The sequence below is a fragment of the Microbacterium lacus genome (assembly GCF_039531105.1).
GTDB classification, from domain to species: Bacteria; Actinomycetota; Actinomycetes; order Actinomycetales; family Microbacteriaceae; genus Microbacterium; species Microbacterium lacus.
The window spans coordinates 1-57671 of record NZ_BAAAPK010000003.1 but is presented as its reverse complement, the minus strand read 5'-3'; the positions used below and the strand labels follow the sequence as shown (position 1 = coordinate 57671).

The 57671-nt window shown below is 69.3% G+C and carries 48 protein-coding genes, 2 tRNA genes and 1 pseudogene (1 of these 51 running past the window's edge); 16 read left to right on the top strand and 35 right to left on the bottom strand.

All coding sequences use genetic code 11. The features are described from left to right. From ABD197_RS16520 to ABD197_RS16505, 4 genes are all read right to left on the bottom strand, one after another. Positions 1-742: the start of a dipeptide/oligopeptide/nickel ABC transporter permease/ATP-binding protein gene (locus tag ABD197_RS16520; RefSeq protein ID WP_344056079.1), read on the bottom strand. It extends 1112 nt beyond the left edge of the window; the window shows 742 of its 1854 coding nt (coding positions 1-742); its start codon is at positions 740-742; its stop codon lies off the left edge, out of view. After that, a complete protein-coding gene (locus tag ABD197_RS16515) occupies positions 739-1680 on the bottom strand; it encodes an ABC transporter permease (RefSeq protein WP_344056078.1) in 942 nt (313 codons plus the stop codon). Before ABD197_RS16515 ends, ABD197_RS16520 begins: the two co-directional genes overlap by 4 nt. 61 nt (positions 1681-1741) lie before the next feature. After that, entirely contained in the window at positions 1742-3256 is a 1515-nt protein-coding gene (locus ABD197_RS16510) for an ABC transporter substrate-binding protein (RefSeq protein ID WP_344056077.1), read from the bottom strand. Between the two features lie 348 nt (positions 3257-3604). Beyond that, a complete protein-coding gene (locus ABD197_RS16505) occupies positions 3605-4858 on the bottom strand; it encodes an ROK family transcriptional regulator (RefSeq protein WP_344056076.1) in 1254 nt (417 codons plus the stop codon). A gap of 560 nt (positions 4859-5418) precedes the next feature. Between ABD197_RS16505 and ABD197_RS16500 the strand changes: the two genes are divergently transcribed. After that, the gene (locus ABD197_RS16500; RefSeq protein WP_344056075.1) at positions 5419-5877 is read left to right on the top strand and encodes an aminotransferase class III-fold pyridoxal phosphate-dependent enzyme; all 459 of its coding nucleotides are present in this window, start codon (positions 5419-5421) and stop codon (positions 5875-5877) included. A 345-nt stretch (positions 5878-6222) separates the two neighbouring features. On the opposite strand, the gene ABD197_RS16495 is transcribed toward ABD197_RS16500, so the two are convergent. Continuing rightward, positions 6223-6311: transfer RNA gene (locus ABD197_RS16495), tRNA-Ser, on the bottom strand. A 114-nt stretch (positions 6312-6425) separates the two neighbouring features. Here ABD197_RS16495 and ABD197_RS16490 point away from each other — a divergent pair. Further along, positions 6426-7649, top strand: a complete 1224-nt coding sequence (locus tag ABD197_RS16490) for a M23 family metallopeptidase (protein ID WP_344056074.1) — start codon at positions 6426-6428, stop codon at positions 7647-7649. Between the two features lie 9 nt (positions 7650-7658). Here the strand turns inward: ABD197_RS16490 and ABD197_RS16485 are convergent, their stop codons facing one another. The 5 genes from ABD197_RS16485 to serS all read right to left on the bottom strand — a co-directional run bounded on the left by ABD197_RS16485 (position 7659) and on the right by serS (position 12562). Continuing rightward, positions 7659-8933: an LCP family protein gene (locus ABD197_RS16485; RefSeq protein ID WP_344056073.1), complete on the bottom strand. Its 1275-nt coding sequence runs from the start codon at positions 8931-8933 to the stop codon at positions 7659-7661. A 3-nt stretch (positions 8934-8936) separates the two neighbouring features. Beyond that, on the bottom strand, positions 8937-10199 hold the full coding sequence (locus ABD197_RS16480) for an LCP family protein (protein ID WP_344056072.1): 1263 nt from the start codon (positions 10197-10199) through the stop codon (positions 8937-8939). A 58-nt stretch (positions 10200-10257) separates the two neighbouring features. After that, a tRNA-Ser gene (locus tag ABD197_RS16475) sits at positions 10258-10342 on the bottom strand. 133 nt (positions 10343-10475) lie between these two features. Further along, complete coding sequence (locus ABD197_RS16470; RefSeq protein WP_344056071.1) at positions 10476-11285, bottom strand: HAD family hydrolase; 810 nt, start codon at positions 11283-11285, stop codon at positions 10476-10478. Next, positions 11282-12562 carry a serine--tRNA ligase gene (gene serS, locus ABD197_RS16465; RefSeq protein WP_344056070.1) on the bottom strand — a complete coding sequence of 427 codons (1281 nt, stop codon included), beginning with the start codon at positions 12560-12562 and terminating at the stop codon, positions 11282-11284. The genes ABD197_RS16470 and serS overlap by 4 nt, the downstream gene beginning before the upstream one ends. 96 nt (positions 12563-12658) lie before the next feature. Here serS and ABD197_RS16460 point away from each other — a divergent pair, with 96 nt between their 5' ends. Further along, positions 12659-13651 carry a diacylglycerol/lipid kinase family protein gene (locus ABD197_RS16460; protein WP_344056069.1) on the top strand — a complete coding sequence of 331 codons (993 nt, stop codon included), beginning with the start codon at positions 12659-12661 and terminating at the stop codon, positions 13649-13651. Between the two features lie 6 nt (positions 13652-13657). Here ABD197_RS16460 and ABD197_RS16455 read toward each other — a convergent pair whose 3' ends face one another. Continuing rightward, on the bottom strand, positions 13658-14908 hold the full coding sequence (locus ABD197_RS16455) for a serine hydrolase domain-containing protein (RefSeq protein WP_344056068.1): 1251 nt from the start codon (positions 14906-14908) through the stop codon (positions 13658-13660). Between the two features lie 109 nt (positions 14909-15017). Here ABD197_RS16455 and ABD197_RS16450 point away from each other — a divergent pair, with 109 nt between their 5' ends. Together ABD197_RS16450 and ABD197_RS16445 are read left to right on the top strand one after the other, a co-directional pair. Beyond that, positions 15018-16397: a cryptochrome/photolyase family protein gene (locus ABD197_RS16450; protein ID WP_344056067.1), complete on the top strand. Its 1380-nt coding sequence runs from the start codon at positions 15018-15020 to the stop codon at positions 16395-16397. 179 nt (positions 16398-16576) lie between these two features. Further along, positions 16577-17629 (top strand): LLM class flavin-dependent oxidoreductase, encoded by a 1053-nt coding sequence (locus tag ABD197_RS16445; protein WP_344056066.1) that lies wholly within the window; start codon positions 16577-16579, stop codon positions 17627-17629. A 17-nt stretch (positions 17630-17646) separates the two neighbouring features. Here the strand turns inward: ABD197_RS16445 and ABD197_RS16440 are convergent, their stop codons facing one another. The 3 genes from ABD197_RS16440 to ABD197_RS16430 form a co-directional block, all read right to left on the bottom strand. Beyond that, positions 17647-18096 (bottom strand): TIGR03618 family F420-dependent PPOX class oxidoreductase, encoded by a 450-nt coding sequence (locus tag ABD197_RS16440; protein ID WP_344056065.1) that lies wholly within the window; start codon positions 18094-18096, stop codon positions 17647-17649. Between the two features lie 2 nt (positions 18097-18098). Next, on the bottom strand, positions 18099-19058 hold the full coding sequence (gene pheA / locus ABD197_RS16435) for a prephenate dehydratase (protein WP_344056064.1): 960 nt from the start codon (positions 19056-19058) through the stop codon (positions 18099-18101). A 98-nt stretch (positions 19059-19156) separates the two neighbouring features. Then, positions 19157-20128: an EamA family transporter gene (locus tag ABD197_RS16430; RefSeq protein WP_344056063.1), complete on the bottom strand. Its 972-nt coding sequence runs from the start codon at positions 20126-20128 to the stop codon at positions 19157-19159. Positions 20129-20200: 72 nt separating this feature from the next. Here ABD197_RS16430 and ABD197_RS16425 point away from each other — a divergent pair, with 72 nt between their 5' ends. Together ABD197_RS16425 and pgm are read left to right on the top strand one after the other, a co-directional pair. Further along, positions 20201-21109 carry a LysR family transcriptional regulator gene (locus tag ABD197_RS16425; RefSeq protein WP_344056062.1) on the top strand — a complete coding sequence of 303 codons (909 nt, stop codon included), beginning with the start codon at positions 20201-20203 and terminating at the stop codon, positions 21107-21109. A gap of 48 nt (positions 21110-21157) precedes the next feature. Further along, a complete protein-coding gene (gene pgm, locus ABD197_RS16420) occupies positions 21158-22801 on the top strand; it encodes a phosphoglucomutase (alpha-D-glucose-1,6-bisphosphate-dependent) (protein ID WP_344056061.1) in 1644 nt (547 codons plus the stop codon). Positions 22802-22811: 10 nt separating this feature from the next. Here the strand turns inward: pgm and ABD197_RS16415 are convergent, their stop codons facing one another. From ABD197_RS16415 to ABD197_RS16370, 10 genes are all read right to left on the bottom strand, one after another. Further along, complete coding sequence (locus tag ABD197_RS16415; RefSeq protein WP_344056060.1) at positions 22812-23816, bottom strand: LacI family DNA-binding transcriptional regulator; 1005 nt, start codon at positions 23814-23816, stop codon at positions 22812-22814. A gap of 16 nt (positions 23817-23832) precedes the next feature. Then, complete coding sequence (locus ABD197_RS16410; protein ID WP_344056059.1) at positions 23833-25221, bottom strand: glycoside hydrolase family 5 protein; 1389 nt, start codon at positions 25219-25221, stop codon at positions 23833-23835. A gap of 8 nt (positions 25222-25229) precedes the next feature. Continuing rightward, positions 25230-26741, bottom strand: coding sequence for an arabinosylfuranosidase ArfA (arfA, locus tag ABD197_RS16405; RefSeq protein ID WP_344056058.1), 1512 nt, complete (start codon positions 26739-26741; stop codon positions 25230-25232). 45 nt (positions 26742-26786) lie between these two features. Further along, positions 26787-27713, bottom strand: a complete 927-nt coding sequence (locus ABD197_RS16400; RefSeq protein ID WP_344056057.1) for a carbohydrate ABC transporter permease — start codon at positions 27711-27713, stop codon at positions 26787-26789. Next, positions 27710-28639 carry a carbohydrate ABC transporter permease gene (locus ABD197_RS16395; RefSeq protein ID WP_344056055.1) on the bottom strand — a complete coding sequence of 310 codons (930 nt, stop codon included), beginning with the start codon at positions 28637-28639 and terminating at the stop codon, positions 27710-27712. The genes ABD197_RS16400 and ABD197_RS16395 overlap by 4 nt, the downstream gene beginning before the upstream one ends. 71 nt (positions 28640-28710) lie before the next feature. Beyond that, a complete protein-coding gene (locus tag ABD197_RS16390) occupies positions 28711-30081 on the bottom strand; it encodes an ABC transporter substrate-binding protein (RefSeq protein ID WP_344056054.1) in 1371 nt (456 codons plus the stop codon). A gap of 266 nt (positions 30082-30347) precedes the next feature. Continuing rightward, positions 30348-31301, bottom strand: coding sequence for a 3-hydroxyacyl-CoA dehydrogenase family protein (locus ABD197_RS16385; protein ID WP_344056053.1), 954 nt, complete (start codon positions 31299-31301; stop codon positions 30348-30350). Then, positions 31301-31762 (bottom strand): ribose-5-phosphate isomerase, encoded by a 462-nt coding sequence (locus ABD197_RS16380; RefSeq protein WP_344056052.1) that lies wholly within the window; start codon positions 31760-31762, stop codon positions 31301-31303. The genes ABD197_RS16385 and ABD197_RS16380 overlap by 1 nt, the downstream gene beginning before the upstream one ends. A 1-nt stretch (position 31763) precedes the next feature. Beyond that, positions 31764-33548 carry a dihydroxyacetone kinase family protein gene (locus ABD197_RS16375; RefSeq protein ID WP_344056051.1) on the bottom strand — a complete coding sequence of 595 codons (1785 nt, stop codon included), beginning with the start codon at positions 33546-33548 and terminating at the stop codon, positions 31764-31766. Beyond that, entirely contained in the window at positions 33545-34537 is a 993-nt protein-coding gene (locus ABD197_RS16370) for a sugar phosphate isomerase/epimerase family protein (protein WP_344056050.1), read from the bottom strand. Before ABD197_RS16370 ends, ABD197_RS16375 begins: the two co-directional genes overlap by 4 nt. Positions 34538-34752: 215 nt before the next feature. On the opposite strand from ABD197_RS16370, the gene ABD197_RS16365 reads away from it, so the two are divergent. After that, positions 34753-35838, top strand: coding sequence for a LacI family DNA-binding transcriptional regulator (locus tag ABD197_RS16365; protein WP_344056049.1), 1086 nt, complete (start codon positions 34753-34755; stop codon positions 35836-35838). Between the two features lie 59 nt (positions 35839-35897). Here ABD197_RS16365 and ABD197_RS16360 read toward each other — a convergent pair whose 3' ends face one another. From ABD197_RS16360 to ABD197_RS16350, 3 genes are all read right to left on the bottom strand, one after another. After that, entirely contained in the window at positions 35898-38126 is a 2229-nt protein-coding gene (locus tag ABD197_RS16360; RefSeq protein ID WP_344056048.1) for an alpha/beta hydrolase-fold protein, read from the bottom strand. Positions 38127-38394: 268 nt separating this feature from the next. Further along, positions 38395-39516, bottom strand: coding sequence for a glycerate kinase (locus tag ABD197_RS16355; protein ID WP_344056047.1), 1122 nt, complete (start codon positions 39514-39516; stop codon positions 38395-38397). Then, positions 39513-40481 carry a LacI family DNA-binding transcriptional regulator gene (locus tag ABD197_RS16350; protein ID WP_344056091.1) on the bottom strand — a complete coding sequence of 323 codons (969 nt, stop codon included), beginning with the start codon at positions 40479-40481 and terminating at the stop codon, positions 39513-39515. Before ABD197_RS16350 ends, ABD197_RS16355 begins: the two co-directional genes overlap by 4 nt. A gap of 105 nt (positions 40482-40586) precedes the next feature. Here ABD197_RS16350 and galT point away from each other — a divergent pair, with 105 nt between their 5' ends. From galT to ABD197_RS16335, 3 genes are all read left to right on the top strand, one after another. Continuing rightward, positions 40587-41756 carry a galactose-1-phosphate uridylyltransferase gene (galT, locus tag ABD197_RS16345; protein WP_344056046.1) on the top strand — a complete coding sequence of 390 codons (1170 nt, stop codon included), beginning with the start codon at positions 40587-40589 and terminating at the stop codon, positions 41754-41756. Then, positions 41753-42934 (top strand): galactokinase, encoded by a 1182-nt coding sequence (galK, locus tag ABD197_RS16340; RefSeq protein WP_344056045.1) that lies wholly within the window; start codon positions 41753-41755, stop codon positions 42932-42934. The genes galT and galK overlap by 4 nt, the downstream gene beginning before the upstream one ends. A gap of 121 nt (positions 42935-43055) precedes the next feature. After that, positions 43056-43892: an alpha/beta fold hydrolase gene (locus ABD197_RS16335; RefSeq protein WP_344056044.1), complete on the top strand. Its 837-nt coding sequence runs from the start codon at positions 43056-43058 to the stop codon at positions 43890-43892. A 106-nt stretch (positions 43893-43998) separates the two neighbouring features. Here the strand turns inward: ABD197_RS16335 and ABD197_RS16330 are convergent, their stop codons facing one another. After that, positions 43999-44841 (bottom strand): TspO/MBR family protein, encoded by an 843-nt coding sequence (locus tag ABD197_RS16330; RefSeq protein ID WP_344056043.1) that lies wholly within the window; start codon positions 44839-44841, stop codon positions 43999-44001. Positions 44842-44929: 88 nt separating this feature from the next. Here ABD197_RS16330 and ABD197_RS16325 point away from each other — a divergent pair, with 88 nt between their 5' ends. Together ABD197_RS16325 and ABD197_RS16320 are read left to right on the top strand one after the other, a co-directional pair. Next, complete coding sequence (locus ABD197_RS16325) at positions 44930-45277, top strand: DUF2834 domain-containing protein (protein ID WP_344056042.1); 348 nt, start codon at positions 44930-44932, stop codon at positions 45275-45277. After that, complete coding sequence (locus ABD197_RS16320; protein ID WP_344056041.1) at positions 45277-46752, top strand: carboxylesterase/lipase family protein; 1476 nt, start codon at positions 45277-45279, stop codon at positions 46750-46752. The genes ABD197_RS16325 and ABD197_RS16320 overlap by 1 nt, the downstream gene beginning before the upstream one ends. 94 nt (positions 46753-46846) lie before the next feature. Here the strand turns inward: ABD197_RS16320 and ABD197_RS16315 are convergent, their stop codons facing one another. The 7 genes from ABD197_RS16315 to ABD197_RS16285 all read right to left on the bottom strand — a co-directional run bounded on the left by ABD197_RS16315 (position 46847) and on the right by ABD197_RS16285 (position 54749). Next, the gene (locus tag ABD197_RS16315; protein ID WP_344056040.1) at positions 46847-47800 is read right to left on the bottom strand and encodes a type IV toxin-antitoxin system AbiEi family antitoxin domain-containing protein; all 954 of its coding nucleotides are present in this window, start codon (positions 47798-47800) and stop codon (positions 46847-46849) included. A 173-nt stretch (positions 47801-47973) separates the two neighbouring features. Then, positions 47974-48960: a TIGR03560 family F420-dependent LLM class oxidoreductase gene (locus tag ABD197_RS16310; protein ID WP_344056039.1), complete on the bottom strand. Its 987-nt coding sequence runs from the start codon at positions 48958-48960 to the stop codon at positions 47974-47976. A gap of 33 nt (positions 48961-48993) precedes the next feature. Next, positions 48994-49869 carry a DNA-methyltransferase gene (locus ABD197_RS16305; RefSeq protein WP_344056038.1) on the bottom strand — a complete coding sequence of 292 codons (876 nt, stop codon included), beginning with the start codon at positions 49867-49869 and terminating at the stop codon, positions 48994-48996. Next, positions 49848-50897, bottom strand: a complete 1050-nt coding sequence (gene lplAB / locus ABD197_RS16300; protein ID WP_344056036.1) for a lipoate-protein ligase LplAB — start codon at positions 50895-50897, stop codon at positions 49848-49850. The genes ABD197_RS16305 and lplAB overlap by 22 nt, the downstream gene beginning before the upstream one ends. A 40-nt stretch (positions 50898-50937) precedes the next feature. After that, positions 50938-52116: an ROK family transcriptional regulator gene (locus ABD197_RS16295; RefSeq protein WP_344056035.1), complete on the bottom strand. Its 1179-nt coding sequence runs from the start codon at positions 52114-52116 to the stop codon at positions 50938-50940. A gap of 108 nt (positions 52117-52224) precedes the next feature. Then, positions 52225-53277 (bottom strand): ABC transporter permease, encoded by a 1053-nt coding sequence (locus ABD197_RS16290; protein ID WP_344056034.1) that lies wholly within the window; start codon positions 53275-53277, stop codon positions 52225-52227. Continuing rightward, complete coding sequence (locus ABD197_RS16285) at positions 53274-54749, bottom strand: sugar ABC transporter ATP-binding protein (RefSeq protein ID WP_344056090.1); 1476 nt, start codon at positions 54747-54749, stop codon at positions 53274-53276. Before ABD197_RS16285 ends, ABD197_RS16290 begins: the two co-directional genes overlap by 4 nt. 294 nt (positions 54750-55043) lie before the next feature. Here ABD197_RS16285 and ABD197_RS16280 point away from each other — a divergent pair, with 294 nt between their 5' ends. The 3 genes and pseudogenes from ABD197_RS16280 to ABD197_RS16270 all read left to right on the top strand — a co-directional run. After that, positions 55044-56096: a substrate-binding domain-containing protein gene (locus tag ABD197_RS16280; RefSeq protein ID WP_344056033.1), complete on the top strand. Its 1053-nt coding sequence runs from the start codon at positions 55044-55046 to the stop codon at positions 56094-56096. 97 nt (positions 56097-56193) lie between these two features. Then, the gene (locus tag ABD197_RS16275; protein ID WP_344056089.1) at positions 56194-57351 is read left to right on the top strand and encodes a Gfo/Idh/MocA family protein; all 1158 of its coding nucleotides are present in this window, start codon (positions 56194-56196) and stop codon (positions 57349-57351) included. 31 nt (positions 57352-57382) lie between these two features. Then, a pseudogene (locus ABD197_RS16270) lies at positions 57383-57671 on the top strand (sugar phosphate isomerase/epimerase); the annotation flags it as partial.

Sequence of the window (57671 nt, the reverse complement as noted above, 5' to 3'; positions counted from 1 at the left end):
AGCTGGCGCGATCAGCCGACCCCAGCCCGAGGAATGCGATTCCCGCTTCGATTCCGATTCCGGCACCGGCCAGGAGGGCGGCGTAGATGATGGTGGGCTTTATGACGACCGGCAGGATGTGGCGGCGCATGATGCGGGTGTCGGTCAGGCCGGAGACCTTCGCCGCGTCCACGTACAGCTCCTCGCGCACGGCCCGGACAGAGCTGCGGATGAGGAGGAACACGGTCGGGGCGATCAGGACACCGAACACCGCCAGCGCGAGGGCCGAGCTGCGCCCGACCCGTGCGAGGACCACCAGGAGCACGACGATCGCAGGTAGCGAGAGAAGGGCGCTGCTCACCCATGTGCTGATCCCGTCGACGGCGCCCTGCCGATATCCGGCGAGCAGGCCGAAGGGCACACCGATCAGCACGCTCACGCCGATCACGATCACGGCGCTCTGGAGACTCGTCTTTGTGCCATAGATGAGATTCGCCAGGACGTCCCGGCCCAGTCCGTCGGTGCCGAGCAGATGCCCGGGAGAAAGCGGCGGTGCCAGCACGTTGGTGAGATCGCTCACCATGGGGTCGTATGGGGTCAGCAGGGGTGCGCAGATCGCGACGATGAGGAGAACGCCGACGAAGACGAGCGAGATGACGGCCGCCGGTTCGCGAAGGAGACGGCGGATGACGCCCGGGCGCCGCTCGTCTTCCTCCGTGAGCTGCATGCCGGTCGCGGCATCGGTGACAAGATCGGCGCTCATGAGACACGTACCTTCGGATTGATCCATCCCTGCGCGATGTCGACGATCAGGTTGACGAGGACGACGAGGACGACGGTCACGGCGACGACACCGAGGACGACCGGGAGGTCACCACGGGATGCTGACGTGTTCGCCTGAGTTCCGATCCCCGGGATGTTGAAGACCCTCTCCACGATCACGGACCCGGAGATGGCGATGATGAAGGTCAGCGAGATCGTGGTCAGCGCGGGCCCCGCGGCATTCCGGAGAGTGTGTCGCAGCAGCACGCTGCGATCGGACAACCCTCGACTGCGGAGCGTCCGGACGTAGTCCTGTCGGAGGACGTCGATCATCGATCCGCGCACTTGCAGGGCGATCGAAGCAATCGAGGCGAGTGCGAGCGCGGTGACCGGAAGAACGATCGATGCTAGCCAATCCGAGGGCGAGGCGGCGAACGAGGTGTAGCCGGTAGCGGGGAACAGACCGAGCTGCACGGCGAAGACGACGGCAAGCACGATCGCGACGAGGAACGCGGGCACGGCCTGGATGACGGTCGAGAAGAACTGGAGACCGCGGTCGACGGCACCCCGGCGGGTGGCGGCGACGACGCCGATGACCGTGCCGATCACCGTCGACACGAGAATGGCGCCGATGACCATGGAGAGCGTGGGCGGGAGCGCGAACCCTAGAAGCTCCGTGACCGGCTGGCTCGAGTACCAGGAGGTGCCGAGGTCGCCCGTGATCGCCGATGTGAGCCAGTTGACGTACTGCACGGCCACCGGAAGGTCGAGGCCCAGCTCCGCGCGCTTGGCTTCGACGAGCTCGGCTGAGGCCGTGGGACCGAGGATCTGGCGTGCGGGATCATTGCCGATCGCGTTCAACAGGAAGAACGTGACGGTCACGATCACGAAGAGCAGGAAGATCCCTCCGCCCACGCGCCGGAGAAGAAAGTAGAACACAGGTACTCCTTGGTGTGGGGAGGGGCCGCCCGAGATCCTCGACCGGCCCCTCCCTTCGACGTCACGACGCCGGGGTGAAGTTCCAGATCGGCGGCCACGTCGAGAACTTCCGCGGCTCGACGTCGATGGCGCTGCTCACCCCGAAGACGCTGTTCGGCTGAACCAGGGTCGCGAACCATGCCTGATCGACGATGTACTCGTTCAACTCGCGGAAGGTCGCGTCGGCCTCCTCGCCCGTCTGCGTCTGCGCCATGTTCACGAGGTCGACGATGTTCTCGTCGGTCGTGTGGAAGGGGTTCCAGAGCGAGTCGGGCAGGAGTGCGAGTTGCGCGAAGTCCCACGGACGGTGGCTGTTCAGGTTGAAGATCGCGGCGGGGTACTTGCCGGATAGGAGATCAGAGATGAACGTCTCCCCGTTCACCGGCTCGTACTGGGGCGTGATTCCGATGGCCGTGAGGGCCTCGGTGACCGCCGCCTGGCGCTTCGGATCGATGGGCCCAAGGTCCGGCATGGGCAGGGTGAACCCGTCCGCGTATCCGGCTTCCGCGAGCAGTGCCTTGGCGGCGTCGACGTCGTGCTCGTACTTCTCGAATGACGGGTCGAAGGCTGCGCTGGACTCGCTGAAGGACTGGGCGGTCGGAGTGCCGACGCCCGCGTAGACCTGCTCGACGATCTGCTCGCGGTCGAAGGCCATGTTGATCGCCTGACGTACCCGGACGTCTGCGAGCGCCGGGACGATCGTGCCGTTGCGATCGAAGAGGAAGACGCCGCTGGCGGTGTAGGCGGGGAAGGACTCCACCTTCAGGCGGTCCGACTCGAGGGTTTCCGCTGCCTGATCGGAGATTCCGGCGAAGTCGATCTGGCCCGAGCGGAGTGCGTTCGTCACGGCGTTTCCGTCGTTGAAGACCGTGATCGTGATCCCGTCGAACGGGAAGTCGTCGGCATTCCAGTAGTCCGGATTCCGCGTGTAGGCGTAGGTCACGCCGGTCTGCGAGGCAGCCGCGTCGAAGACGTACGGTCCGGATCCGACCGGCGTCGTGGCGAGTTCGGGTGTGCCGAGGGCCTCGGGACTCGCGAGCGAACCGGCTGCGCCGCCGAGGTTGGTGAGAAGCGACGGATCCACAGCGGAGAGGGAAATGGTGAGGTGGGTCGGGTCCTCAACTGTCACCGTGTCAATGAATCGCAGCTGACCCGCGGTCTCGCCCGTTCCCGCCTTCGCCGCCTCGAGGTTCGCCTTCACCGCTTCCGCGTCGAGCTTGGCACCGTCGGTGAACGTGACATCGTCGCGGAGGGTCAGACTCAGCTCGGTGCCGGAGTCGTCGTAGCTCCACTCCGTCGCGATGCTCGGCTGCGGCTCACCCTCGCTGTCGTTGCGGAGGATGGTGTCGTAGACGGGCTGGATGAAGGCGGAACCGGGGCCAGCATCGAAGTTCCCCGGCTCGAAAGACGCGATCGGCGAGATCGCTCCGATTCGAAGTTCCTGTGTCTCGCCTGCCGTGTTGGGCGACGCCCCCGAGCACGCCGTCAGCACAAGCGCGCATGCCGCGACGATTGCCGCCGCAAGTTTGTTTCGCATGATTCTCCTCATTGAAAGTGGTACGGCTCTGCGACGGTCAGCTGTGAGTCGGTCGGGAGCGCGGTGCGGAGGCACTCTTGGCCTCAGAGAGGTCCGGTGTCGCCGACTCTCATTGCCACGAACATAATCCGGTAACCGGAAGAAGACAAAGCAATCGTTTCTATATCCGTCATCCATCGCACGGATAGCGCGGGCGGACAGGCGTTATCACCGGCGCCGAAAGTCAGCGGGGCGCTCTTGTTCCTCGAGGCCCACTCGACACGCGGCACGCCTGGCACTGCGTCGCCCTTCCCATGCCTCTACAGCACCGGCGCCTAGGTGGAGCTCGTGCCGTGCCGGCGGTGGGTTTCAGCGAGTGGGCGGGGTGCCGTCCGCGCGCCCGGCTGCGGAGAGAAGCAGTCGGCCGACGTTGGCCTCGTCGAACAGCTCTCCGATTGCCAGCTGCGTGGCTCCGAGCACTCCGCTGACGAGGTCGTCGAGCACCGAGAACTCGATGATGAGATCGGCTGTCGCTGCGGCAGGAAGACGCTCGTGGATGGCGGCGCGGAGAGGCTCGAGCACGTAGTCACGAGCGCGCGCCATACCGCCGCCGACCACCAGCATGTCTGGGGCGAAGAAGCTGACGAGATTCGCGAGAGTGCGCCCGAGCACCCCGGCGGTCCGCTCGAGGAGCTCGCGCGCGGCAACATCGCCCCGCTCGGCCGCGAGCGTGATGTCGTACGGCTCTACCGCGCCGACTCGGGCGAGCGTATCTGCGAGAGCCGGGCTGCGTCCCGTCTGTGCCAGCAGGAGACCGTCCCTCGCGATCGCCCAACGGCTAGCGACCGCATCCAGACACCCCGCCCTGCCGCAGACGCACGAGACCATGCCGACTTCGGGAACCGCGATGTGGCCGACCGATCCTGCGAGTCCATGCGCACCGCGATAGGTTCTGCCCTCCACGATCATCGCCGCGGCCGTGCTCGAGCCCCCACCGAAATACAGCAGGTTCCTCGTACGCGCGGCGCGAGGGTTCGCGACGACCTCCACCAGCGCGAGCAAGTTCGCGCGCCCGTCGACCCAGACGGGAACGGGCCAGCGCCGAGATAGCGCATCGCGCACGGGGTAGCCAGCCCAGCCAGGCAACAGGGGCTCCTCTAGGGGGGCCCCGGCCTCGAAGTCCACCGGCCCGGGGATGCCGACACCCGCGCCGAGCAGATTTCCTGCGGCCGCGTTCTCGGCGACGATTTCGTCGGCGAGAGCGAAGATCCTGGACATGACCTCTTCGGGTCCGCGATGGACATCAATCGGTTCGCGGCGTGTACTGAGCACATTGCCCGCCATGTTGACGGCGCCGACGACCAGTTCCGTCGCCTCGATGTCGACGCCGAGGACGAAGCCGGCATCGGGATTCAGGGAGAGCCGGCGCGGCGCCCGGCCGCCCGTCGAGGGGCCGTGTCCCGCGCTGAGGATCAACCCCGCCTCCTGCAGCTGAGTGACGCGTTCTGCGACCACACTGCGTCCGAGCCCGACCCGCTCGGTCAGCGTCGTCTGCGTGACGCCGTCGTCCCGTCGGATCGCGTCGAGGACGGCCGACAGCCCGGCTTGCCGCTCACCGGCCATTGCACATCCTTCGACTCGAGTTCTCCTCAAGTATGCCGTCCCGTAGGCATTGTTCCGGTCATCGGACGATGGCGTTCGTTGACCCCCAGGGCGGCTCTTCATGACCTCGAGGTGACATCCTCGCCATTGGGCAAGCACGTCACCTTCTCTGCCACGGTGACGGGCGATGGCGCGATCGAGCACGTCGCGTACCTCGACGGTGTCCGGGTCCCTACGACGGAGGTGTATGGTCGAGACCGCGGCGAGGTCGACGTCGACGCCGACATGTACACGCGTCCCCAGATACCCCTCGCGCATCGCGACGATGTCTGGTCGCCCGGTGGCGGCCAGCGCCAGGCCGATCGGGAGGTCGGTGGCCTCAGAGCCGGAACTGACGAAGAAGACCGTGTCGAGCTCGTCGGGGACGGTGTCGCTGAGCCGCTCCGCGTAGTCCGTGATCGCTCTGTAGTGGAACCGCGAGGTGGTGTTCAGACGGCTGGACCTACGCCAGCGACGCCGTCTCGACTTCCGTCGCCGACAACCCGAACGCGTTGTCGACCCGACCCGCGTAGGTCCACATTGTGGCGGCCGCGAACTCGTACCGGGGCGCTTACCGCGGCGCGGAAGCCTCCCGGCATGCACCGGAGGCCGTCGCCGACATCGTCGCCCTGGCCGACGCGGGCGCCCCGGTGGCGGGCTTCATCCGTGAGACGGTCTTCGGCAACACCGGTGGCGTGCTGCTGCCCGACGGCTACCTCGCGCAGGTCTATGAAACCGTCCGCGCACACGGTGGGCTCACGATCGCGGACGAGGTGCAGGTCGGCTACGGCCAGCTGGGCGATTGGTTCTGGGGCTTCCAGCAGCAAGGCGTCATTCCCGACATTGTTGCGGCGGCGAAGTCGATCGGCGCCGGTCAGCCGATCGGCGCCGTGATCACGCGGCGCGACATCGCCGACCGATACCGCACACATGGGCCACTGCCCCCGAAACGGACATTCACGCTCGGCAACCTCGTCGACATGTTCCTCGAGGGCGTGTGAGGCCAGGGTTCTTCCGCAGGTACCGATGACGGTGCCTGCATCACGTTCCCGAGCAGGTTGATGGGATCCTCCGCGTAGTCACTGTTCGCGGGGCGGGCATACCGTGGCATGTGCACCACCTGTGAGGGGCGGCGCACTCCCCCGGAGCCGTTCGCCGCGGAAACACGCGGAACCCATAGCTACCGAGGGGTGCACCACCTCTGGCCAGAACGGTAAGAGTGGTGTTCCAGGTGACCCCCAAGTGACCCCACGGGGACACCCAGGGGTCACTTGAGAGCAGGAATCGACCGCGAAGCAACCCCGCGACCAAAAGCAAAAATCCCTGGCTGACCAAGGATTTTTTCGCGGAGACGGAGGGATTTGAACCCTCGGTCCCCATAAGGGGACTCCACCTTAGCAGGGTGGTGCACTAGGCCGGACTATGCGACGTCTCCAGGCATCCAGCGGCCGAAGCAGCGTGATGCGCCCAGCAAGCATAACCGCTCGGGCGCTGCACTTTCGACCGCCGATGCCGCCCCGATCGTGCGAAACCTCGTGATAATGGCGGAATGCGCCCGACGATGATCGCAGTGTCCGTTCTCGCTCTGTCCGCACTCCTGCTCGCCGGGTGCACCGCCGCGGCGCCCGAGCCATCGGCAGACGCCTCCACCGAGGCCCCCGACACGCAGGTACCCGAAGACGACTTCACCCCCGTCCTCGCGCGCACGCTGAGCACGCCCCGACCGCTTCCCGCGACCGACGGTCTCGTCCACATCGCGTATGAGCTGTTCCTGAGCAATGTGACGACGCAGACGGCCACGATCGAGTCGATTGACGTCATCGACGGCGATGGCCAGTCGCTCCTCCGACTGGACGGTGACGCTGCGGTCCCGTGGATGCGCGTCATGGGTGCGACCGCCCCTGGCCGGGTCATCGGACCGGGGCAGGGCGCGCTGGTCTGGCTCGACGTGACCGTAGACGCCGGTACTGAACTCCCCGAGAGCCTGACGCACGACATCGCCTTCAGCTTCGAGCCGGGAGCGCCGCCGATCATCACGGATCAGATGACCGAGCGTGTCGCGAGCGTCGAGGTCGATCAGGCCGAGCCGGTGGTGATCGGCCCGCCGCTGAAGGGAGCCGGCTGGCTCAACGGCAACAGCTGCTGCGCCGTGACACCCCACCGCGGCGCGGTCAATGCGATCAACGGCGCGTTCCACGCCCCCGAGCGCTACGCGATCGACTACGTCCGCCTCGACGAGAACGGGTCGTTCCTGAGCGGCCCCGTCGACGAGCTCGAGAGCTACCCCTACTTCGGTGCGGACATCATCGCGGTGGGGGACGGCCCGATCGTGTCGATGCGATTCGACCTGCCCGAGCAGACCCCGGGCGCGAACCCGACCGGGCTCACGCTCGATGAATACGGCGGCAACCACATCGTCCAGGACCTCGGTGACGGCGTCTACGCGTTCTACGCCCACCTCCAGCCCGGCAACCCGCTCGCTGTCGAGGTCGGTCAGCAGCTGAAGAAGGGCGAGACGATCGCGCTGCTCGGCAATACCGGCAACACCGATTCACCCCATCTGCACTTCCACCTCATGGACTCGCCCAGCCCGCTCGGCTCGAACGGCATCCCGTTCGTCTACGACTCGTTCGACCTCGAGGGCCAGATCACCGCGCAAGAACTCGATGAGAGGATCGCCGCCGGCGGGCCGTTCACCCTCGATGAGGCGGATGCCGCAGCCGAGAAGGACCTCTATCCCATCTGGCTCACGGTCACCTCGTACCCGGAGTGAACCCGGCCGCTACTGCTCCGCGACGGTGCAGGTGACCTGAGCCGCGGTCGTGCCCGCGATCTCGGACGGCAGCGCCACCCGCGTCTCGGACGGAGCGGCCGAATCCGACGGAGCAGCGGAATCCGAGGGAGCAGGCGACGCCGCAGGATCCGTCACCTCCCCCGTGACCTCGACACCCGACCCCTGGCTCGCCTCGCCGGTGAGCTGGATCGGCTGATTCGCGGCGAGCGCGGCGAACAGCTGATCGGCGACGTCGCGCAGGGGAAGCACGTTGATGTAGTCCGACGTGTACTCGGTCGGGTACTGCACGAACACGATGTCCTCGAACGGCACGTCCTTGGCCGCCATCGCGATCTGCACCATGCGGGTGGGGTTCGCAAGCTCGGAGCTCAGCACGAGCTGGGGCGGGTCGCTGCGGGTGAGCCCGATCGCGGTGGTGGCGAAGGTGAACAGCACGCCGGGGTTGGACAGCACCGCGTCGGACTTCAGCTTGCGCACGAGCGAGGACATGAACTGCTGCTGGTTCGAGATGCGGCCGAGATCGGACCCGTCGCCGATGCCGTGGCGGATCCGGAGGAACTGCAACGCCTCCACTCCCTGGAGGGTGTGGGTGCCGGCCGTGAGCGAGAGCCCGGTGTGCGGGTCGTTGATGTCGCCGCTCACGCACACGTCCACCCCGCCGACCGCGTCGGACATGTCGATGACCCCGGTCCACCGGATCGCGCCGGCGAACTGGATCTGCTCTCCGGTGAGCTCCTCGATCGTCATGACCGTGCAGGTGAGCCCGCCGTACTGGTACGAGGCGTTCAGCGGCTGCGGACTCATCGCCGAGTACGACCCGCCCTGCCCGTCGGGGCACGACGGGATCGGCACGAGCATGTCGCGCGGGAACGAGACGACGGTGACGTGCCGCGGCTCATCGCTGATGTGCACGAGCATCGTGACGTCGTTGCGCTCACCCGGCGCATCGTCGGGGTCGGCGCATCGCGGGAAGAGCGCGACGTCCTGCCCTTCGCACGAGTCGGATCCGACGAGCAGCAGGTTCACCCCGCCCTCGATCTCGCCGATCGACGGCGGGAGCGCCTCTTCACCGCCGATGTCGACCGAGTTCTCCCCGAGCGCGGAGAACGTGTCCCAGACCGCGTACGCCGCGACACCCGCTGCGCTCACGCCGAGCACCGCGACGACGACCCCGAGGATCGACAGCACACGCAGAAGCGGATGCCGCTCCCGCCGCACCGCATGACGCGCCAGCGGCCCCGACTCGGGGTTGTGCTCCGCCACGGATCAGCCCGAGAGGTTCCCCGCCGAGCACGTGTTCTGCGCGGCGCTCTGACCCGGGATGTCGAGTTCGACCGGAGCCTCGGCCGGCGCCTCGGTCGCACCGGGCGTCGCCGCCGGATCGGGGGTCGCGGCATCCGCCGGCGGGTCGGCGGTGATGACGCCGCCGCCGACATTCGGGTCGCTCGTGAGCACGATCGGCTGGTTGGCCGCGAGCGCCGCCCACAGCTGGTCCGCCGCTTCGTAGTCGGGGACGACACGGTTCGAGTCCGCCGGGTCATCCGTCACGGGGTACTGCACGAACACGATCTCGTCGAACGGCACGCTCTTCACGGCGAGCGCGATCTGCACGAGTGTGAGGGGGTTCGTGAGGCTCTTGCTGGGCGTGGTGTTGTCGACCGCGGTGGTGGCGAGCTTCAGCAGCGTCGCCGGGTTCGTGAGCACCTCTTCGCTCACGAGCTTGCGCGCGAGGCGCGACATGTACTGCTGCTGGTTCGAGATGCGGGCGAGGTCCGAGCCGTTCTCCAGCCCGTGACGGGTACGGAGGAACTGCAGTGCCTCGATGCCCTGGACGGTGCGGTTGCCGGCCGGCCAGTCGATCCCCGTATAGAAGTCGCGGATGCCACCGTTGCCGATGCAGACCTCGACACCACCGATCGCGTCGGTGATGTTGATCACGCCGCCGAAGTTGACCTTCGCCGCGAACGGGATGTTCAGGCCGCTGAGCTGCGACACCGTCTTGACGACGCAGTTCAGGCCGCCTTCCTCGAACACCGAGTTGATCTGCTGCTTGCTCGCGCCCCCGGTCTCGGAGCCGTCCTCGGCCGTGCACGAGGGAACCGGCGCCATCAGATCGCGCGGGAACGAGATCACGGTCACCCGGCGCGGTGCGTCGGAGATGTGCACGAGCAGGTTGACGTCGTTCAGCTCGCCCTCGGAATCCGCGCCGGTGCAGCGGTCTCCGAAGTAGGCGGCGAACTCGGGCAGGCACTCGTCGGTGCCGGCGACGAGCAGGTTCACACCACCCTCGATCGCGCCGATGTCCGGCGGTACAGCCTCCTGGCCGTCGAGGTCGACGGAGGCTTCGGTGAAGCTCGTGGTGATGTCGTACGCGGCATAGGCCGCGACCCCTGCGCCCGAGACGAGCCCGACGGCGACGATGATGCCGACGACCTTGAGGAGGAAGGCGAGCGGATGCGGCGACTTCAGCTCACCGTGGCGCGCGATGGTCCGGCGGCCACGCTTGGCGGGCTTGGTCGTCTGACTCACTCGGGTCCTCTCGGGATGCTCTGCGGGTGCGGGGCTCGAGAGCACACCCACGGCTCAGCGGAGGGTGTGGGATTCGAACCCACGGGACATTGCTGCCCACTGGTTTTCAAGACCAGGTCCATCGGCCGCTCGGACAACCCTCCCGACGGATGCCGAAGCACACGCCGAACAGTCGTCGAGTCTAACCGACAGCACTGTTCACCGATTGTTCCAGCAGCGCCTGAGGAGGTCCTGTGCGGCGCGCCCGCGCGGGCTCTCCCGCGCACCGCGCGTGGACTACAGCGCGGTCAGCACCGCGGCCACGCCGCCGTCCTGCACGCTGCCTGTCACTTCGCCCGCGGCATCCCGGACCTCTTGCGGACCCTGCGCCATCGCGACCGCCCGGCCGCCGCCCCGGCGCGCCCACTCGAACATGCCGATGTCGTTGCGTCCGTCGCCCATCACGAGGACCTGCGACCCGTCGATGCCGAGGAGCTCGCGCACCCGCTCGAGCGCGGTGCCCTTGTCAACGCCCTGCGGGGCGATGTCCAGCCACGCGGTCCAGCCGACCGCGTAGGAGACCTCGTTCAGCCCGATGCGTTCGACGAGCTCGACGAAGTCCGCTTCGCTGTCCCCCGGCGAGACCACGACGACGCGGCAGACCGGCATCGCGCTCAGGTCGGCGAACGGCACGCGGGTCGCGTTCGCGAGATTCCAGTCGCCGAGGTGCTCGGTGTACAGGCGATGCCCGTCGGCGAGCTCGACCATGTACTTCGCGTCGGGGAGGTGTGCGCCCAGCAGCGCCAGCACCTCGGCGGGATCGAACGTCTCGATGTGGAAGCGCTCGTACTCGCCGTCGCCGTTCGCACGGAGGGTGACCGCGCCGTTGGAGCACACGACGAACTCGGGGCTGAGTCCGAGGGCGTGCAGGATCTCCTCCGTGCCCTCCCAGCTGCGCCCGGTCGCGAGCATGACCTCGGCACCGGCCTTCTCGGCGGCACGGACGGCGTCCACGACACCGGGGCTCATGGTCTCGTCCTCGAGGATCACCGTGCCGTCGATGTCGAGGACGACCAGGCGCCGCTCGGCCGAGCCGGCTGCCGTCACGCGGTGGGCTCCATGACCTCGAGGCCGCCGAGGTAGGGCCGCAGCACCTCGGGCACGACCACCGAGCCGTCGGCCCGCTGATGCGTCTCCAGGAGCGCGACGATCCAGCGCGTCGTCGCGAGCGTGCCGTTCAGCGTCGCGACGGGCTGGGTCTTGCCCGCGGCGCCGTCCTCGAGTGCCGGACGGTGACGGATGCCGAGCCGGCGCGCCTGGTACGTCGTGCAGTTCGACGTCGAGGTCAGCTCGCGGTACGCACCCTGCGTCGGCACCCATGCCTCGACGTCGTACTTGCGCGCGGCACTCGAACCCAGGTCGCCGGCGGCGACGTCGATCACGCGATAGCTCAGGCCCAGGCTCTGCAGCATCTGCTCCTGCAGCTCGACGAGCCGCAGGTGCTCGGCCTCGGCATCCGCCACCGTCGTGTGGACGAACATCTCGAGCTTGTTGAACTGGTGCACGCGGATGATGCCACGGGTGTCCTTGCCGTAGGAGCCCGCCTCACGGCGGTAGCAGGTCGACCATCCGGCGTACCGCTTCGGACCACTCGACAGGTCGAGGATCTCGTCCATGTGGTAGCCCGCGAGCGGCACTTCGCTCGTGCCGACGAGGTAGAGGTCGTCCTCGTCGAGGTGGTAGATCTCGTCGGCGTGCTCGCCGAGGAAGCCGGTCCCGCGCATGACCTCGGGACGCACGAGCGTCGGCGGGATGAGCGGGACGAACCCCGCCTGGAGCGCGCGGTCGAGGGCGAGCGTCATGAGCGCGAGCTCGAGGCGGGCACCGATGCCCTTGAGGAAGTAGAACCGGCTGCCCGAGACCTTCGTGCCGCGCTCCATGTCGATCGCGTCCAGCAGCTCGCCGAGCTCGAGGTGGTCTCGGGGTTCGAAGTCGAACGTCGGGATCTCACCGTGCGTGCGCAGCGTGACGAAGTTCTCCTCACCCCCGGCCGGCACCCCGTCGATCACGATGTTCTCGATCTTCGCGAGTGCCGCATCCGCCGCCTGCTCGGCCGCGTTGAGGGTCTGCTGGGCGGCCTTGACACCGTCGCTCAGCGCCTTGGCCTCCGCCACGAGCGCCGCCTTCTCCTCCTTCGGCGCCTGCGCGACACGCTTGCCGTGCGCGTTCTGCGCGGCACGCAGCTCCTCGAAGGCGGTGAGCGCGGCCCGGCGGTCGCGATCAGCGGCGAGGGCCGCGTCGACGGATTCGCGCGAGTGGCCTCGAGCCTCCTGTGAGCGCACGACCAGCTCGGGATTCTCGCGGAGAAGCGTCAGATCGATCACCCGGCCAAGTCTATAGAGGGGCATCCGGCGAACGATCGGCGGCTCGGAGCCCTGGGCCCGTCGGGAGCCGCGGCCCTTGCCGACTATCGTGTGAGCATGACCGAGCCCGCCGCCCGCCACGCGGCGCTCGTGTACAACCCCGTGAAGGCCGACGGCAAGGCCCTCCGCGCCACCGTCGCGCGGCTCTCCGCCGCTGCGGGCTGGGGTGCGCCGCTGTTCTTCGAGACCACGATCCAGGATCTCGGCGCCGGAGTCACGCGGCAGGCCCTGGAGGCGGGCGCGGATGCCGTCCTCGTCGCGGGCGGCGACGGTACGGTGCGCGCGGTCGTCGAGGCGATGAGCGAGAGCGGCGTGCCCCTCACGATCGTCCCGAGCGGCACCGGCAACCTCCTCGCCCGCAACCTGCTGCTGCCGCTGACGGATGCCGCCGCCATGGTGCAGGCGACGTTCGACGGCGATCGCATCGGCGTCGACGTGGGGTTCGCGGCGATCCGGCGGCAGGACGGCACGAGCGAGGAGCGGGCGTTCGTCGTCATGGGCGGCATGGGGCTGGACGCCGCGATGATCGCGAACACGAGCGGGGACCTCAAGAAGCGCGTCGGCTGGATCGCGTACGTCGACGGCGCGGCGCGCTCGCTCGCGGGCGCGAAGCCCTTCCGCATCGCCTATCAGGTCGCGGGCAGGCGCCTGCACTCGGCGAAGGTGCAGTCGATCCTGATCGCGAACTGCGGATCGCTTCCGGCCGGCCTGGAACTCATCCCCTCGGCATCCGTGTCGGACGGCGAACTGGACATCGCGATCTTCCAGCCGAAGAACGCACTCGGCTGGATCCTGGTCTGGCGTCGCGTCGCGTGGGACAACAGCGTGCTGCGGCGGTTCCGCGCCGGCCGACAGGTGCTGGCCCTGCGTACGGAGGACAACTCGGTGCTGTACGCGCACGGCACCGGCTTGGACGTCGCGAGCGAGACGCCGCAGCCGGTGCAGCTGGACGGCGATGAGTTCGGCACGGCCGTGCGGCTGCGCGCGCGGGTCGTCCCCGGCGGACTGATCACCGTGGTGCCGAAGGGGCACGACACCTCGCGGCTCTGACCCCGATCAGGTTCCCGGGGTGGCCGCATCCGGTGCGACGACCTCCGCGACCGCGGTGAAGAGCGGATTGGCGATGTTGGCGATCAGCGGCGCACCGCTGACCGGGTCGTACGCCTCGTCCGCGTACGTCGCCGCGATCGCGATCGTGATGTCGTCCGCGGGAAGGTGGGCGGCGACACCGGCGAAGCCGTGATACTGCGGGTTCTGCAGCAGCCAGTCGCCGGACAGCACGATGCCGAACCCGTACGTGTAGAACTCGTTCTGCACGAAACACGTGTTCGGGCACGCCGGCAGCGCCGTCGTCTTTCCGCGCAGCGTCGGTGCGATCATCCGCTCGTACGACTCGTCGCTGATGAGCTCGCCGCGGCCGACGGCCCGGGCGATGGTGGCCATGTCCGTGATGTCGGTGTTCTGCACGAGTCCGGGACCGAGCGACCACGACGGGTTCCAGTACGTGGAGTCCTCGATGAAGAGCCGGTCCGCGGGGATGCCGAGATACTCGCGCCGTTCGCTGTCGAACGCGTGGAGCACCGGCGTCAGGATCTCCGGTGTTCCGGGATCGGCCGTCTCGGTCATCCCCAGCGGGTCCAGGATGCGGTCCTGGATCTCGGTCGCCAGCGGCCGTCCGGTGATCTCCTGCAGCGCGAGTGAGAGCAGCACGTAGTTGGTGTGGGCGTAATCCCAATTGGTGCCCGGTTCGTACAGGAGAGGCTGGTCGGTGCCGTACGTGTAGAGCTCCTGCGGCGTCCACTGGCGGAACGGGTCGCGGGTGAACTCCTCGATGAAGGAGGCGTCCTGCACGTAGTCGGCGTAGCCGGATGTCATCTGGGCGAGCTGCCCGAGGGTGACCTGATCCGCGTGGGGGACGTCGGGCAGCCACTGGTCGATCGTGTCGTCGAGGCTCACGGTGCCGTCGTCGACGAGCTGGAACAGCACGGTCGCCGCCTGAGGGATCGATACGGCGCCGCTGCGGAAGTGCATGTCCGTCGTCGCCGGCACCCCGGGCATCGATTCCCCCCACGCCTGCGTGATGACCACCTGATCGCCGCGAAGGACCCGGACGATCGCGGCGCGGACGTGCGCGTCCGCCATCGTCCGCTCGACGGCGTCTTGGATCGCCGCGACCTCGCCGCCATCGGCGGACACCGCCGGGGTGGCCGCCGTCGGGCTCGCTTCGGGCGCGGGCGCCGTGCACCCGGACATGACGACGGCAAGACACAGCGCCGCTCCCGCGAGAGCTCGCTTCGTCGTGTGCATGAGCGCCCCTGCCCCCGGCCCGATCCCCAGGTGGTCAGCGTATCCCGTGGCCGTGTCAAGCCCGGCGCGAACGGGCCGGGGGGCGCCGTGGCGCGGTTACGATCCGAGGATGACTGCGCCCTCGATCGTCTGGTTCCGCGACGACCTGCGTCTGGCCGACAACCCGGCCCTCCGCGCCGCGATCGATCGGGACGAGCCGATCATCGCGCTGTACGTCTTCGACGAGGAGTCCGACGGCATCCGGCCCCTCGGCGGCGCCGCGAAGTGGTGGCTGCACGGCTCGCTCGCGTCTCTCGGCGAGCGCCTCGCCGAGCGGGGCGGCGCGCTCGTGCTGCGCCGCGGCCCCGCGGGGCGGGTCATCCGCGACGTCGCGAAGGAGTCCGGTGCGGGAGCGGTGTTCTGGAACCGGCGCTACGGCGGCGCCGAGCGGGCGATCGACGCCGACCTGAAGGACGGCCTGCGCGCGGACGGGCTCACGGTGGAATCCTTCGCGGGCTCCCTGCTGTTCGAGCCGTGGACCGTGACCACGGGTGCCGGCACCCCGTACGCCGTGTTCACCCCGTTCTGGCGGGCGTGCCAGGCGATGCCCGCGCCGCGGGCGCCCCTCCCCGAGCCGCGCGAGGTGCCGGCGCCCGGCCGGACACCGAAGAGCGACGACCTCGACGATTGGGAGCTGCTGCCGACGAAGCCCGACTGGGCGGCGGGTCTGCGTGAGACCTGGGAGCCGGGCGAGCCGGCGGCGCGGGCGCGGCTGCGCGATTTCCTCGCCGAGGACCTGGGCTCGTACGACGACTCGCGCGACGAGCCGTCCACCGGCTCGACCTCCCGGCTCTCGCCGCGCCTGCGGTGGGGCGAGATCAGCCCGTACCAGGTGTGGCACGAGACGGCGGAGGCCCGCGGCACCGGGGCGAAGGCCGCGTCCGCGGGGCGGTTCCTCTCCGAGATCGGCTGGCGCGAGTTCGCCGCGCACACGCTGTTCCACTTCCCGGATCTCGCGACGAAGAACCTGCGGTCCGAGTTCGACGCGTTCCCCTGGCCGCGGCTCAAGCCCACGCAGCTCGAAGCCTGGCAGAAGGGGAAGACCGGCATCCCCCTCGTCGACGCCGGAATGCGCGAACTCTGGCACACCGGCATCATGCACAACCGGATCCGGATGGTCACCGCGTCCTTCCTCATCAAGAACCTGCTGATCGACTGGCGGCGGGGCGAGGAGTGGTTCTGGGACACGCTCGTCGACGCCGACGGCGCCTCGAACCCGTTCAACTGGCAGTGGGTCGCGGGCTCGGGCGCCGATGCGGCGCCGTACTTCCGCGTGTTCAACCCCGAGTTGCAGGCCAAGAAGTTCGACCCGCGCGCGCTGTACATCCGGCAGTGGGCGCCGGAGTACTCGAGCGGGGAGGCGACCGAGGACGCGATCGTGGAGCTCGGCGAGACCCGCAAGCGCGCACTCGCCGCCTATGAGGAGATGCGCCGCACCCCGCGGAGCTGAGTCCGGCAGGCGTTGCGCGCGACCGCAGTGAAAGCGCGGGGTGAATCGAGCGGTTCGGGCCCCGATCGTCAGCCGAAGCGCCGATTTCTCCCCGTGCTTTCGCCCACCGCGCCGGACACCTGCCTCGCGCAGGCGGAGCCGCCGGAATAGCCGCCCACGCCGGCCGGTTGTGCCCTGAGATGTCCTCACCCGCGCTTCCCGCTCTGTCCGTCCTCGACCTCGTTCCGGTGCGCACCGCGCAGACCAGTTCGGAGGCGATCGCGTCCTCGCTCGATCTGGTGCAGCGCGCCGATGAGCTCGGCTACCGCCGCTACTGGTTCGCCGAGCACCACAACATGCCGGCCGTGGCCTCGACGACCCCGCCCGTGCTGATCGCGGCGGCAGCCGCTCGCAGCACGCGCATCCGCGTCGGATCCGGCGGGGTGATGCTCCCCAACCACGCACCGCTCGTCGTCGCCGAGCAGTTCGCCGCACTCGAGGCGCTCGCGCCGGGACGCATCGACCTCGGCATCGGCCGGGCGCCGGGCAGCGACCCCGTGATCACGCAGCTCCTGCGCATGGCCGGCACGACCTCGGATGTCGAGCGCTTCCCCGAGCACGTGCGCGACATCCGCGGGCTCCTCTCCGGCGACGGCGCGACCGTGCGCTTCACGAGCGGCGGCACGTACGACGTGCACGCCACCCCCGCGGCGACGACCGTGCCCGAGGTGTGGCTGCTGGGCTCGAGCGATTACTCGGCCCAGCTGGCGGCATCCCTGGGTCTGCCCTACGTCTTCGCCAACCACTTCTCCGGCGAGGGGTTGGAGCGCGCGCTCGATCTGTACCGCACCGGCTACCGGCCGTCCGAGGAGCACCCCGAACCGGCGACGTTCCTCACGATCAACGCGGTCGCCGCGCCCACCGCCGAGGAAGCAGAGGCCCGCGCCCTTCCGCAGCTGCGGATGATGGCGCGCCTGCGCACCGGCAAGCCGCTCACCGCCCTCGAGACCGTCGAGCAGGCCCGTTCCGCCCTCGCGGCCGAGGGCGATGTCCAGGCCGAAGGCATCATGGCCGCCGCCCGTCGGCGATGGCTCGTCGGCAGCGGCGAAGACGTGCGCACCGGGCTCACCGAGTTCGCCACGCGGCACGGGGTCGACGAGGTCATGATCTCGCCCGTCGCGGGAGCGTTCGACGGCGAGCCGATGGATGCCGCGCTCGCCCGCCGGCAGACGCTCGAGCTGCTCGCGGCCTGACGGCCGGCGGCGGCCGGCTACCAGGAGATGAGCTGCCGAGGCGTGATCTCGATCACCACGCTGTAGCGGGCGGCCATCTGCGGGAGCGTGAGATTCAGACCCGCCAGTCCGCCGCGATACTTGCGCGCGTAATCCTCACCCACCGACTCGAGCCACTCGATCGTCGGCTGCGCCGACAGCTCGGCGGTCCCCCGCAGCACGGTCAGCTGCTCGTGATCGTCGCCCGCCTCCAGGTGGAAAGCGACGCGCGGGTCGTGGCGGATGTTGCGCACCTTCGCGGTGGCCGGCTCGCTGAAGATGAGCGCGCGACCGTCGCGCCAGAGGAACCAGATCGGAACAGCGTGCGGATACCCGTCGCGTCCGGTCGTGGCGAGCCACCCGATCTGCTCGGAATCCAGGCGGGTGAGCGCGCGGGCGTGCACCTCATCGGCGGGATCGAAGACGAAGGGAGCGTCGGAGATCGGCATCGTCACACCTCCGGTTCGCCGCTGACCAGGGCCCGCAGCCAGTCCCGCGCCTCGACGAAGACGTCGTCGGAGTAGCGCTCGGGGTAGCGCACGATCGCGCGGTCGGCGCGCGGGTACGAGCCCAGGAAGATCACCTTCGGGCTGAAACGGCGCAGGCCGAGAAGGGCGTCCGCCATGCGCTCGTCCTCGATGTGCCCGTCGGCGTCGATCACGAAGCGGTACCGGCCGAGGGCGTCGCCGATCGGGCGGGAGGCCAGGAGCGAGAGGTTGATGCCGCGCGTGGCGAACTGCTCGAGCATCTCCAGCAGCGCGCCGGGGTGGTCTTCGGGCAGCTCCGCGATCAGCGAGGTCTTATCGGCGCCGGTCGGGGCCGGCGGAGCGGTCGTCCGGGCGACGAGCACGAACCGGGTGACCGCCTCGGGGTTGTCGCCGATCTTCTCGGCGAGCAGCTCGAGTTCGTGGTGCTCGAGGATTCCGGGGGGCGAGATGGCGGCATCCGCATCGCTCGTCCCGTCGAGAAGGCCGACCGCGCTGGCCACATTGCTCGCCGCGGGCAGGTGCGCGTGGGCGGGCAGGTTCTCGGTGAGCCACCGCAGGCATTGCGCGTAGGCGACAGGATGAGCGGCGACGAGGGAGACGTCCTCGAGCTTCGTGCCGGGTCGGGCGACGAGCACGAAGTCGACGGGGACGAGGTATTCGCCGACGATCCGCAGGCCGGGCATCGTCGCGAGGGCGTCCTGGGCGGTCGAGACGCCGCCGTCGATCGAGTTCTCGATCGCGATCATGGCGGCATCCGAACGGCCCTCGACGACGTCGGCGAGCGCTTCCCCGACGTTGCGGACCGGGCGCCACGTGTGTCCGCGCGCCTCCGGAACCTGCGCGAGCGCCGCCTCGGTGAACGTGCCCGCCGGGCCCAGGTAGCTGTAGGTGCGTCGCGGCGGAGTCTCGGGCTCGGTGGTCACGGGTGTCAGCCTATCCACGTACCGAAGTACTGCCGGGCGGGGCGGGTGGGATGAACGCCTCCCGGAATTCCGCGACCCGTGCCGGCGCCGAGTCCCACTCAGCCGTGTTTCGGCACGGTGGATGCCGGCAGACCGGTCCCGGGTCGAGGGCCGGACTCGGCACCCGGGCCCAAATCGGGGCCCGACGGCTGGGCGGCGACGCGCCGGGAGCGGAGACTGGTCACCAGCACCCCGGCGACCAGGAGCAGCCCACCGACGGCCTCGGCGATCGTCGGGATCTGCCTGAGGAGCAGTGCCGCCGAGGCCATGGCGACGACCGGCGCCAGCAGCACCCACGGCACGACCGCCGCCGAGCGGTTGCGGGCGAGCAGTCCGTTGAAGATCGCGTAGCCGATGATCGTGCACAGGACGGCGGTGTACAGCGTCGACAGCACGGGCCGCCAGCCGAAGGCGGCGAGTCCCGTGCCGATCGCCGCGGGACCCTCGATCGCGAACGACAGCGCGAGGGCGGGCACAGGGACGACGAGCGCCGACCACACCGTGAGCGAGAGCGCGCCGAACCGTCCCGAGCCGCGCACGACCCCCGCCCGCCGCGAGATCACATTGCCGATCGCCCACGAGGCGGCGGCGGCGAGGGCGAGCATGACGGCGAGCGCCGGGGCGTTGCCGCCGCGACCCACCGCGACCACCGCGAGCCCGATCACGCCCACGGCGACGCCGACCACCTGCCACACGGTCGGCCGTTCCTTCAGGACGCCGGCCGCGATCACGATCGTGAAGACCGCCTGCGCCTGCAGCAGGAGCGCCGCGAGCCCGGGCTGCAGGCCGAGCGCCATCGATGTGTACAGCAGACCGAATTGCCCGAGACTCATGAAGAGCCCGACCCCGACGATCGTCCGCCACGAGGTCGCCGGCCGCGGCACGAACACGACCGCCGCCGCGACGACGAGGAAGCGGATCGCGACGAAGAGCAGGGGCGGGATGCCGCGCATCCCCCAATCGATCACGACGAAGTTGAAGCCCCACAGGCTCGCGACGCTCGCCGCGAGGATCATGTCGCGTCTGTTCACAGCTCCACTTCACCGCGCGAGACCGTGAAGAACAAGCGATGATATCTCCGCCAGATTCGGTAGCATCGCTTCATGATCGACCTGGACGCCATCATCTCGCTCCGCGCCGTGGCCACGCAGGGCAGCGTCGCGGCCGCCGCGACGGCCCTCGGGTACACCCCGTCCGCGGTGTCGCAGCAGGTAAAGCGCCTCGAGCGCGACACGGGCGTGGCTCTCCTCGAGCGCGTCGGCCGCGGCGTGGTGCTCACCGAGGCCGGCACGCGCCTCGTCGTCGCCTCCACGCCGATCCTCGCCGATGTCGAGCGGCTGCGCGCCGACCTCCAGCTCTCCGCCGCCGAGGGCGGAGTGGTCGGAGAGATCCGGATCGCCGCGTTCTCGACCGTCGTCCGCGGGCTGATCACCCCGGTGCTCGCGGAGCTCGCCGAGCGGCATCCGGATCTGCGACTGCCGCTGCGCGAGAGCGAGCCGTGGGAGACGATCGCGCTCGTCGCCTCCGGTCAGCGCGACCTCGGGATCGTGCACCGCTGGGGCGGCGTCGCGCTCGCGATGCCCGACCATCTCGTCGCCACGCCCCTGTTCACCGATGTCGCCGACATCGTCATGCACCGCGACCACCCGCTCGCCGATCGCGACGTGCTGCATCCGGCCGACCTCGCCGCGGAGCCGTTCGTCGCCACGTTCGAGGCGACGATCTGCCGGCAGTGGCTGCGGCGCCTGTTCGACGGCGTGCCGAACGCGCCGCGCGTGGTGCACGAGTCGATGGAATTCCAGAACCACCTGGAGCTCGCTCGCGCCGGTCTCGCGGTCGCGCTTGTGCCGCGCCTGGGCCGCGGTGACCTCGGGCCCGACCTCGTCGCCGTGCCGACGATCGACCCGGCCTCGACCCGCGACGTGCTGGCCGTGCACCGGCGGACGCAGGCCGACTCCCCCGCCCTTCAAGTGGCACTGGATGCCGTCGTCCACCGAGCCGCGCGTCTGTGAACGACATCCTCGGTCGCGCACCGGTCGTGACCGGGGCAGACTAGGCGCATGACTCGTGCCGGACAGCCCGCAGAAGCCTCGGACCTCATCGACATCGATGAGCTGATCAACGCCTACTACGACCGCAAGCCGGATGCCGGCATCCCCGAGCAGCGGGTGGCGTTCGGTACGAGCGGCCATCGCGGATCGTCGCTGAGCACGAGCTTCAACGAGGACCACATCCTCGCCACCACCCAGGCGATCGTGGACTACCGCACCGCGCAGGGGATCGCCGGCCCGCTGTTCCTCGGCCGTGACACGCACGGCCTGTCGCTGCCGGCCGAGCGCAGCGCGATCGAGGTGCTCGTTGCGAACGGTGTCGACGTCCGCGTCGACACCCGCGATTCCTGGGTGCCGACGCCCGCTCTCAGCCACGCGATCCTCGCGTACAACCGGGGGCGCGCGCTCGATGACCCGGGCCGCTCGGACGGCATCGTGGTGACCCCGAGCCACAACCCGCCGCGCGACGGCGGATTCAAGTACAACCCGCCGAACGGCGGCCCCGCCGACACCGACGCGACCGGCTGGATCGCGAACCGCGCGAACGAGCTCATCGCCGGCGGACTCGCGGGCGTGCGCCGCACCCCGTTCAAGGACATCGACGCCGACGCGCTCGGCGAGTACGACTTCCGCGAGGCGTACGTCCGCGACCTCGAGAACATCATCGACATCGAGGCGATCAAGAAGGCCGGCGTCCGCATCGGCGCGGACCCCCTCGGCGGCGCGTCCGTGGAGTACTGGGCGCTCATCGCCGAGCACTACGGGCTCGACCTCACCGTGGTGAACCCGGACGTCGATCCGACCTGGAAGTTCATGACGCTCGACTGGGACGAGAAGATCCGCATGGATCCCTCCTCGCCGAGCGCGATGGCCTCCCTCGTCGCGAAGCGCCACGACTACGACATCCTTACCGGGAACGACGCGGATGCCGACCGCCACGGCATCGTCACCCCGGACGCCGGGCTGATGAACCCGAACCACTACCTCGCCGTCGCGATCGACTACCTGTATGCGCACCGCCCGGGGTGGCCCGCGGATGCCGCCGTGGGCAAGACCCTGGTGAGCTCGATGATCATCGACCGGGTGGCGGAGTCGCTCGGCCGCACGCTCCTGGAGGTGCCGGTCGGCTTCAAGTGGTTCGTCCCGGGCCTGCTCGACGGCTCGGTCGCGTTCGGTGGCGAGGAGTCCGCCGGCGCGTCCTTCCTCCGGTTCGACGGAACCGTGTGGACGACCGACAAGGACGGCATCCTGCTGTGCCTGCTGGCCGCCGAGATTCTGGCGGTGACGGGCAAGACCCCGTCGCAGCGCTACAGCGAACTCGAGGACACGTTCGGCTCGTCCGCGTACCAGCGGGTCGACGCCCCCGCCTCGCCGGCGCAGAAGGCCGCGCTCGCGAAGCTCGCACCCGAGGCGGTGACCGCGACCGAGCTCGCCGGCGAGCCGATCACCGCGAAGCTCTCGCACGCGCCGGGCAACGGTGCGGCGATCGGGGGCCTCAAGGTCCAGACCGAGCACGCGTGGTTCGCGGCGCGCCCCTCGGGCACGGAGGACGTGTACAAGCTGTACGCCGAGTCGCTTCGCGGCGAGGACCACTTGCGCGAAGTGCAGGAGGAGGCCCGCGCGGTCGTCGCGGAGGCGCTCGGCGGGGCCTGAGCGGGGCTCGTCACCGTCGCGGCGGGGCACTCGAGTCCCGCACCACGAGAGAGGTCGCAAGGTCGATCCGAGCCGCCTCGACCTCGACGCCGGACTTCATCTTCAGGACCAGCCGCGTCGCCTCCTCCGCCATGCGCCGCAATGGCTGATGGACGGTCGTGAGCGCTGGAGTCATCAGCCGGGCGAGGGGGATGTCGTCGTACCCGACCACCGAGAGATCCCCCGGCACGGCGATGCCGGCGCGCGCGGCGACGCGCAGCACACCGAGCGCCTGCAGATCGCTGCCTGCGAAGATCGCGGTCGGGGACTCCTCGAGGGCGAGCAGGTCGGCGGCGTGGCGTTCTCCCCCCGACTCGCGGAAGTCCCCGTATCGTTCCCACTCCGGACGAGCGTCCAGATTCGCCGCCTTCATCGCCGACCGGTAGCCGTCGACCCGCGCCAATGACGACATCATGTCTGCCGGCCCGGTGATGGCGGCGATCGCCCGGTGGCCGAGCTCGATGAGGTGACGCGTGGCGAGCAGCCCACCCTGCCAGTTGGCGGAGCCGACCGCTGCCACGGCGGGCGCGGGGTCGCCGGCAGGGTCGAGGACGACGAAGGGGATGCCGCGAGCGCCGAGCTTGCGCCTTCCCGCCGCCGGGAGCCCCGCGGAAACGAGCACCACACCGGCGGGTCGGCGACGCAGCACGTCCGTCACCCAATCCGCGGCAGGCGCATGACGATCGCCGCTGACGGACAGGGAGACTGTCAGCCCGGATTCCGCGGCGACCTCCCGGACGCCGTCGATCACCTCGAGCGACCAGTTGGGATCGAGCTCGTGCAGCACGACTTCGACGAAATCACTGCGGTCGGAACCCCGCCGGGAGTAGCCCCGCCGCTGAAGGTGAGCCTCCACCCGGGTACGTGTCGCGTCGGCGACATCTCCCCGGCCGTTGAGCACCTTCGAGATCGTGGTTACCGACACCCCGGTCTCCGCCGCGATCGTCGCCAGCGTCACCCGCGTCGACGCAGCCATGCCGTCCCTGGAGCGGTCATCTCTGGAGAGCGCCGACGGATCGACGGAGGATCTGCGCGAGCGGCTCTCTGGCGCGGCAGTTCTCGAACGCGAACGCATCGGCGATGCGCTCCGCGTCCTCGGGTCCGACACCCTCGAACGCGCGGGCATACTCGCCGACCATCGCCTCGGCGAACATGACGTGCCGCACGTGACCGTGGATCCAGCGGGGCGCCCCCCAGGGATAAGGCTGGAAGTCGGGGAACTCCTCGCGGAAGAGTGCCTCGATGGGCTCGAGAAGGTGCCGCACGCCCTCGTCCGTCGCTCCCCATGAGTCCACTCCGAATCGCTTCTTCCTCTCCAGGAACGGCGCGATGCGCGTCATGTACTCCGAGTCGGGGTCCGCCGTGACCACTCCCTGCAGCCCGATGTCCTTGTACGTCCACAGCGCCCAACTCGCGTCGTGCCGCGAGAAGATCGCGAGCTGGTCCTCGAGCAATCGGAGCCGCTGCCCGTCCCGTTCGGGGTCTCCGGTGTAGACCGGGCCGAATTCGCCCACCCAGATCGGGGTCCCCGTTTCACGCATGTACGCGGTGCGGGCCAGGAACGTCTGCTCCACGATGTCGCGGTCGACGTACTGTCCGCGGCTGACGCCGGGGTAGGGGCCACCGTCGACGAACCCTGGCAGGGCGTAGTCGTGAGCCGTGTACACACAGTTGGGGAGCGGGTCGCCGAGCTGGTCGAACTGCGTCGAATAGCGGTTTCCGTCCAGAAACAGGATGTGATCCGGATCGACGGCGCGGATCGCGGCCTCGAGGCGACGATAGAAGGGCCCGATGGTCGAGCCCTCCGCGTCACCCGGTTCGTTGATCGGGTTGTATCCGGCCACCCACGGGTTGCCTCGGTAGTGCGCGGCGATGTGTTCCCAGAGATTGACGACGCGATCCTGGAACTGCCGCTGCGACCAGAAGTGCGCCCACTGCGTCGGGTTATCGCTGTGCCAGTGCTGGTTCTGCGCGCCGGGGACCGCGTGCAGGTCGAGGATCGCGTAGATGCCGTGCCGCGCGCATACGTCCACGACGGCGTCCAGAAGTCGGAAGCCCTCCTCGCGGATCTCGAACGGTGCATCATCGCTCTCGAAGTGGCGGTAGTTGAACGGGATCCGCACGGAGTTCAGGCCGAGGCTCTTCAGGAATGCCGCATCGCGATCGGTGAAGAACACCGCGAGGAACCGGTCGAAGAAGCGTGCGTACCCCTCGTCGCCGAGGACGCCGCGCAGCGCCCGACGCATCTGCGACTCGGTTCCGGCGTACCCGGTGATGAAGTTCTCCATGTTCATCCAGCCGCCGAGGCCGAAGCCGCGCAGCACGATCGGATCCGCTCCGTTCAGGATGCGGGTACCGTGCACCTTCAGCAAGTGGGTCATGCTCACCCCTAGGCCAGCGTGAGCGCGGTCCAGGATGCGCGCGGGAGGGTGACGCGCACGGTACCGCTCTCCAGACGCGCCGACTCGTTCGCACGAAGACCCACACGATGCGGGTTGTGCAGCGTGTTGGTCGCGTGGATGTCCTCGTCCCAGAGCGACTGGACCGTGCCCAGCTCGATGTCGCCGAGGAGGCGCACGTCGATGTCGATGTCGATGTCCTCCTCGAGGCTGCGGTTGACGAGGAACACGGAAGTCTCCCCGCTCTCGGCATCGCACGTCGCGACGGCGTCCACCAGGGGTACCTCGCCGTATTGTGCCGTCTGGTAGGTCGGGCAGTCGAGCTTGAGTTCGAGGGTGACCCCGCGCGCAAGACGGGATGTGACCGCGAAGGGGTAGAACGTCGTCTGGCGCCACGCGGGCCCGCCGGGCTCCGTCATGATCGGGGCGATCACGTTCACGAGCTGCGCAAGGCTCGCTGCCGTCACCCGGTCGGCGTGACGGATGAGCGAGATCATCAGGTTCCCGAAGACGACGGCGTCCAGGACGGAGTAGGTGTCCTCCAGGAGTCGAGGAGCCACCGGCCACTTATCGACCGCGGTGATGCGGTCGACGTCGTGGTATCGCGACTGGTACCAGACGTTCCACTCGTCGAACGAGATGTTGATGGTCTTGTCGCTGCCGCGGACGGCCTTCACGTGGTCAGCCGTCGCCACCACCGAGTCGATGAAGCGATCCATGTTGACCGCGGACGCGAGAAAGCTTCCGTAGTCTCCGTCGACGGGCTCGTAATACGCGTGGCACGAGATGAAGTCGACGTCGTCGTAGGTCTGCTCCAGCACGACCCGTTCCCAGGTGCCGAACGTCGGCATCTGCGCCCCGGAGCTTCCGCAGACCACGAGTTCCAGATCGGGGTCGATCTGGCGCATCGCGCGCGCGGTCTTGGATGCGAGCTCGGCATACCCGAGCGCGGTGCCGTGCCCGAGCTGCCACGGACCATCCATCTCGTTGCCCAGACACCACATTCGGACGTTGTGGGGCTCCGGGGTGCCATTGGCGACGCGCTGGTCGGACAGCGCCGTGCCGGAGCGGATGTTCGCGTACTCGAGGACGTCGAGAGCCTCCTGCACGCCTCGGGTGCCGAGATTGACGGCGTACATCATCTCGCTGCCCACCTTGCCCAGCCAGACGGCGAACTCGTCCAGCCCGACCTCGTTCGTCTCGGTGGAATGCCAGGCGAGATCCAGTCGACGGGGACGTTCGTCGACGGGACCGACGCCGTCCTCCCAGCGGTAGCCCGACACGAAGTTGCCGCCCGGATAGCGGATGGTGGACACGCCGAGTTCGCGAACGAGATCGATCACATCCGTCCGATAGCCGTGCTCGTCGGCGCTGGGATGTCCGGGCTCATAGATGCCGTCGTAGACACAACGGCCCAGATGCTCGACGAAGGAGCCGAACAGCCGGCGATTGATGGGCCCGACCGCGAAATGCGGGTCGATGACGAGACGTGCGGGGGTCATGGTCCTCTTCTTGGATCGATCTCTTGTGTGGAGGGTCGGCGGTGACTATTTGAGGCTTCCGATGGCCAGCCCCCCTCGCCAGTAGCGCTGAAGCGTGAGGAACGCGATGATCAGCGGGATCACCGAGACCAGCGAGCCGAGCACGATGATGCTCCACAGGCTCTGCCCACCCGCCGCCCCGTAGGTCGACGCGGTCGACTGCCAGAGGCCGATCCCCACCGTCACCGGGAAGAGCCGGTTGTCGGAGAGCATCACGAGCGGCAGGAAGTAGTTGTTCCATGAGGCGACGACAGACAGGAGCAGCACCGTCACGATCGCGGGGCGCAGGAGCGGCAGGGCCACCGTGAAGAACGTCCTGAACTCGCCCGCTCCGTCGACGCGCGCGGCATCGAGGAGCTCGTCGGGGACGGCATCACGCGCATAGACGTTCATGAGGTACACCCCGAAAGGGTTCAGGAGCGTCGGGAAGATGACGGCCCAGATCGTGTTCGTCCAGCCCACCTGCGCGAACAGCACGAACGTCGGGATCACGAGCGCCGTGGTCGGCACCATGACGGCGCCGAGGAGAATCGCGAACGAGAACCGCCGGCCGGCGAACGTGTACTTGGCCAGTCCGTAGCCGGCCAGCACGGCGAGCGCCGTCGCGCCGATGCCGCCGACGATCGCATAGAGCGCCGAGTTGGCCAGCCAGCGCGCGTAGATGCCGCCGCCGTAGGTGAACAGATCGATGAAGTTCTGGACGTAGTCGATGTCGTCCGCGAACCAGAGCGAGCTGCCTCCGCCGAACAGGCCCGCCGAACTCTTCGAGCTGTTGACGATGAGCCACCAGAACGGGACGAGGAAGTACACCATCAGCAGTCCGAGCACGATGTTCAGGGGCACGCGGCCGGGCGCGCGTGGGATCGTGCGGCGCTCGATGGTGTTCCGAGAGGTGCGGCGTTCGCTCTTGCTCTCGACGGGTGTGACACTCATGAGGTGAAGCTCCCTCGCTTGCGGGTCGCGAACAGGAAGATGTAGACGCACACGAACACCACGGCACCCAGGGCGAACGAGATCGTCGCGCCGTAGTTGTAGTTCGCGAGCGAGAACGCCTGCTGGTACGCGTACATGTTGGGGGTGAAGTCGTTCGGGATCGCACCTGCGGCGAGCTGCTGGAGGATCTGCGGCTCGTTGAAGAACTGCAGGGTGCCGATGAGCGCGAAGACGAGGATCAGCAGAAGCGCGGGCGTGAGGAGCGGGATCTTGATCCGCAGGACGATCTGCCACTGCGAGGCACCGTCGATGCGTGCGGCTTCGTACAGGGTCGGGTCGATCCCCTGCAGGGCCGCGTAGATGATGATCATGTAGTAGCCGGCCCATTGCCACGTGACGATGTTGAGCAGTCCGTAGAAGATGAGGCTCGAGCTGAGGAAGTCGGGGGCCTGCTGACCGAAGGCCTCGAAGATCTCCGCCAGCGGACCGAAGTTGTCGCTGTAGAGGAAGCCCCACATGAGGGCGCCGATCACGGTCGGGATCGCGTACGGCATGAAGATCATGAGCCGCGAGAAGCGGGCGTACCGCGTGATCACGATGTCGAGGATGAGCGCGATCGCGAGCGAGACCGCCATCTGCAGTGGGATCAGCACCAGCGAGAACCTGATCACGAACCAGACGCCGTCCAGGAACGACGGGTCGGTGAAGGCCTTCGCGTAGTTACCGAACAGCACGAACCGCGTGCCGCCGATCATCGACTTCTGGAAGAGGCTCAGATAGAGCGCGTAGAAGATCGGGACGATGAGGAGTGCGATGAAGACGATGCCGAACGGTCCGACGAAGAGCCAGCCCATCAGGTTCTGACGAGCCGATACGGACCTGCGGCGCTTCGTCGGGATGTCGACGTTTTCGAGCGTGGTGGTCATGGTTTCTCCGGGTCTGGGGAGGGAATGACCGGGGGTCGGCCCGCGTGAGACGGACCGACCCCCGGCTCAGGTCACTCGACGACAGTGAACCCCTGTTCCTCGGCGTAGGCCACCACGTCCGCCTGAAGGGCGTCCGCCGCTTCGGAGCCGGTCGCCGAGCCATCGATGATGGCGGCGATCTGGTTCGTCAGCGCGGTGTAGTAGTACTGCCCGAGGGGCGTGTACGTCATGCCGGTGTAGGCGTCGGCCGCCGGCACGTACACCTCCTTGTTGGCCTGCTGGCCGCTGAAGAACGGGACCTCGTAATCCTGGAACTCGGCCGAGGAGAGCACGTTGGCGTTCAGTGGGAAGATGATCTGCTGCTGCCATCCCTCATCCAGCGAGGCCTGGTCGGCGTAGACGCCGAACGCGACCTTGGCGGCGAGTTCCGGGTTCGACGCCTGGCTGCTCACCACGAAGGCCGAGCCGCCCCAGTTGATCGAGATCGGGTTCGCCGGATCCCACTGCGGCATGGGAGCCACGCCCCACACACCGGCGTCCGCACCTTCGCCGACGCCCGCGCCCTGGAGGTAGCCCGGGGCCCACGCGGCCGAGAGGTAGGTGGCGTAGTCGCCGCCGATCACGCCCGCGATGTACTCGGGGGTGAACTGGTCCTCGGTGCCGACCAGGCCCTTGTCCACGAGGCCGTCCCAGTAGTCCAGGACTTCCTTGATCTCGGGGCTGTTCAGGTTGATCCCGATCTCGCCCTCGTTCGCCGGGTCGTACGTGAACGGCTCGGCGCCGTTGCCGTAGAAGTACGCCGTGGTCGTCGCGGGCTGGTTCGCCGCGAAGCTCGCGAAGACCGGGCCGCCGGCATCCTTGAGCGCCTGAGCGGTGCTCTCGAGCTCTTGCCACGTCGTGGGAGCCGTGAGGCCGTACTGCTCGAAGATGTCGGTGCGGTAGATCATGCCCATCGGGCCGCCGTCGACCGGAGCGCCGTAGATGCCGTCGCCGACCGAGACGTCCTTCCAGGCGCCTTCGCTGAAGTTGTCCTTGACGTCTTCATAGCCGAGGTCGCTCAGGTCGACGAGCGCGTCCTGGACCTGGAAGGTCGGGATGCGGTCGGCTTCGACCATCATGACGTCGGGGGCGCCGCTCCCGGCCGAGATGGCGGTCTGGAACTTGTCGTACGCGTCCCCACCGGCGCCGGCGTTCGTCCAGCAGACCTGGACGTCGTCGCTCGCCTCGTTGAAGTTGTCGACGACCGTCTCCATGTTCGGGTACCACGCCCACATGGTGACCACGGGCAGGTCGGTCTTCGTGATCGTGTTGGTGCAGTTGCTGGCGTCGCTTCCTCCGCCACCACCGCCGTCGCCACTGTCGTCTCCACCTGCGGAACAGGACACGAGGGCGCCGGCGAGCACCAGTGTTGCTGCTCCAGCGATGACCGCTTTCGTCTTCACTGTGTTTCCTTTCGGATGCTGGACATCTTTGTCAGAGCGCCCGCGATCGTGACAGACCGCCCTGGGACAGGGCGTTACGGGTCCGCCGAGGGGGCGAGGTTTTCTGTGCGATCGCGTTTGCAACGTTGTACTTTCAACGTTGCAAACTGACTATTCCCGATGCTCGCGCGGGTGTCAAGACCCTTCCGAAAACTTCCTGTCGAAACGCCGACATCACGCACGACGTCGCCCCCGTCGAGAGGCGGGGGCGACGTCGTCGGGGACGGTCAGTACGTGACGGGGGCATCTCCGAGCTCATCGAGGAGCCGGCGCATCGCCGCGTAGGCGGCGTCCCGGTGGGCGACCAGCTCCGGCAGCTGCTCGGGTGGGGTCGCGAGGAATCCGCGCCCGCTCTTGACCCCGAGAGCACCGTCCGCGACGCGTTCGGTGAGGGCATCCGGGGCGGCGAAGCGGTCGGGGTACCCCTCGGAGAGCGATCGGTAGCAGAACGCGTACACGTCGAGCCCCGCCATGTCGGCGATCGCGAACGGGCCGAAGAACGGCAATCGGTAGCCGAACGTCGTCCGGGTGATCGTGTCGACCGCCTCCGCCATCGCGACCCCCTCCTCGACGAGTCTCGACGCTTCGCTGAAGAGCGCGTACTGCAGGCGATTGAGGACGAATCCGGTGACGTCGGCGACCTCGACGCCGAGCTTGCCGGCCGCCGCCAGCAGGGCGATCACCTCGGCCGCGGCGTCGGCGCGCGTCGCCGCGTGCGGAATGACCTCGACACCCGGGATGAACGGGGCCGGGTTGCTGAAGTGCACACCGAGGAACCGTTCGGGCCTCTCTACCCCTTCAGCGAGCGTGCCGATCGAGATCGTGGAGGTGTTGCTGCCGATGAGGGCATCGGCCCGTGCAGCCGCGCTCACCCGTGCGAGGGTCTCGTGTTTGAGCGTGAGGATCTCGGGAACGGCCTCCTCGATGAAATCCGCATCCTCCACCGCGTCCTCGATCGATGCCGCGGCTGCGACGCGTGCGGCGACGCGCTCCGCGGCGTCCTCGGGGAACAGGCCGCGCTGCGCGTAGTCGGCCGCCTCGGTGACGATCCGCTCCCTGCTGCGCGCCGCGTGTTCGGCGCTGACGTCGGCGAGCCTCACGTCGTGCCCCGCCAGGGCGAGCACCTGCGCGATGCCGCCCCCCATGTATCCCGAACCGACGACGGCGATCCGACCGATCATCACTTCTCCTCTGCTTCGATCTGACCGATGAGCGCCACTTTCGCCGCCGACGCCGATGCCGGGTCGAACGTATGGGTGAGCCACTCGTCGACGAGCTTCTTCGCCAGTTCGAGCCCGATCACCCGCGCTCCCAGGGCGAGAACCTGCGCATCGTTGCTCAGCACCGCCCGTTCGACCGAATAGCTGTCGTGGGCGGTCACCGCGCGGATGCCGCGGACCTTGTTCGCCGCGATCGCCACCCCGAGTCCGGTGCCGCAGACCAGGAGGGCGCGATCGACGGTCCCTGCGGCGATCAGGCGAGCGGCGTCGCCCGCGACCCGCGGGTACGGCGTCGTGTCGTGGGCCGTCACGCCGACGTCGACCACGGCATCGACTCGGGGATGCGCACGCAGATGCTCGCCGAGCACCTGCTTGTAGGCGAAGCCGGCGTCATCAGCGCCGATCGCGATCTTCCATCCCATGTCAGGACTCCTCCTCCTGCGGCACACGCGCGCCGTCCCGCGGCACGAGCGCGCCGACGATCATGGCGAACGACACGGCTCCCGGATCGGGATGCCCGATGCTGCGTTCGGCGAGCGGTCGTGCACGCCCCTTGCGTGGCGTGAGCGTCGCGGTGGCCTCGGCGGCCGCCGCGGCGGCGGCTGCGGCATCCCGCATCGCGTCTGCGACGGTCGCACCGAGCACGACCTTCCGGCGGAACTCGTCGTCGAAGGGGATGAGGGCGTCCACAAGCGTCTTGTCGCCGAGCTGGGCACCGCCCAGCTGCTCGATCCTCGTCCGCCCGGCGTGGATCGCGTCCGCAACCGCGGCGGCGTCCGGGTCGGTGTGTGCGAGCGCGTCGGCCATGGCTTCGAGAGCGGCTCCCCACAGTGCGCCCGACGTGCCGCCCGCGCGGTCGGCCCACGCCGCCCCGGCGCGCCGCAGCTGTTCGCCGACACCGAGTTTCCCGTCACTGCCGATCGCAGCGGCCGTCGCCGCGTCGATCCCCCGCAGCATCCCGACCCCGTGGTCGCCGTCGCCCGCGATCGCGTCGAGGTCACCGAGTGCGGCGGCGTTCTCGGCGATCACGGCGCGCGCCCCGTCGAACAGCTCGGCGCACAGCGCCGCGGCCGATTGCGACGCGGGCGACGCGTCCGGGCGAACGGGATCGGCGGGCGTTCCGCCCGCTCCGTCCGCCGACACCGACGGCTCGGCATCGGCGGCATCCGGACCCGGCGACGAGACAGGAGATTGCACACGTGACTGCACGCCCATACTTCCTCGCGCAAAGGCGGGTGTGGAAGCCGGAGCGTTCCACAGCCGTTCGAGCTCGTCGTCCACCCAGAGCACCGTCACCGAGACCCCCGCCATGTCGAGGCTCGTCACGAGTTCTCCGCAGAGGGGACTGACGACCTCCACACCTTCCGCGACGAGGATGTCGGTCAGGTGCCGATACAGCACGAAGAGCTCTTCATACTTGACGGTGCCGAGCCCGTTGACGATCAGCACGGCGCGCGAGCCCGCACCCTCGGGTCGCTCCGCCAGGAGAGGATCGAGGAGCGTCAGGGCGAGTTCGGGCGCACGCTGCATCGGCACGTCGCGCACGCCGGGTTCACCGTGGATGCCGAGCCCGACCGACATCATTCCGACGGGCACCGTGAACAGCGGTCCCGCGGCACCCGGGAGCGCGCACCCGCCGAAAGCGACGCCGAGGGTCCGCGTGCGGTCGTTCGCCCGGCGGGCGAGACGCTCGACCTCATCGATGTCGGCGCCCTCTTCGGCGGCGGCTCCCGCGATGCGGAAGACACACAGGTCGCCGGCGATCCCCCGACGCGTGTTGCGCACGTCCACGGGAGCGCTCGCGATGTCGTCGGTCACGAGGACGGTGCGCACGTCGATTCCCGATGCGCGGAGTTCGCGCTCGGCCGCCCCGAAGTGGATCACGTCGCCCGCGTAGTTGCCGTAGCTGAGCAGGATGCCGCCCCCGGCGTCGGCGGCACGCGCGACGCTGGCCACCTGGCGGGCCGAGGGAGAGGAGAAGATGTTGCCGCAGACCGCTCCCGCCGCCACTCCGGCGCCGACGAGGCCCGCGAACGCCGGATAGTGCCCCGATCCGCCGCCGATCACGACCGCCACGCGCCCGGCCGCGAGCGGACGGGCGCGCACGATCCCGCCGTCGACGCGGTGGACGAGATCACCGTGCACGCGCGCGAAGCCCTCGAGCGCGTCGTCGACGAACGCCTCCGGGTCGGCGAAGATTCGGGTCATCGCGCCGCTCCTGCGCTCTGCGGGAACTGCTGCCGCACGCGGCTCGGAGGCGGGTCGTATGCGCGCCGGGGAAGGATCCGGTCGCGCAGGTAGTCACGATTGGCGGCGCTCATGCTGAGACCGTCTCCGCCGTAGTGCTCCGTGCAGATGACACCCTGGAAGCCGGCCTCGATCGCACACTGCAGCGCGGAGCGGTAGTCGATCAGCCCGCTCTCGAGGTACGTCGGGCTGCTCGTGACGGCCCCCGTGACGGCATCCTCGTCGCGCGTGTAGTTCTTGACGTGCCAGTAGTTGGCGTACGGCAGCGTCTGCCGGGCGATCTCTCGCCAGTCCTCGATCGGCTCGTGCAGGCGGATGAGGTTGCCGAAGTCCGGGTTGAGACCGACCACGTCCATTCCGATGTCCTCGACGAGCCGGACCGCGGAGTCGGCAGTGCCGAGGTACGTGTGCTCGTACATCTCCAGCGAGAGCAGCACCCCGACGTCCGCCGCGTGACGCCCGAGTTCTCGGAACCGCCGGACCGCGAGCTCCCACGTCGCCGGGTCGTCGTACGGGTCCCGATGCCCCGCGACAGTCCAGAACCACAGCTGCTGCCGCTGCTCCGCGGTAAGCGGCCGGTGCAGGCCCACCGACACCACTCCGACCCCCCAGTCCGCGGCGAGATCGATGCAGCGGTGGCTGTAGGCGAGGTTCTCCTCGCCGTCCAATTCGTCCGTGACGCTGCGGCGGATGACGGAGAGGGATGCCGGCGTGAGGCCGCTCTGCGCGAGGGACTCCCGCATCGCGTCCGTCTGGACCGGTGTCAGATCGCCGAATGCGGTCCAGGTGTCGGTGAGGTCGACCGCGTCGAAGCCCGCATCGACGACGGCGTCGAATACGCGCTGCCAGCGCCGGAGCGCCTGCGCATCGGGTTCGCCATCCGCGAGGCGTTCCGCGGTGAACGGAAGAAGCGAAGCCGCGATCGGCCAGGTCTCAGCGGTGAGCGCCATCGGGGCATCCTCCTGGGTGACGTATCGAGCACGATACACGAAAACACAACGTTGTAAATATCGGGTCGCGTGTTCCGATGCGCGAGTCGGCGGGATCGACGCGCTCGTCGGGTGCGATTCGCGCCACCCGGCGCCCGGGCCTGCCCGACCGCGGTCGCCCGCGAGGATATGCTTGCGGCACATTCATCGGCACAGCACACGGGCGGAGGGGCGGGATGAATGCGACGATGCACGATGTCGCCCGCGTCGCGGGCGTGTCGATCAAGACGGTCTCGAACGTCATCAATGACTATCCCCACGTCCGCTCTGCGACGCGCGACCGCGTCCTGACAGCGATCAAGGAGCTCGGCTATCAGCCGAACCTCTCCGCGCGCGGACTGCGCTCGGGCAAGACCGGCGTGATCGGACTGGCGATCCCTTCCGTCCGGGAGGCGTACTTCGCCGAGCTCGCCGACTCGATCATCCGCGCCGCGGAGAAGAGGGGCCTCGGCGTCGTGGTCGATCAGACCAATCAGGTTCGGCAGCACGAGCTGGATGTCGTCGCTGGCCGTCGACTGCGCCTCACGGACGGCATCGTGTTCAGCCCGGTCACGATCGATGAATCGGACGCCGCGCTGCTGAACGTCCCGTTCCCGCTCGTGATCCTCGGCGAGAGCATATTCGGCGGCCCGACCGATCACGTGACGATGCACAACGTGTCGTCGGCGAAAGCGGCCGTCGAGCATCTCCTGAGCCTCGGCCGACGGCGGATCGCCGTGATCGGCGCGGACGACGACGAAGAGGCGAACGCCTTCGGGTCCGCCACCCTGCGGGTCCGCGGCTACCACCAGGCCCTTCAGGCCGCGGGGATTCCGGCCGATCCGGCGCTCGTGCGCCCGGCGGGGCTGTGGCATCACGACACCGGCGCCGCGGCGACGCGCAGCCTGATCGCGTCCGGCATTCCCTTCGACGGCTTGTTCGCACTGAACGACTCACTCGCGATCGGTGCCCTCCGGGCCCTCGGCGAGGCGGGCGTCCGCGTCCCGGGTGACGTCGCCGTCATCGGATTCGACAACATCGACGGCACGAAGTACTCCATTCCCTCGCTGTCGAGCGTCGACCCCGGGCGCGAAGAGATCGCGGAGATCGCGGTCGAGATGCTCGTCGAGCGGATCGGGGAGAAGGGCGAGCGGATGCCGCCGCGCCGGATCAAGCCCGACTTCCGCATAGTAGGGCGCGAGTCCACCGGCTTCCCGTACGTCGCGGACGTCACCGACACGGACGGCATCGACGAGAGCGCCGCGGTGCCCGCGACAGCATGACGGTGTGACACCGCCGCCGAAGCGGCGACGGTGTCACACGGTCTGTCTCAGCAGCCTCCTCAGCCCTGGAACAGACGCGGCAGGAAGTCGATCAGCGCCTTCTGCCAGACATCCCAACTGTGCGGGCCGGGGATCACGGGGGCGAACTCGTGATCGATGCCCCGGGCGTTCAGAGCGTTCACGAGGCCCAGCGTGTTCTGATATGTGAAGTCCTGCACGTCACCGGTGTAGATGCGCAGGAGCGTCGTCCCGTCGTTGATCGCCTGCACGTCCGCGCTCGCCGGCGGGTTGCTGAACGCCGACATGGCGCCGACGTACGCGAACTCGCCCGGGTACTGGTAGAGCGTGTTCAACGCCAGGCCGGAACCCATCGACAGGCCGGCGATCGCCCGGTTCTGCGGGTCGGCGCTGGTGTTGTACGCCGCTTCGGTCGCGGGGATGATCTGCTGGAACAGTTCGTTCTGGAAGTTCACCCCGTTGCCGTTGGCCATGACGACGACCATCGGGACCATGTCGCCCTTCGCGAGATGGTTGTCCAGGATCTGCGCGGCGAAGCCGACCTCGATCCAGTCCGTCCAGGTCTGGCCGCCGCCGTGCTGCAGGTAGAAGACCGGGTAGGCCTCGGCGCGCTCGGGGTCGTACCCCGGAGGCGTCCAGACGTACGCGGACCGCGTCGGGTTGCCGGTGGCGACGCTCGTGTAGCTCATGACCGTGACCTCACCGCGCGCTTCCGGCGCGACCGGTGTGGTGTACTCACCGCGGAGCGTCTCGTCACCGGGCACCTGGAACGTGCTCCAGTTCGGCTCCGACAGAACCGTCGTCGGGTTGGCGGTGTCCTTGCGGTCCGAACCCTCTACGACGAACTTGTAGTAGTACGACCCGGCCTCGACCGGCATCGTCAGGCGCCAGCGCCCGTCGTCCTGCTTGACCATCGGCGTGCGCGGCCAGCTGCCGGCGGGTCCGAAGTTGCCCCACACCGTCACGTTGTTCGCATTCGCGAACTCCGTGCCGGTCTCGAACGTGACGACGCCGTTCTCGTCGATCCACGGGGTGGGCGTCGTGCCGGCGGCCGGGAGCGAGTGCGGCGTGAGCGGAAGGTGCCCTTCGCTCGGTCCACTGTCGCCCGAATCACGGAACACGCGCTGCGCGAAATCGTGGAGATTCTTCTGCCAGGTGTCCCACGTGCCGCCCGTATCCGGGTCGGATCCGTCGGACTGGAACTCGACGCCCGCGCTGGTGAACGTGTCGGCGAGCTCGACCGTAGCGTTGTAGCGCGGGTCGGTGACGTTTCCGGTGTACAGTCGCACGACGTCGGTCACCCGGTTGATCTGCTTGGACTGGATCTTGCGGGTGTTCGGGTCGAGGTAGCCCGAGAACGATCCGACGTTCGCGAACTCGCGCTCCTTCTCGATCATGAGACCGAGAGCCTGGGCGGCTCCGCGTCCGATGCCGGCGATCGCGCGATCCTCGCCCTTGCGCGAGACGTTGAACTTCTTCTCGGTGGCCGGGAGGACGTTGTTGATCACCTCGCGCGTGATGTTGTCGGACTCGCCATCGGCCATCACGACGACCATGGGCTCGGCGTCGCCGGAGAGTGCCAGATTGTCGAGGATCTGCTGCAGCCGTCCGAGTTCGACCCACTCGCGATAGCTCTGCCCCTCGTCTTGGAGCAGGTAGAGGACGGGGTACGGCTCGGCGCGATCGACGTCGAAACCCGGCGGTGTCCACACCAAGGCCGACCGCTCCGCTTTGGTGACGGTGCTCCGGTACGTGAGATCCTGGAGTTGCCCACCACCGGGGACGTCCGCAAGCCACTCGGCTCCCGGGCCGTCGACGAACAGCGTGTTCCACGTCGGGTGCGAGGTCACCTCCTGGGGGCTGCCGGGATTGCGGAACCCGATCGCGTCCTGATTCCACGAGGGGCGCGCCGAGTACTGGTAGTAGTAGAGACCCGGCTCGAGGGGTCCGATCGTGGATGACCAGTTGCCGCCGCTCGAGCCCATGTTGAGGGTCGTCCAGGTCTTGCCCGGTGCGAAGTTCCCCTCGACCGCGACGACCGACCCCGTGATGCCGGTGGCCGGCTGGATCGCCGAGTTGGGAACCGTGAACCGGTAAACGTCCTCGACCCCGTTGTCCTGGACGACTTCCGCGACCCAGGGGTCTTCTTCCGCCGCCGCCGGCTGGACCGCGAGCAGGGAACCCGTCCCCACGGCCACCGCGGTCGCAAGCGCCGTCCACCTCCATCGTGCGCTGCGCACAGCGCTCGTCTCTTGTCGAATCATCGTCATCGTCGATCCTCTCTCTCGCGCACGGCTGCGTGCGCGTCAACCGTCGCGTCGCCCGGTCGAGCGGCGCGTGATCCAGACCGCAGAGAAACGTGCGAACCGGAGAAGCCGAGGGGGATTTACAACGTCGTAATCTGCAATCACCCCCATGCTGTGCCAGCTCGCCGCGCGATGTCAAGCAAAATCTTCTAACGTTGTAATTGCGTTCGAACGGCACATCGCACGGCCCCGAACGTTTCCGCGGCATCCGCGGGCTGGCGGGCGAGCCGACTCACACCGACGGCGAAGATCCCCCCGCCGCGAGCCTCGCGCCCGCCCCACGAAGCCAGCGCGCCGGGTCGGCCAACGCCGCATCGGCACTGCCGGCCAGCTCGGTGAGCGACACGGCGTGCGCGAATGCCGAGGTGTCGGCATCCGCGGTGATCCGGCCGGCGACGAGGGCGACCGGCACACCCGCGGCTGCGGCGAGCGCGCCGACGTGCGTGGGAGCCTTTCCGGCGGCGGACTGACCGTCGAAAGATCCCTCGCCGGTCACGACGACGGATGCCGCGGCCAGAGCCTCCGGCAGGCCGATGAGTCCGGCGACCTCGGCGGCACCCGGCACCAGTCGAGCGCCCCAGGCGCGGAGGGCGAAGCCGACGCCTCCCGCGGCTCCGGCTCCGGGGGTGTCGGGGTCGGCGGGGAGGAGCTCCGCGAGCCGGCGCAGACCCGCGTCGGCCCGGATCACCGCGCTCTGGCCGAGACCCTTCTGGGGTCCGAACACGGCGGCCGCGCCGAACGCACCCAGGAGCGGGTTCGTCACATCGCTCAGGACGAGGGCACCGCCGCCGGGCAGAGCCCGCAGTGCGGTGAGATCGGCCGCGACCAGGGCGTCCAGTCCGCGGGCGCCGAGCGGGATCGCCTGGCCGGCGGCATCCGTGAATCGCGCGCCGAGGGCGGTGAGCACGCCCGTGCCGCCGTCGGTGGACGCGCTGCTGCCGATGCCCAGCACGAGCCGCGAGACGCCGTGATCGAGCGCCGCGGCGATCGCCTGACCGAAGCCGAGCGAGTGCGCGTCGAGCGGGAGCAGGGCCGAGCCGAGCAGCTCGATCCCGGACGTGGACGCGAGTTCGACGACGGCGGTGCCGCGCGGCGCGTCGTCGGTCGGCGGGAGCAGCAGCCAGGATGCGGCGAGCGGGCGCCCGTGCGGACCCGTCACGGTCACTGGCACACGGGTGGCGTCGGGGATCGCCGCGGCGAACGCGTCGAGCGTCCCCTCGCCACCGTCGGCCATCGGACGCGGCACGATGGCGGTGCCGGGATCGACCGAGCGCCACCCCTCGGCGAGCGCGGCCGCGGCCGCCGCGGCGGCGATCGACCCCTTGAAGCTGTCGGGGGCGAGCACGACGGTCATCGCCCCGGCCCCGTGCTCTCCCGCACCACGAGTCGAGTCGGCACCGTCTCGCGCACGCCGGGATCGCCATCGATCTCGCCGATGAGCGCGTCGACCGCCCGCTCCCCGAGAGCATCGAAGTCCTGTCGCACCGTGGTCAGCGGAGGCAGGTAGTCGGCGGCATCCGCGATGTCGTCGAAGCCCACGACCGAGACGTCGCCGGGCACGTCGCGGCCCGCTTCGGCCAGAGCCCGCAGGAGCCCGAGGGCCATCTGGTCGTTCGCCGCGAAGACCGCCGAGACATCGGGGCGCTCGGCGAGCGTTCGGCCCTGTCGATGGCCGGATGCCGAGGTCCAGTCACCGTGCACGACCGGCGGCACGACGAGCCCGGCGCCTTCCAGCGCGGCACGCCAGCCGCGCTCACGCTCGGCGGCGGCATACGAGTCCGCAGGTCCGGCGAGGTGCCACACCGTGGGATGTCCGAGGTCGAGCAAGTGGGTGGTCGCAGCGCGCGCACCCGCGTCGTGATCGGATTGCACGACGCCGAACCTGTCGTCGTCGGGCGAGTCGACGACCACGAGCTGGAGCCCGGACGGCGACGCGGCGCCGCGGGCGGCGGCGGTCGCCTCGTTCAGCACGATCGCGCCGTCCACGCCCTGGTCGCGCAGGTGGTCGAACGCGGCGCCGAGGGCGTCGGCGTCGGCGGCGGTCACGACGGTCAGTGCGTAGCCGCGACGGGAGGCGGCATCCGCGACGGCCTGCAGCATGCGCGAGTTGCCCACCGAGGCGAGCGTCGAGACCACGAGGCCGATCGTGTGGCTGCGGCCGGTGCGCAGGGCGCGGGCTGCGCGGTGCGGGCGATAGCCGAGGCGGGCCATCGCCGACTCGACGCGCTGCCGGGTCGCCGGGTCGACGCGCGGACTCTCGTTCACGACGCGCGACACCGTCTGGCCCGACACCCCCGCGAGCAGGGCGACGTCGCGCATCGAGACCCGCTTCTCGGCTGTCATGCGCCCTCCCCGTGCAGAACTCCGCAGATCCGTTCCGTGTTGACGTTATCACGGCCTCTCTGTTACCGTGTTGACGTGAACATGACGGAGTTTCGCACAGAGCACCTCGGCGCCGGCGTCGTGAAGCGGCCCACCCGCCTGGCCGACGGCCGCGAACTGATCTACTTCGACGACCCGGGCACCACGCTGGGCCCCGAGCGCAACGTCGACACTCGCACGCTCGATCCGCGCGGAGAGACCGCGACCATGCGTCGTGACGTGCTGACCGGCGACTGGATCTCGGTCGCCGCGGCCCGCCAGAACCGCGCGTTCCTGCCGCCCGCCGAGCTCGACCCGCTCGCCCCGCAGACGCCGACCAACCCCTCCGAGATCCCCTCGCGATACGACGTCGCGGTGTTCGAGAACCGCTCGCCGTCCTTCGGGCCCGCCCTGGCCGAGGCTCATGGCGACGCGCCCGCCGCGGTCGACCCGCCGACCGGCCTCGACGATCTCGACGCGCCGGGCCTCGGCCGCACGCGCACGAGCGTGGGCCGGTGCGAGGTCGTGTGCTTCAGTCCGGAGCACGAGGGCTCGTTCGGCACGCTGAGCCCCACCCGCGCCCGCACGGTCATCGAGGCCTGGGCGGACCGCACCGCCGCCCTCGCGGCGCTGCCCGGCATTCAGCAGGTGTTCCCCTTCGAGAACCGCGGCGAGGCGATCGGGGTAACCCTCCCCCATCCCCACGGCCAGATCTATGCGTATCCGTACGTCACGCCGCGCACGCAGCGGCTGCTCGCCCAGCTCGACCGCGAGGGCGCGGATCTGTTCGAGCGCATCCTCGCGTTCGAACAGGACTCCGACCGCGTGCTCCTGCGCGGCGAGCACTGGACCGCGTTCGTCCCCTTCGCCGCACGCTGGCCGCTCGAGGTCCACCTCATGCCGCACCGGCAGGTCGCCGACATCGCCGAGACGACGGATGCCGAGCGCGACGAACTCGCCCCGCTCTACCTCCGGCTCCTTCGTGGAGTCGACGCGCTGTACGACACGCCGACTCCGTACATCGCCGCGTGGCACCAGGCCCCCGTCGCGGTCGGCCGCGACACGGTGCGCCTGCGCCTGGAGCTCACCTCGCCCCGCCGCGCCGCGGACAAGCTCAAGTTCCTCGCAGGGTCCGAGGCCGCCATGGGCGCCTGGATCGGCGACGTCCCGCCCGAAGCCGCGGCCGCGAAACTGCGCGCCGCGATCGACTCCATCCCCGAGGTGACCCTGTGACCGATGCCGCGAACGCCGCCGACGCCCTCTTCCGGAGCCTGACCGGAGAAGCACCGATCGGCACGTGGTCCGCGCCGGGCCGCGTGAACCTCATCGGCGAGCACACCGACTACAACGACGGCTTCGTCCTGCCTTTCGCGATCCAGCAGCGGACGCATGTCGCTCTCGGCATACGCCCGGATGCCGGCATCCGGGTCGCCTCGACGTTCGCGTCCGAGCCCGTCACCGTGCCGCTCGCCGAGCTCGATGCGCTCTTCCCCGGCCGTCGCGAGGACGTGCCGGAGTGGGCGGCGTACGCGCTCGGCGTAGCGTGGGCGCTGCTACGCGCTGCGGGCGTCGACCCCGAGAGCGTGCCCGGCGTCGACCTCGCGATCGCCTCGGACGTGCCGATCGGTGCGGGGCTGTCCTCGTCCGCCGCGATCGAGGGCGCCACCGCCGCCGCGCTGAACGACACCTGGAACCTCGGGCAGGACGCGGTCGCCCTCGCCCGGATCGGCCGGACGGCCGAGAACGAGGCCGTCGGGGCGCCCACCGGGATCATGGACCAGATGGCGTCGATGCTCGGGCGCGAAGACGCCGCGATCTTCCTGGACTGCCGATCGCTCGAGACGCAGATCGTCGACCTCGGCTTCGCGGATGCCGGACTCCAGCTCGTCGTGATCGACACCGGCGTGAAGCACTCGCACGCGACCGGCGGGTACGGCGAGCGCCGGGCGGCGTGCGAGCGCGGCGCGGCGATCATGGGCGTCGAGGCGCTGCGCGACCTCTCCGTGACGGATCTGCCCCGCGCCGAGCAGCTCATGGACGACGTCACCTTCCGTCGCGTCCGGCACGTCGTGACCGAGAACCAGCGTGTGCTCGACACCGTGCACGCCCTCCGCACCGACGGCCCTCGCGCGATCGGCGACCTGCTCCGCGCCTCCCATGCGTCGATGCGCGACGACTTCGAGATCTCGGTGCCCGAGCTCGATACGGCCGTGGACGCGGCGATGTCGGCGGGCGCGATCGGCGCGCGCATGACCGGGGGCGGGTTCGGCGGCGCCGCGATCGCGCTCGTGGATCGAGACCGTGTGGACGATGTGCGGGATGCCGCAATCGCCGCATTCTCGGCATCCGGCTTCACCGCACCCACGGTCTTCACCGTCGTCCCCTCAGCCGGCGCGGGCCGGGAGTCCTAACGGGTCCGCGGAGCGACCGCAACCCCTGGTCCGGCGAACCGGCGGGCCCGTACCGTCGGACACAGCGCCGGGGCACTTCGCCGCCCGCGACCGGGCAACCTCGGCAAGAGGGGATGAACGCATGGCCTACATCACCGTCGGAGTCGAGAACTCGGCCGACATCAGGCTCCACTACACCGATCACGGCAAGGGGCAGACGGTCGTCCTGATCCACGGATTCCCGCTGGACGGGGCGTCCTGGAGCAAGCAGGAGGCTGCGCTCCTCGAGGCGGGCTACCGCGTCATCACGTACGACCGGCGAGGGTTCGGCGGGTCGAGCAAGACCCTGGCCGGATCGGACTACGACACGTTCGCCGACGATCTCGGCGCACTCATGCACACGCTCGACCTGGAGAAGGCGACCCTCGTCGGCTTCTCGATGGGGACCGGCGAAGTGGCGCGCTACTTCACGCGCTATGGGAACGAGCGGGTGCGCAAGGCGGTGTTCCTCGGATCCCTCGAGCCCTACCTGCTGAAGACCGACGAGAATCCGGACGGCGCGGCCCCTCAGGAGTTCTTCGACGACACCGCGGCATCCGTCCGCGATGACCGGTACGCGTTCCTCACCGGGTTCTTCGCCGACTTCTACAACCTCGACGACAACCTCGGATCCCGCATCTCGCAGGAAGCCGTCGACGCCAGCATCCAGACCGCGAACCGGGCGGGCAATTCGGCGATCGCCGCCGCCCCCCTCACCTGGCCGACCGATTTCCGCGCCGACATCGAGAAGGTCGACGTGCCGGCGCTGATCGTGCACGGGACGGCGGATCGGATCCTGCCGATCGACGCGACCGCACGTCGGTTCAAGGACCTGCTGCCCGACGCGACCTACGTCGAGATCGAGGGCGCCCCGCACGGCATGCTCTGGACCCACGCCGACGAGGTGAACGAGGCGCTCCTGGCTTTCCTGGCGACCTGAGCTCGCCGACCGTCGGTCCCCGTGAGACGACATCTGCACGTCGACACTGTGGGTTTACCCCACCGTTTCGACGTGCAGTTGTCGTCTCAGTGAACGCAGGACCGGGTCAGTCGCGCTCGGGGCGCAGCAATCGCAGGCCCGCGACGACCACGGGGACCAGCACGATGATGACGGCGACGATGATCGCGGTCACGCCGATCGCCTGGTTCTGCGGGTCACCCTCCAGGCGCCCCACCGCGAGCCAGGACAGGCCCCAGCCGAGCGCCAGCGCGGGGGCGACGCGCCAGCCGCTGCGCCACGAGATCCCGAGTCCGATCAGCAGCACGGCGATCAGCACGACCACGCCGATGACGGATGCCGAATCGGCCCACGATTCCGGCACGATGCCGGTGAGCCAGGCCGCGATGTTCGCGACGGTGGCCAGCGTCACCCAGCCCAGGTGCAAACCGGTGACGCCGTCGATCAGGAGCGCGTCCAGGAAGCCGCCGCGAGGCACGCGGGTCTTCACGGAGATGCGGAACGTGATCGACAGCGCGATCGCGAGGAGGACGATGATGATCACGGTCCACTCGATCGTGAGGAACTGAGAGGCGACCAGCCACAAGCCGTTGAGGACGATCGTGAGCGCGATCCACCAGCCGATCGCCCGCTGCCTCTCCGACGCCCGCTGGCTCGGCAGGGCCTGCCAGATCACGTAGGCGATCAGGCCGGTGTAGATCACCGACCAGATGCTGAACGCGGGCGTCGCGGGAGCCAGGAACGAGCCCTGCGCCGACAGCTGTCCGCCCTGCGTATTCTCCACCTCGGTGCCGCCGAGGCCCCCGACGCCGACGAGCACGGTGACCAGGGTGAAGCCCAGCGCCGAGATCACCGCGATCTGACGGGCGATGTCCTTGCCGGTCGGCTTTGCCGCGGCATCCGTTCCTGAGGTACGCGAAGTGTTCGTCACGCTCTCCACGGTACGGCCCCGCGGACCCGATGGGGCGGGGTTGACACGCGGCGGCCGTGGGCGCGCCCGGGACTGGCATCATGGCGCCATGACCCGTCACTGGACACCGCTCGCCGTGATCTACCTGCTCCTCGCCGTCGCCGGCCTCATCGGCACGTGGACGTTCAACGTCATCGCGATCGTGCAGATGGTCGATTTCATCGGCGACCTCGTCTCGAGCGGCCCCGCCGTCTCGTCGATCTCGGTCGACCTGATGGTCGTCGCGATCGCCGGAAGCGTCTTCATCATCGTGGAGGCCCGCCGCATCGGCATGCGGTTCGGCTGGCTGTACGTCGTGGCATCCGGGCTCACCGCGTTCGCCTTCACGTTTCCGCTCTTCCTCGCGATGCGCCAGCGCCACCTGACCGCCGGGCGGGCGGCGGATACGGTGGCCTGATGACGCAGCATCCCGATCCCGTCGTCCGCATCACGCCGGGTGAGGTCCGCGGGTTCTGGCGCGGCGACTCCGCCGCCTTCCTCGGAATCCCGTTCGCCCAGGCTCCCGTCGGCGACCTGCGCTTCGCGGCGCCCGTGCCGCCCGAGCCCTGGGACGGCGTCCGCGACGCCGTGGCGTACGGCGCCACGGCCAAGCGAGAGAAGCCGGGCGAGAAGACCCTGATCCCCGAGCCGGCGGTCGCCGGCGAGTCGACTCTCAACGTCAACGTGTTCACCCCCGCGCCGGGGCGAGCGGATGCCGACCTCCCGGTGCTCGTCTATATCCACGGAGGCGGGTTCACGGAGGGGTCGCCGGCGAGCCCCTGGTACGACGGCGCCGCGTTCAACCGCGACGGCGTCGTCACCGTCACGATCTCATACCGGCTCGGCTTCGACGGCTTCGGCCACATCGCGGGCGCGCCGAGCAACCGGGGCGTGCGCGACTGGCTCGCCGCGCTCGAATGGGTGCAGACGAACGTCGCCGCGTTCGGCGGAGACCCCTCGCGGGTCACGATCGCGGGTCAGTCCGCCGGCGGCGGCGCCGTGCTGACCCTGCTCGGGATGCCGGCCGCGCAGGGGCTGTTCCATGCGGCGTGGGCGCTCTCGCCCGCGCTCGGCGATGTGCCCGGCGAACGGGCACGGACCCTGGCGGCCAAGCTCGCGAACCTCGCCGGCGTCCCGGCGACGCGAGAGGGATTCGCCTCGGTCGACGAGGCCACCCTCACGGGACTGCAGGAACGGGCGGGACGCCCCGCGTCCACCGATCGCCTCGCGTTCGTGCACGCGCTGCTCGAGGACGGCTTGACCTGGGGTCCGATGATCGACGGCGACCTCATCACCCGGCCGACGATCGACTCGCTGCACGCCGGCGTCGGCGCGGACATCCCCCTGGTGGTCGGCGCCACCGACGACGAATTCACCATGGTGACCGACGGCGCGAAGAATCTGCTTCGCCTCATCCCCGCCTCGCTCGCACTCGGCCGGCTCAACGTCGACGCGCGCGCACGCAAGGCGTACCTCGCTGCGAACGCCGCGCAGCGCCGCAAGGGGACGGCGGCCGTCCTCGGGCGCTACGTGAGCGACGTGGTGTTCCGCTCGGTCGTCGCGCGGACCGCGGAGGCGCGCGGCGGTGAGCGCACGTGGGTGTACCGGTTCTCCTGGACCTCCCCGACGATCGGGTGGGCCTGCCACTGCCTGGATGTGCCGTTCTGGTTCGACTGCCTCGACGCCGAAGCCGTACCGGCCCTCGCCGGCGATGATCCGTCGCGCGCGCTCGCCGCAGCCCTGCACGGTGCCGCCGCGGCCTTCGTGAGGGATGCCGACCCGGGCTGGCCGGCGTGGTCTGCGGCATCCGGAACCACGCGCGTGTTCGGCGGCGACCCCTCGCGTCCGGACGTGATCGCGGACGGCTACGCGAGCGTCCGCGCGCTGGTCTGACCCGCCCTTTGGGACGCTTCGCGTGAAACGCCGGGGCGATTTCGCACTGCATGGTCGTCTCGAGCGGGTGCGGGTGCGGAATCTCCCCGGGGTTTCACACCACCCCGGCGCGAACGCGCCCGGCGGTGCCGCGGCGGGACAGCAGAAGGCCGTGGATGGCGGCTCGCACGAGGCCGGGATGCCAGAGGATGTCCTCCGCGATGGGTCGGAAGGTGGAATAGCCGAGCGCGGCCGCAACCTGGTCGCGGCGACGATCTCGGCGCTGGGCATCCCAGCTGGAATGGAACTCCTCGCTGTCGCACTCAATGATCAGCCATCCGTCTACGACGAAGTCGACACGCCCGACCCCGGCAATGACGACCTGCAGGTCGAAAGACGCTCCGAGCGAGCGCAGAAGGAGGCGGACCAGTGTCTCGGGACCCGACTCTGCGCGGGCGTCGACCAGCCTGCGAAGGACTCGGTGGCGCCGAGGAAGCAGACGGAACAGTTCGTCGAGCTCGTCCGGACGCAGGACGCCACGGTGGAGGGCGGAGTCGAGGGTCGCCAGCGCCGCACGCGGGGTCTGACAGCGCATCGCGCACACGAGCGCATCCAGCGGCTCGACCACAGTCGAGCGGGGGTGCGGCGCGCGGTGCAGCCTCCCCCAGTGGCGACGAAGCGTTCGGGTCGGCGCGGACGACGACGGACGGCGGGTGTGCAGGTGTACATGCAGCGTCGAGGCGTCGAGCACGAAGACGCCGTGGTGCGCGAGCGCGGAGGTGCAGGTGAGGAGACCACCGAGCGCCATGGCGTCGACCACTTCGGTCGGCGTACCCGGCGGCAGATATGCGCCGGGCCGCGGGCGGAGGATCCGCCCGGCGGCGACCGCCGCGCCGAGCGCTCGATCGGTCCAGCCCTGGGCTCGCAGGTCCGAACGGCGGAAGAAGGTCGGAATCGGGGTGGCCTCGCGCATCCAGACACGGTCCACGAACACACGCGAGTCGGAGTGGACGGTCGGCAGATCTGTGGACTCGGAGTGCTCCCGGCTCGTTGGGGAGGAGTCGATCACCCCGCACGCCGCCGGCGTCCGTCTCTCCTGCACGCCCCGGGCACACCGCATCGCGCCACTTTGTGAAAGCCCGGGGCGAAACCGGCACCGAACCCGGCGCAGACGTGCCGATCGAACGGTTTCGCCCCGCGCTTTCACACCTGCGCCCGAGGGACGTCGGCGGCGGCGGCGGATCAGCTCAGCGCGGGGATGACCTCGCGCTCGAAGAGCTCCATTCCGCTCTGGTCGTACGCCGCCTCGGGGAAGTAGTGGATCGCATAGCCGAGGCCGTGCGCGGCCCGCTCGGCGAGCCGCTCGGCGACCTGCTCGGGAGTGCCGAATCCGGGCGAGGACGTGTAATCCGCCTCGATCGCCGCGGCGCGCTCGTCTCCGACGTGCGGACGCAGCCGCGCGATCACGGCGGCGAGGCGATCGGCGGCCTCGGCCTCGGTCGCCCCCACGATCGTGTTGAAGTTCGACGACCGGGTGATCGCACCGAAGTCGCGTCCGAGGTTCTCGCAGTGTCCGCGGAGGATCCCGCTCTTGTGGTCGAACTCCTCGACCGAGCCGGCGAAGTTCGTGTACGAGGCGTACTGCGCGGCGATCTTGAGGGTCACCTTCTCGCCGCCTCCGGCGATCCACAGCGGGATGCCGCTCTCCTGCAGCGGCAGAGGCCGGACGATCGCGCCGTCGACCTGGTAGTACGTGCCGTCGAGGGTCGCGGTGCCGGTGGTCCAGGCCTGGTGCATGATCTCCACGCCTTCGCGGAGGCGTCCGAGCCGCTCCTTGATCGCCGGGAAGCCGTAGCCGTACGCGCGCCACTCGTGCTCGTACCAGCCGCCGCCGATGCCCATCTCTGCGCGCCCGGCTGAGATGAGGTCGACGGTCGCGGCGACCTTCGCGAGGTAGGCGGGGTTGCGGTAGCCCATCGAGGTGCACATCTGGCCGAGCCGGATGCGCTCGGTCGAGGCCGCGAAGGCGGACATCAGAGTCCACGCTTCGTGCGTGGCCTCCTCCGTCGGCAGCGGCACGGTGTGGAAGTGGTCGTAGACCCAGAGCGATTCCCAGGGTCCGGCATCCGCTCGCTGAGCGAGCCCGTTCATGACGGACCACTGCTCCGCGGGATCGATGTCGACCAGATCGAGTCGCCAGCCTTGGGGGATGAAGGTTCCGAATCGCATCGTCCCAGCCTAGGGTCGGACCCGCCGCAAAGGTCAGCCGATCACGACGGCATCCGGGATCCTTTCCCGCATGATCGCGATCGCCTCGGGATTCGCGTCGACGAGCACGGCATCGCGGCCGAGCGCCGCCGCGACCGCGCCGGTCGTGCCGCTCCCGGCGAAGAGGTCGAGGACCCGATCGCCGGGCCGGCTGGAGGCCTGCACGATCCGCCGCAAAATTCCTTCGGGTTTCTGCGTCGGGTACCCGGTCTTCTCGCGGCCCGTCGTCGGCACGATCGTGTGCCACCACACATCGGTCGGGAGCTTGCCGCGCGCCGCCTTCTCGGCCGTCACGAGTCCGGGTGCCATGTACGGCTCGCGGTCCACCTGCTCGGAGTCGAACCAGTACCCGTCGGGATCCTTCACGTACACCAGGATCGTGTCGTGCTTCGTGGGCCAGCGCCGACGGCTCTTCGCGCCGTAGTCGTATGCCCAGATGAGCTCGTTGAGGAACCGCTCGCGTCCGAACAGCGCGTCCATCAGCACTTTCGCGTAGTGCGCCTCGCGGTAGTCCAGATGCACGTACAGGGTGCCGTCGTCGGCGAGCAGCCGCCACGCCTCGAGCAGCCGCGGTTCGAGGAAGCCCCAGTAGTCGTCGAAGCGGTCGTCGTACGTGCGCAGGTCGCCGCGCAGGCGCTCGTACTCACGCCCGTGGAATCCACGACGCAGCGAGCCGGATGCCGCGGCGACGGTCGCGGTACGCGCGGTCTCGAGCGCCTTGCCCTGCACGCGACCGGTGTTGAACGGCGGATCCAGGTAGATCAGGGTGAACGAGCCGGCCTCGAGCGCGGAGGCGACGGACAGGTTGTCGCCGTGGTGGATCGTGACGGCCCCGCGTGCGGCCTCCGTCACGGCACGCGGTGCAGCCACGGGTCGGTCGCGAACTTCGACGCGACCAGCGCTTCGGCCTCGGCGTACTCCTCGTCCGTGATCGATCCGGGGACGGCCCCGTACAGCGTCGAGAAGGTCTGGATGAACCGCTCGATGATGGCTTCGCGCGGCAGGCCCGTCTGACGCCGTAGCGGGTCGACCCGTTTGGCCGCGGACACGGTGCCCTTGTCGCTCAGCTTCTCGCGGCCGATCCGCAGCACTTCGGTCATGACCTGACCGTCCATGTCGTACGAGAGCGTCGCATGGTGCAGGACCCCGCCGTTCGCGAGGCGCTTCTGCGCCGCCCCGCCGATCTTCCCCTGTGGCGAGGCGATGTCGTTCAGCGGCTGGTAGGTCGCCTCGACGCCGAGCGAGCGCAGCGCCTGCAGCACCCAGTCGTCCAGGAACGCGTACGAGTCGGCGAACGTCATGCCCGACACGAGGGAGGCGGGCACGTAGAGCGAGTACGTGACGATCGAGTTCGCGCCCATCATCATCGCCCCGCCGCCCGAGATCCGCCGGACGACGTCGAAGCCGTGCTTGGCCGCGCCCTCCGGGTCGACCTCGTTGCGGTACGACTGGAACGAGCCGATCACGACGGCGGACTCGTCCCACTCCCAGAGCCGCAGCGTGGGCCGGCGGCGACCGTCCCCCACTCGGGTCGTCAGCACTTCGTCCAGGGCGAGGTTCATGCGGGGCGAGACGGGCCGATCGTGCACGACCTCCCAGTCGAAGTCCCCCCACCCGGGCGCGACGACGAGCGCGCGGCGCACCGCGGTGCCGACGGCCTCAGGGGTGAACCCGAGCAGCTGCGCACCCTCGGGCAGCGCGCTGCGCACGGCGGCGGCGATCGTGGCGGCATCCGCTTCGACGGGAAGCCCGTTGACGGCCGCGTCGATGTCATCCAGCGCGCTGTCCGGCTCGAGGAAGAAGTCGCCGGCGAGATGGAACTCCGCGATCCGCCCGTCGCGCTCTTCGAGGTCGACGACGACCAGCTTTCCCCCGGGCACCTTGTATTCGCCGTGCATGGCACTCAGCCTAGGCGCGTGGCCGACGAACGGATGCCGGTCAGACGCCGACCAGGGCCTGCAGGGCCTCCGGAGAGAGGGCGTGCTCGATCGCGAGCATGCTCGCCCCCCGCACGCCGGCTGTGCCGGCGGCCGTGGACTGGACGATCGAGAGATGCCCGGTCGCCAGGGGGGTGGAGCGCGTGTAGACCACTTCGCGTACGCCGGCGATCAGGTGCTCGCCGACCCGCGCCATCGATCCGCCGATCGCGATCACGGACGGGTTCATGATGCTCACGCACGCCGTGAGCACCTCACCGATGTCTCGGCCTGCCTGCCGGACGGCCTGGATCGCCTCGAGGTTGCCGCCTTTGACCAGGTCCACCACATCGTCCGCCGAGGCGGCTTCGACGCCGTGCGCGCGCAGCGCCCGGGCGATCGCGGGCCCCGAAGCGAGCGCCTCCAGGCAGCCCTGATTGCCGCAGGTGCACGGCACGTCGCTGCCGCGCGCGACACGCACGTGGCCGATGTCGCCCGCGACACCCTGAGCCCCGCGCAGCAGCTGTCCAGCCGAGATCACACCTGCGCCGATGCCGGTGGCGACCTTCACGAAGATGAGGTGCTCCGTGCTCGCCCAGCCCGTGGCCCTCTCGCCGAGCGCCATGACGTTCACGTCGTTGTCGACGAGGACCTTCGCGTCCAGATGCGCGCGCATCCACGCCGGGACGTCGAAACGGTCCCATCCGGGCATGATGGGCGGATTGATGGGGCGCCCGGTGGAGAACTCCACAGGGCCCGGAACGCCGATGCCGATCGAGACGACCTCGGTGCGCTCCCGGCCCGCTTCCCGCAGGAGGTCGAACGCGGTCTCCAGGATCCAGGTGAGGACGCGCTCGGGACCGAGTGCGATGCTCAGCGGGCTGCTGCGCTCGGCGAGAACGGCGGCGCTCAGGTCGGTGATCGCCACGGTGGCATGCGAGGCGCCGATGTCGGCAGCGATCACGACGCGCGCCGCGGGATTGAGCGCGAAACGCGAAGGCGGCCGGCCGCCCGTCGACTCCGCGCCGGCGACCGGGGTGACGAGCCCCATCCGCAGCAGCTCATCCACCCGCATCGCCACCGTCGAGCGCGCAAGACCGGTCGACTCGACAAGTTGGGCACGCGTGCGCGGGATGCCGTCGCGAAGGAGCTGGAACAGCTCGGTCGCACCCGCCCCGGCGGGAGAGGTCTCCACACTCATTGCCCAGTTCCGCTCGCTCACCGGCCGCGCGGGCCGGATCGTCCTCCGGTTATGCCGTCAGCCTGGAGGTGAGGATACACACTCCGATGATGTCGCGATCCTTCCGCGTCATGAGCGGCCGCCCGGCTTGGCGAACCGCTGCTGGAGGAGCACCGCGATCACGATGATCACACCCTTGGCGACGGCCTGCACCGAGGAGGAGAGGTTGTTCTGCACGAACACGTTGGTCAGCGTGGCGAAGATGAGGACACCGAAGACGGTGCCCGTGATCGTGCCTCGGCCGCCGACCAGGAGCGTGCCGCCGACGACGACGGCGGCGATCGCGTCGAGTTCGTACAGCGTGCCGTGCGTCGAGCTCCCGGCCGTCGTCCGCCCGAGGATCATCACCGCGGCGATGCCGGCGCTGAGTCCGGCGAGGGCGTACAGCCACATCGTGTGCCGTTTGACGTCGATGCCCGCCAGTCGCGCGGCCTCTCGGTTGCCGCCGATCGCCACCGTGCGACGTCCGAAGGTCGTCCGGTTGAGGATCACCCAGCCGAGGGCCGCGACGATCGCGAAGATCCAGATGAGGATGTCGACACCCAGCAGATCGGAGTTCATGAAGCTCACGAACCCGCGGTCCTCCACGACCAGAGTGCGCCGCTCGGCGAGGATCTCGGCGAGACCTCGTGCGGCGACCAGCATCGCGAGCGTCGCCATGAATGCGACGACGTTGCCGTAGGCGATCACGACGCCGTTGATGAGGCCGGCGCCCAGGCCGACGGCGAGGGCGATCACGATCATCACGACCCAGTGGGTCTGATCCGCCAGGTCCTGGATCGCCGCGAGCGTGGCCGCGATCGAGGCCAGTCCCATCACGGAGCCCACGGACAGGTCGATGCCCCCCGCGGTGATCACGAGGGTCATCCCGATGCTGATGACCCCGATGATCGACGCCTGGCGAAGGATCACGAGCGCGTTGCTGAGGGTCGTGAAGTTCTCACCCGCCGTGATCGCCCCCACGATCACGAGCAGGAGCAGCGCGACCACGAGACCGAGGTTGCGACCGACGGATCCGGACATGATCTTCTGCAGTCCGGTCCTCTCACCCCTGCGGCCGGGCGGCGGGGCGGCGGAGGAGGGCGGACCGACCAGGTCTCCGGTGGTGACTGACTCGCTCACGCGGCGGTTCCTTTCATGACGAGGTCGAGCACGCCGTGCTCGTCGATCTGTGCGGCGGGAAGACTCTGCAGGACGCGCCCGTCGGAGATCACGAGGACGGCATCGGCCAGGCCGAGCACCTCCTCGATCTCGCTGGAGACGATCACGACGGCGTTCCCCGCAGCCGAGAGCCGCCGGATGAGCGCGTAGATCTCGGCGCGCGCGCCGACGTCCACTCCTCGGGTGGGTTCATCCAGCAGGAGGACGCGCGTCCCGTGCACGAGCCAGCGGGCGAGCAGGATCTTCTGCTGGTTGCCGCCGCTGAGTGTCCGCGCCGGACGATCGGGGTCGGCGGGTCGCAACTCGAGCGCCTCGATCTGCTCGGTCGCGACACGGCGCTCGGCCCGTTCATCGAGGAAGCCGGCTCTGGCGAAGCCGGACATCGAGGAGAGCGTCACATTGACGTAGATCGGTTCGTCCAGGACCAGGCCCTGACTCTTGCGCTCCTCAGGCGACAGGCCGATCCCCGCGCCGACCGCCGAGACCACGGAGCCCCGTCGCAGCGTCTTGCCGGCGACGCTGACGGTGCCGGCCGTCGCCTTGCGTGCCCCGTAGATCGTCTCCATGATCTCGGAGCGACCCGATCCGACCAGGCCGGCGAGCCCGACGATCTCGCCGGCGCGGACGGTGAACGACACATCCGAGAAGACGCCGTCGAGTCCGAGCCGGTCCACCTCCAGGACCACCGGGGCGTCGGCGGGCACTGGGACGGCCGGTGGGAAGACGTTCTCGACGGCGCGCCCGGTCATCAGCCGGATCAGATCGCTGGTCGGCGTGCCGGAGACGGGGATGCCCGACGCCATCGACCGCCCGTCCTTGAGGACGGTGATACGGTCGCCGATCTGGCGGATCTCCTCCAAGCGGTGGGTGATGTAGACGACGGCGATGCCTTCGGACGTGAGCTCGCGCACGACGTGGAAGAGGTTCTTCACCTCTTCCGTGTCCAGCACGGCAGACGGCTCGTCCATGATCATGAGCTTGATGTCGTGCGAGAGGGCACGCGCCATGCTCACGATCTGCTTGTTGGCGGCGCTGAGGCTCCCGACTTCGGTGTGCGGTGAGAGGTTCTCGTGCCCGAGGCGGCGAAGGAGGTCCCTCGTGCGTCGGGCGGCCTCCGATCGCTTGGTGAAGCCGCCGCGGGCGAGTTCATGACCGAGGAAGATGTTCTCCGCGATCGTGAGGCCGTCGACGACGTCGAGCTCCTGGTACATCGTCGCGATGCCGAGGTCGAGGGCGGCATCCGGCGTGGTGATCTCGACCGGTTCGCCCGCCCAGGTGATCGTGCCCTCGTCGGGTCGATGGACGCCGGCGAGCGTCTTGATCAGCGTCGACTTGCCCGCTCCGTTCTGTCCCAGCACGCAGTGGACCTCGCCGGCGCGGACATCGAGGTCGACGCCGCGCAGCGCCTGCACGCCCGCGAAGCTCTTCGTGATTCCGCGGACATCGAGTAACGCCGAACCATGGTCACCTTTGATCACAGGTGGACCATAACATGCTCGTCGCGCCGCACGGGAGGGGCACTTGAAGGAAATCGGCACAAGGTGCGGCGCGACGCAAGCCCTGATTTTCCGCCGATTGCAACGTCGTAGGAACTTTTGTTGACTGGCAGGCAAAACCTCTTGCAGTTTCGTCGCGTTCTGTTACGTTGATCACGATCAGTCCTGGGGCGGCCGGTTCACGCGGTCTCGACTCCGCGCCGATCTGCATTCACATTCAAGGAGGAATACATGCATTTCACACGCTCCGCGCGCCACCGCGTGGTCGGTGCGGGCATCGCGGCGATCGCCGCGATCGCCCTCATGGCCGGATGCACCGCCGGCAGCCCCGAAGGCGAAGAGGACGTCGTCGATCAGGGCACGAACTCGGAGGAGAACGCCGCATCCGGCGACACCGTCGTCATCGGCTTCTCCGGCCCCGCCGCCGACCACGGCTGGCTCGGTGCCATCAACTCCGGCGCGATCGCCGCCGCCGAGAGCTTCCCCGACGTCGAGCTGCAGCTCGCAGAGGGCACGAACGACGTGAACGCCCAGATCGCCGCGGTGGAGACCTTCATCAACGACGGCGTCGACGCGATCGTGCTGCTTCCCAGCGACGGCGCCGCGCTGACCGAGGTCGCGATCAAGGCGATGGAGGCCGGCATCCCGGTCATCAACGTCGACCGCGAGTTCTCCAGCCCGTTCGCGGCCCGCGCGACCGTGCTCGGCGACAACTACGGCATGGGCGTGAGCGCCGGAACGTACATCTGCGCGCAGGTGGGCGACAACCCCGACGCCGTCGTCGCCGAGATCGCGGGCATCGATTCGCTGCCCCTCACGCAGGACCGCTCGGCGGGCTTCGCGGACGCCCTCAGTGACTGCGGACTCGAGGTGGGCCCCCGTGTCGCGGCGGACTTCACCGTGCAGGGCGGTGAGGCCGCGGCCTCGCAGCTGCTGTCGGCGAACCCGCAGATCGACGCACTGTGGAACCACGACGACGATCAGGGCATCGGCGTGCTCGCGGCGATCACCGCGGCGGGGCGCGACGAGTTCATCATGGTCGGCGGCGCCGGATCGCTCAACGCGATGGAGGCCATCGAGGCGGACGACAGCGTCCTGAAGGCGACCATCATCTACCCGTCGACGCAGGCTGCCGACGGCATCGCGCTGGCGCGACTGATCGCTCAGGGCAAGACGATGAGCGACCTCATCACACCGGGTGTGGCCAACCGCATCGTGCTGGATGCACCCGTGGTCACCAAGGAGAACGTCGACCAGTACATCGGGCTGGCCTTCGAGTCCTGACCCGACCGCACGAAGCACGCACGTCGGGGGCGTCCACCGCAGGGCGCCCCCGACCTGTCTCTGGAGAAACGGAGCGACGATGACTCTGCGCATCGCGATGATCGGCCACGGTTTCATGGGCGCCGCCCATTCGCAGGGCTGGCGGGTCGCCCCGCGATTCTTCGATCTGCCCGAAGCGGTGGAGATGGCGGTGGTGGTCGGCCGCAACGCGGACGCGGTGGCCGCCGCCGCGGAGAAGTGGGGCTGGGCGGAGTCGGCCACGGATTGGCGCGAGGTGATCACGCGCGAGGACATCGACATCGTCGACATCGTCACGCCCGGTGATTCGCATGCCGAGATCGCGATCGCGGCCCTGGAGGCCGGCAAGCACGTGCTGGTCGAGAAGCCCCTCGCGAACACGGTCGAAGAGGCCGAGGCGATGGCGGATGCCGCCGCCCGGGCCGCCGAGCGGGGAGTGCGCTCGATGGTCGGGTTCACGTATCGTCGCGTCCCGGCGGCCACCCTCGCCCGCGACCTCGTCGCCGCTGGGCGCATCGGCGAGATCCGTCAGGTGCGGGCGTCGTACCGTCAGGACTGGCTGCGCGACGCCGAGGGACCGATGACGTGGCGCCTGGACAAGGAACGCGCCGGTTCCGGCGCCCTCGGCGACATCGGGGCGCACGCGATCGACCTCTCCGAATACATCACCGGCCTTCGCCTTGCGAGCGTCTCGGGGGTCGTGGACACAATCGTGGCGGAGCGCCCGCTGCTGGCCGACGGTGTCGGCCTTTCGGGCACCGCGTCGACTGAGCGTGGAATCGTCACGGTCGATGACGTCGCGCTCGTCTCGGGTCGCTACGCCGCTGCCGAGGGGGCGTACGCGCCCCTCGGTTCCTTCGAGGCGACCCGCTTCGCGACCGGCCGCAAAAACGCCCTGCGCGTGGAGGTCTCGGGCTCGCTCGGTGCGGTGGCGTTCGACCTGGAGCGGCTGAACGAGCTCTCCTTCTACGACGCGACGCTTCCCGCGAACGAGCAGGGCTTCCGCACGATCTACGTCACCGAACACGACCACCCCTACCTCGCACCGTGGTGGCCCGCCGGTCACATGCTCGGTTACGAGCACGGGTTCAGCCACCAGGCCGTGGACCTCGTGACAGCGATCGCCGACGGCACCCAGCCCGAGCCGTCCTTCGCCGACGGCCTGCACGTGCAGCGGGTGCTGGATGCCGTCGAGCGGAGCTCGGCAGCGGGCAGCGCCTGGATCTCCACAGACTGAGCGCCGACGGCGCCGACCGAGAGGAAAACGGATGTCTCGTCCGATCACCCTGTTCACCGGCCAGTGGGCCGATCTGCCGTTCGAGGAAGTCGCCCGGCTCGCCGGCGAGTGGGGCTATGACGGCCTCGAGATCGCCTGCTGGGGCGATCACCTCGACGTGTCGCGCTGGGACGACGCCGAGTACGTGCAGTCGCGGCTCGACATCCTCGAGCGCAACGGCCTGAAGGTCTACGCGATCTCGAACCACCTGACCGGCCAGGCGGTGTGCGACGACCCGATCGACGAGCGGCACCGCGACATCCTGTCCGACCGTGTCTGGG

Coding starts and splice junctions, on each gene's coding strand:
- ABD197_RS16510 (WP_344056077.1), bottom strand. CDS start 3,256: ATGCGAAACAAACTTGCGGCGGCAATCGTCGCGGCATGCGCGCTTGTG.
- ABD197_RS16505 (WP_344056076.1), bottom strand. CDS start 4,858: ATGGCCGGTGAGCGGCAAGCCGGGCTGTCGGCCGTCCTCGACGCGATC.
- ABD197_RS16490 (WP_344056074.1), top strand. CDS start 6,426: ATGCGCCCGACGATGATCGCAGTGTCCGTTCTCGCTCTGTCCGCACTC.
- ABD197_RS16460 (WP_344056069.1), top strand. CDS start 12,659: ATGACCGAGCCCGCCGCCCGCCACGCGGCGCTCGTGTACAACCCCGTG.
- ABD197_RS16455 (WP_344056068.1), bottom strand. CDS start 14,908: ATGCACACGACGAAGCGAGCTCTCGCGGGAGCGGCGCTGTGTCTTGCC.
- ABD197_RS16450 (WP_344056067.1), top strand. CDS start 15,018: ATGACTGCGCCCTCGATCGTCTGGTTCCGCGACGACCTGCGTCTGGCC.
- ABD197_RS16445 (WP_344056066.1), top strand. CDS start 16,577: ATGTCCTCACCCGCGCTTCCCGCTCTGTCCGTCCTCGACCTCGTTCCG.
- ABD197_RS16440 (WP_344056065.1), bottom strand. CDS start 18,096: ATGCCGATCTCCGACGCTCCCTTCGTCTTCGATCCCGCCGATGAGGTG.
- ABD197_RS16425 (WP_344056062.1), top strand. CDS start 20,201: ATGATCGACCTGGACGCCATCATCTCGCTCCGCGCCGTGGCCACGCAG.
- pgm (WP_344056061.1), top strand. CDS start 21,158: ATGACTCGTGCCGGACAGCCCGCAGAAGCCTCGGACCTCATCGACATC.
- ABD197_RS16415 (WP_344056060.1), bottom strand. CDS start 23,816: ATGGCTGCGTCGACGCGGGTGACGCTGGCGACGATCGCGGCGGAGACC.
- ABD197_RS16410 (WP_344056059.1), bottom strand. CDS start 25,221: ATGACCCACTTGCTGAAGGTGCACGGTACCCGCATCCTGAACGGAGCG.
- arfA (WP_344056058.1), bottom strand. CDS start 26,741: ATGACCCCCGCACGTCTCGTCATCGACCCGCATTTCGCGGTCGGGCCC.
- ABD197_RS16400 (WP_344056057.1), bottom strand. CDS start 27,713: ATGAGTGTCACACCCGTCGAGAGCAAGAGCGAACGCCGCACCTCTCGG.
- ABD197_RS16395 (WP_344056055.1), bottom strand. CDS start 28,639: ATGACCACCACGCTCGAAAACGTCGACATCCCGACGAAGCGCCGCAGG.
- ABD197_RS16385 (WP_344056053.1), bottom strand. CDS start 31,301: ATGATCGGTCGGATCGCCGTCGTCGGTTCGGGATACATGGGGGGCGGC.
- ABD197_RS16380 (WP_344056052.1), bottom strand. CDS start 31,762: ATGGGATGGAAGATCGCGATCGGCGCTGATGACGCCGGCTTCGCCTAC.
- ABD197_RS16375 (WP_344056051.1), bottom strand. CDS start 33,548: ATGACCCGAATCTTCGCCGACCCGGAGGCGTTCGTCGACGACGCGCTC.
- ABD197_RS16370 (WP_344056050.1), bottom strand. CDS start 34,537: ATGGCGCTCACCGCTGAGACCTGGCCGATCGCGGCTTCGCTTCTTCCG.
- ABD197_RS16365 (WP_344056049.1), top strand. CDS start 34,753: ATGAATGCGACGATGCACGATGTCGCCCGCGTCGCGGGCGTGTCGATC.
- ABD197_RS16360 (WP_344056048.1), bottom strand. CDS start 38,126: ATGACGATGATTCGACAAGAGACGAGCGCTGTGCGCAGCGCACGATGG.
- ABD197_RS16355 (WP_344056047.1), bottom strand. CDS start 39,516: ATGACCGTCGTGCTCGCCCCCGACAGCTTCAAGGGGTCGATCGCCGCC.
- ABD197_RS16350 (WP_344056091.1), bottom strand. CDS start 40,481: ATGCGCGACGTCGCCCTGCTCGCGGGGGTGTCGGGCCAGACGGTGTCG.
- galT (WP_344056046.1), top strand. CDS start 40,587: ATGACGGAGTTTCGCACAGAGCACCTCGGCGCCGGCGTCGTGAAGCGG.
- ABD197_RS16335 (WP_344056044.1), top strand. CDS start 43,056: ATGGCCTACATCACCGTCGGAGTCGAGAACTCGGCCGACATCAGGCTC.
- ABD197_RS16325 (WP_344056042.1), top strand. CDS start 44,930: ATGACCCGTCACTGGACACCGCTCGCCGTGATCTACCTGCTCCTCGCC.
- ABD197_RS16320 (WP_344056041.1), top strand. CDS start 45,277: ATGACGCAGCATCCCGATCCCGTCGTCCGCATCACGCCGGGTGAGGTC.
- ABD197_RS16310 (WP_344056039.1), bottom strand. CDS start 48,960: ATGCGATTCGGAACCTTCATCCCCCAAGGCTGGCGACTCGATCTGGTC.
- lplAB (WP_344056036.1), bottom strand. CDS start 50,897: ATGCACGGCGAATACAAGGTGCCCGGGGGAAAGCTGGTCGTCGTCGAC.
- ABD197_RS16295 (WP_344056035.1), bottom strand. CDS start 52,116: ATGAGTGTGGAGACCTCTCCCGCCGGGGCGGGTGCGACCGAGCTGTTC.
- ABD197_RS16280 (WP_344056033.1), top strand. CDS start 55,044: ATGCATTTCACACGCTCCGCGCGCCACCGCGTGGTCGGTGCGGGCATC.
- ABD197_RS16275 (WP_344056089.1), top strand. CDS start 56,194: ATGATCGGCCACGGTTTCATGGGCGCCGCCCATTCGCAGGGCTGGCGG.